This window comes from Streptomyces sp. NPDC104096, from assembly GCF_055584385.1.
On sequence record NZ_JBVJMD010000025.1, the window covers coordinates 1 to 57,671 of the forward strand.

Genomic DNA, 57,671 nt, shown 5'->3' on the forward strand with positions numbered 1-57,671 from the left:
GGTGCCCCCTCTGGGGGAGTGCGTGCCAGGCGTCGCCGGGCAGACGGGACTTTCGGAACACGCCCTAGGGCTCCCCGTGACCTCTTGTGGCCTCTTCAAACTCGCCGTTCACACCGCCGTTCCGGCGCACGGAAGCCAACAAGAGACTCCTTCCGCCCCATTCGGGATGTTTGACCATCTGCTGTACAAATCCGCCCCTCTTGCGCCGTACCCCTCCGCCGTCCCGGCTGTTTGGCTTGGTCCAGCGCACGGCCCAACAGGGCACCGACGACCCATCCGCTCACCCTTGTCCGACTCTTCCGGGAGAGAATGTGTCCACTCCGGACAGCGCCACCGGTCCCGCCACCGACGAGCCCGTACCCGAGCCCTCCGCCGACGCACCCCTCACCAGTCTCAGCACCCGGGCGGCCCGCCAGCTCGCCACCACCACCAAGTCGGCGCCGCAGATGCAGGCGATCAGCTCGCGCTGGCTGCTGCGCGCGCTGCCGTGGGTGGACGTCAAGGGCGGCACCTACCGGGTGAACCGACGGCTGACGCTGCGGGCCGGCCGGGGGCGGGTGCAGTTCGAGCAGAACGGCGCCGACGACATCAAGGTCGTCCCCCAGACGCTGACCGAGCTGCCGACCCTGCGCGGTTACGGCGACCTGGAGGTCCTCGAGGAGCTCGCCTCCCGCTTCCGGGTCCGCAGAGTGCGGGCCGGCCAGGTCCTGTTCGAGGCCGGGCAGCCCATGACGGAGGCCTATCTGGTCGTCCACGGCCGGTTCACCCGGTACGCGGCAGGCAAGTACGGCGAGGAGGAGATCCTCGGGGTCGTCAGCGGTGGCGACCAGCTCGGGGACGAGGGCATCGGCCGGCCCGACCCGCTGTGGCTGACCTCGGTACGGGCGGAGACGGCCGGGGTGCTGCTGACCCTGCCCTGGGACCTCGTCATGGACCTCACCGAGCGGGCGCCCTCCCTCGCCGCGCACCTGCGGGCCTACGCCGAGCGGCAGGAAAGGCCCATGAACCGCAAGGGCGAGGCCGACGTCCCGCTCCAGGCCGGTCATACCGGCGAGCCGACGCTCGACGGCGGCTTCGTGGACTACGACCTCGCGCCGCGCGAGTACGAGCTGTCGCTCACCCAGACCGTGCTGAAGGTCCACACCCGGGTCGCCGACCTCTACAACCAGCCGATGAACCAGACCGAGGAGCAGCTGCGGCTGACCGTCGAGGAGGTCCGCGAGCGCCAGGAGTGGGAGCTGGTCAACAACCGGGAGTTCGGGCTGCTGCACAACGCCGACTACGGGCAGCGCATCAGCACCTTCACCGGCCCGCCGACCCCGGACGACATGGACGAGCTGCTGTCCATGCGCCGCAGGACCAAGCTGTTCCTCGCCCATCCGAAGGCGATCGCCGCCTTCTTCCGGCAGTGCAACCGGCACGGTCTGGTGCCCGGCACCGCGAACGTCGAGGGGCACGAGATCCCGGCCTGGCGGGGTGTGCCGATCTATCCCTGCAACAAGCTCCCGATCAGCGACCAGCACACCAGCAGCATCGTGGCGCTGCGCACCGGGGAGTCCGACCAGGGGGTCGTCGGCCTGTACCAGACCGGCCTGCCGGACGAGTTCCAGCCGGGGCTGAACGTGCGGTTCATGGGGATCGACACCGCCGCGATCATCCGCTACCTGGTCACCGCCTACTACTCGATGGCCATCCTGGTGCCCGACGCGGTGGGCGTCCTGGAGAACGTGCAGCTCGGCCGGACCGCCGACTGACCGCGGGGAGCACGACATGAGCACACCCCCCGCCGGCGGCTTCGCGCTGCCCGGACCGCCGGATCTCGCCGGCTCCCTCACCGCCCGGCGCGGCGGGGCGGTCCCCGGCCTCAGACACCGGCCCGTCGCCCCCGCCGACCCCGAGAAGGCCGCGGAGATCGACCGCAGGCTGGAGGAGTGGGCCCGCGCCCTCGACCTGTTCCCCGAGGCCTGGAACGGCGACTTCGCGGGGTTCCAGTTCGGCCGGGCCGTGGTGCTCCAGCACCCGGCGGCGGTCGGCCTGGACCACCTCACCGTCGCGGGCAAGCTGCTGCTGGCCGAGAACATCGTCGACAACTGCTACTGCGAGGAGGACGAGGACAAGGGCGGATCGCGCAGCGGGCTGGGCGGCCGGCTGATCCTGGCCCAGTCGGCGCTCGACCCGTACCACGGCCCGCCCGCGGTCCAGGAGGACTGGCTGCGCGGCATGCAGGCCGACGGACCGCTGCGGTCGTACCACTGGGCCCTGAAGGAGTACGCCGCCCTCGCCACCCCCTCCCAGACCGACCGTTTCGTGCACGACATCGCGCGGCTCCACCTGGGCTACCTCGCCGAGGCCGCCTGGGGCGAGGCCCGTCACACGCCGCGGGTGTGGGAGTACCTGGTGATGCGGCAGTTCAACAACTTCCGGCCCTGTCTGTCGATCGTCGACGCGGTGGACGGCTACGAGCTGCCGGAGGCGGTCTACGCCCGCCCCGAGATCCAGCGCATCACCGTGCTCGCCGCGAACGCGACCACGATCGTCAACGACCTGTACTCCTTCACCAAGGAACTGACCGACCCCACCCACCTCAACCTGCCCCAGGTCATCGCCGCCGACGAGCGGTGCGGGCTGAAGACCGCCTATCTGAGGGCCGTCGGGATCCACAACGAGATCATGGACGCCTTCGAGGCGGAGTCCGCCCTGCTGTCGGCCGGCTCGCCGCTCGTCGAACGCTACGCCCGGAGCCTGTCGGACTGGGTGGCCGGCAACCACGAGTGGCACGCGACCAACACCCACCGCTACCACCTGCCCGACTACTGGTAACGACGACCCGATCACTGATCAAGCGTCAGACGCGTCACGAGGAGCCCTACTTGACCACCGTCCCCGCCACCACGACCGCATCGGTGCCCACCCAGTCCACGTACCAGAACCGCGTCGCGGACTACTGGAACGCCGAGGAGAACCCGGTCAATCTCGAACTCGGAAGGCTGGACGACCTCTACCACCACCACTACGGCGTCGGAGCCGTCGACTGGACCGTGGTCGAGGAGAGCGACCCGCTGCGGCGGCAGGACCGGATCACCGCCGAACTGCACCGACTAGAGCACGCCCAGGCCGAGATCCTGGCCGGCCGGCTCGGCCCCCTCACCCCCGCCGACCGTGTCTTCGACGCCGGCTGCGGCCGCGGCGGCGGCAGCGTGGTGGCACATCTGCGCTACGGCTGCCGCACGGACGGCGTGACGATCTCCGCCAAGCAGGCCGAGTTCGCCAACGAGCAGGCCCGCAAGCGCGGTATCGACGGTCTGGTGCGCTACCACCACCGCAACATGCTCGACACCGGTCTGGAGACCGGCGCCTACGCCGCGTCGTGGAACAACGAGTCCACCATGTACGTCGAGCTGGACCAGCTCTTCGCCGAGCACGCCCGCCTGTTGCGCCGCGGCGGCCGCTACGTGGTCATCACCGGCTGCTACAACGACACCTACGGGCAGGCCTCCCGCGAGGTGTCGCTCATCAACGCCCACTACATCTGCGACATCCATCCGCGGTCGGCGTACTTCCGGGCCATGGCACGCAACCGGCTCGTGCCCGTCCACGTGGAGGACCTCACCGAGGCGACGATCCCCTACTGGGATCTGCGCCGGCAGGCCCCCCACCTGGTCACGGGCATCGAGGAGACCTTCCTGTCCGCGTACCGCAACGGCAGTTTCCAGTACCTGATGATCGTGGCCGACCGCGTCTGAGTCCCGGCCCGTCGGACCCGGCCCCGGGGTGTCCCGCCCCCCGGGGCCGTCCGGCGTGCGACCGCGGCCGGTTCACTCGCCCGCGTGGGCCCGGTCCAGGGCGGCGATGTCGAGCTTGCCCATGGAGAGCATCAGCCGGGTCGTACGGGCCGCCTTCTGCGGGTCGGGGTCACCGATCATGTCGATGAGGCGGTCGGGTACGACCTGCCAGGACAGGCCGTACCGGTCCTTGAGCCAGCCGCAGGAGCCGGGTTCGCCGCCGTCCTCGGTGAGCCGGGTCCAGTAGTGGTCGACCTCCTCCTGGTCCGCGCAGTAGATCTGGAAGGAGACCGACTCGTTGAAGGTGAACTGCGGGCCGCCGTTGAGCGCGACGAACCGCTGCCCGTTGGCGGTGAACTCCACGGCCAGCACGGTACCGGCCGGGCCGGGTCCGGCCTCGTTGGTGTAGCCGGTCCGGACGATGCCGGAGTTCTTGAAGATCGACACGTAGTAGTGGGCGGCCTCCTCCGCCTGCCCGTCGAACCACAGGCATGTGGTGAATCCGTCGGTGGTCATGCGCGCCTCCCGGGGCGTGGAACTCGGTTCACCGGTGTCGACCGGAGGCGGCCGCGAAACTCATCGGCCGGACGGCCGCCTGCTCCGACCGGCCCGGCCGCCGTGCGGACCGGCGGCGACGGGCCGGCTCGGGCCGGGAGCTCTGCCGAGGGCGAATCTGCCGCGGGCCGAGAAATCCCCGGCGGCCCCGGTGCCCGGCCGAGAGTGGGGAGCGCGGCGCGACCGACCGGCCGCGTCCGACGGACGACCCTCAGGAGGGCCGATGTCTCCACTCACCCCGGCACCCCGGCAGACCTGGCCGCCGTACGCCCAGGAGGGCGACACCCCGGTGACCCGGTTCGACGACCATCTCGCCGCGCAGTTGCTCGCGCAGCGGATCGTCCTGCTGGGCACCCAGGTCGACGAGGTCTCCGCGAACCGGGTCTGCGCCCAGTTGCTGATCCTGTCGGCCGAGGACCCGCGCACCGACATCAGCCTGTACATCAACAGCCCCGGCGGGTCCGTGCACGCGGGCCTGGCCATCTACGACACCATGCGGCTGATCCCGAACGACGTCGGCACGCTCGCGATGGGATTCGCCGCCAGCATGGGCCAGTTCCTGCTGAGCGTCGGCGCGCCCGGCAAGCGCCACGCCCTGCCGCACGCGCGGATCATGATGCACCAGCCGTCGGCCGGGATCGGCGGCACCACCGCGGACATCGAGATCCAGGCGGACAACCTGGAGTTCACCAAGCGGACCATCGAGCGGATCACCGCCGAGCACACCGGCCAGAGTCCGGAGACCATCGCCCGGGACGGCGACCGGGACCGCTGGTTCACGGCCGAGGAGGCCAGGGAGTACGGCATGGTGGACGGCGTCGTGGAGTCCCTCGCGGACGTCCGCCCGGCCGCCGCACGGCGAAGGATCGGACTCTGACATGGGGACGTACACGATTCCGAACGTGGTCGAGCGCACCCCGCAGGGCGAGCGGTCGTACGACGTGTTCAGTCGGCTGCTGTCGGAGCGGATCGTCTTCCTCGGCACCGAGATCGACGACGGCGTCGCCAACGTCGTCATCGCCCAGCTCCTCCATCTGGAGTCGTCCGCGCCGGAGAGCGAGATCGCGATCTACATCAACTCCCCCGGCGGCTCGTTCACCTCGCTGATGGCGATCTACGACACGATGACGTTCGTACAGGCGCCGATCTCGACGTTCTGCGTCGGGCAGGCGGCCTCCACGGCGGCCGTCCTGCTGGCCGGCGGCGATCCGGGGCGACGGTTCGTGCTGGAGCACGCGCGCGTGCTGCTGGGGCAGCCCGCCAGCGGCGGGCGGCAGGGCATGGTCTCCGACCTCGCCCTCCAGGCCAAGGAGATGGTCCGGATCCGCGCCCAGGTGGAGGAGGTGCTGTCCCGGCACACCCACCACGACATCCCGACGCTGCGCGCGGACATGGACCGGGACAAGGTGTTCACCGCGCCGGAGGCGGTGGCCTACGGCCTGGCGGACGAGGTGCTGAGCCGACGCCGGACCGGCTGACGGCGGGCCGTCGTACCGGCCCGTCGCCGGACCGTCCGACGACGGGCCGACAGACGACGGATCGTCGGGCGAGCGGTCGTCAGGCCGCCAGGCAGAGCCCGCCGTGCGGCGCGCGGGGCGTGGGGCGGCCGGCGCGGGACTGCCGGCCGAGCTCCCGGTGGGCCAGCGAGAGCAGGTCGCCGAGTCCGAGGCCGAGAGCGTGGGCGGCGGCCGCGAGGACCTCCGAGGAGGCCTCCTTGCGGCCGCGTTCCACCTCCGACAGGTACGGCATGGAGATACGGGCCTGTTCGGCCACCTCCTTGAGCGTGCGCTCCTGGGCGAGACGTTCGCGGCGCAGCACGTCGCCGATCAGGTCCCGCCAGAGCGGTTCCCTGGCGGCGGGCGGCCGGGCCGACGAGGGGGCCGGGGGTGCCGGGGCCACGGGGGCCGTCGGGGGTGCCGACGACGGCCGGGCGGTGCGCGGGCGCAACGGGATGACGCGGGCTTCGTTCGGCGCTTGGCTGCTCACCCTCCCAGCCTAGGAGTACGGGCGGCGGCGGGAAGGGTACGGCGTTGCGCCCTCGGTGGAATCGGACCGAGCACCCCGGGCGCGCCGGGTTGCCGCTCCGCCCAGGGCGCGCCGCCGACACGGAATGTCCACCTCTTCCGCACACGGTGCGCATGGCATGGCGCACTTCGGGTACGCGGACTCCCGAGGGGCCGCCGGTGCCGCTGTCCGGTGGTCGACCGGTGGTCGAGGAGACCGACGGGAACCGTCGCTTTCGTGGGGAGGGGTGGGATGCCCACCGCCGTGATCGGGCCGCAGGCACGAAGCGGGGCGCGGAACACCGGGGCGGCGCGGGCGCGACCGTTCAGTCCGCGCTCAGTCCCACCACCGCGCGCACCCGCTTGCCGACCGGGACCCGCTCGGCGGTGACCTGGCGCGCCAGCGCGTGGACGATCTCCAGGCCGTGCCGGCCCACGCGCTGGGGATCCCGGGGGAAGCGCAGCGGCAGGGCCGCGCTGCTGTCGTAGACGCTCACGGCGATCGTGGCGTCCGTGCCCTCCAGCTCCAGGATGTACGGTCCGTTGCTGTGCCGGTCGGCGTTGGTGACCAGCTCGCTCACCACCAGCAGCAGCGCGCCGCTCGTGCGTTCGCCGATCGTGGCACACCACTCGGTCCGCAGCTGCTCCACGAAGAGCGTGGCGAAAGACCGCGCCTCCGCTATGCAACCGGGCTCGCCGGTGAAGTGGGTCGCCCGCCGTAGCGGTTCCACGGGTACGTCGAAGCCGGTCGGTATCACTGCCCCGCCCAGGTGCTCGGTCATGCGGTTCTCTCTCGGAAGCCGGACTGGCCGGACGCTGCTGCACCTGTGCTCGTACCCCGCGGGACGCCCCGCACTCCCCGGGACCGCCCAGCTCTTCGGGGTACCTCCGTGCGAGCGCGGCGGTCTCACGGACGGCGGCCACGGGAGGCGCGTCCGGGGGCGGGGCCCGGGGAGCGTCCGGGGGCGGGGCCGGCGGGCGCGGACGGCCCTCTCGGCGCGCGGCCGCCGGTGCGGCTGCATAGCGTGGCAGGGTGAGCCGGCGAACCCCCTCCGAGCAGGCGGTCGCCCGTCCCGGCTGGGTACGGGCCGCCGTGACGGTGCTGGCCGGGCTGGTCGCCATGGGGGTGGTGGCCGCGCTGGGGCTGTGGGCGGCGGGCGCGGCGGACCTGCCGGACGGGGCCTTCCCGCGGGTGGTGGTGGCGACGGTGGTGACCGCCGTCGGCGGCAGCGTCGAGCTGTCCGGGAACGTCGGGTCGCTCGCCGAGAGCCGGGCGGGACTGACGGCGACCCCGCTGTCCGTCACCCTCGTCGGAGCGCTCGTCGTCGGCGCCGGGTTCCTGTGGCCGCTGCGGCACCGCGTCGTCACCACGGTCGCCGAGCCGGCCCGGTGGGCCGCGCGGATCGCCGTGCTGTGGCTGCTCGGAGTGCTCGGGCTGGCGCTGGGCGCCCGGCAGACCTTCGCGATTCCCCTGGGCGAGGGAACGCTCGGCGACCTCGGTGACCTGTTCGGCGTGGAGCCCCGGATGGGTTTCGCCGCGAACGTGCCGTTGACGCTCGCCCTCGGCCTGCTGTGGCTGGCCGTCGTGCTCTTCCTGGCCCTGCTGGTGTCGCGCGCCGCCCCGCTGCCGGCCCGGCTGCTGCGGTTCCAGCAGCCGGTGCGGCCGGCCGCGTACGCCATGGTCGTGCTGCTGCTCTCCAGTGTCGCCTTGGGGGCCTGTGTAGCCCTGGTGGTGGCGGCGACCCAGGGGCACCCGGCCGAGACCTTCGCCGTGATCCTGCTCGGCCTGCCCAATGTCGTCTGGGTCGCGCTCACGATCGGCATGGGGGCCACCTGGGACGGCCGGGTGCAGGGCCCGTTCCGGCTGCCGCTGCCGCCCGGGGCGGACCGGGTGCTGCGCGCCCCGGACGGTGCCACGCTGGACCTGCGCACGCTGACCGATCTCGACGGCCGGTACTGGTGGCTCCTGGTCGCCGCCGCCGTACTGCTGCTGATGACGGCCTTCGTACTGGCGGCGTGTTCACCGACCCGGACGCGGGCCTGGCAGCTCGCCGTCCGGATGGCGGTCGCGCTCGCCCTCACCGTCCTGCTGATCTGTCTGCTGTGCCAGGTCTCCGCGCACTACGGTCTGTCCCTGCTCGGCATCGGCGACCTGGGCGGCAACCTGTCCGGGGACCTCCTCCTCCGGCCGCAGGTGTGGACGGCACTCGGCCTCGCCCTGCTCTGGGGGCTGGTCACCGGATTCCTCGGCGGTCTGTCCGCCCGCCGGCTGCGCCGGGCCGGCGAAGCGCCGCGCTCCGGCCTCGGCCCCTCCCCCTGACCACCCGGGTGCCGGGCCTCAGGCGACCGGCATGACGAGCGCCGGGGCGGCCCGCTGCATCCGCAGTGCGTCGACGGACTCGGCGAGCAGTTCGTACTCGGTGGTGTCGTCGCTGGTGGCGATCCGCACCAGCCGCCCGTCGGCCAGTTCCTCGGCGACCAGTTCCTGTCGTTCCACGTCTGCGCACCAGGCGCGCAGCAGTGCGGGCACGTCGGGCGCGGTCTCCGCGACCGGGACGAGTGAGCTCGGCGGGAAGTGGGGGCTCTCCGGCTGCGGGTCGAGCCGCTCGGCGATCCAGGAGGCCCGGTCCCGCAGCCACCACAGCGCCAGGGCGAGAGTGGGCGCCCGGTAGGTGCCGAGCGGTACCCCGATCCGCCTCCCGTCGCACATGCCGTAGGCGGTGACGTGGCACAGGAATTCGTCGTGCACGGTTCTCTCCCCCGTAGCGTCTCTCGCTTGCCGGTCGGGCCTCGCTTTCCGTGCGGCTCGTGTATGAAGAACTGTCCCTGACATTCGAGTATGTTGACTACTGAAACACTGTCACCATGACTTTCCGGCCACTCTCTTGGCATATTCACCGCACCGTTTGGCCGAAACGCGCCGGGCAGCCCGTTCTCCCCTTGTCCGCACCCTCCGGCCGTACCGAGAACGGCCACGGGAACGGCGTCGAGAACCATGGCGAGAACCGCTACGACAACGCCGCTCCGACCTGACGCCGAAGGCCGGATCACGGCCGTTCCCGGATTCCTCCACCGGCCGCCCACCGGGTAGGACATCCGGCGCGGCGACGAGTTCCACCGCGCTCGACGGACTATCGGCGATCTCCTCAAATGGAGACCGCCGGGATCTCCGTGAGCGCAGGACACCAGGGGTCCGTCCGGAAAAGCGGACGCGGAATTCCGTATGGCACTTCACCGTGAAAGCGCACCGACGCCATGGCGGGATCCGTGCCGCACCGGCCCGACTCCGCCGAATTCCGCAGCACCCGGAAACCGGCCAAGATCCGCGAATGACCTGCGGATTGATCCACGGATTGATCGGCGGAATGGTCGCCGGACATCGTTTCGGGATTTCGCGCTCGACCGCTCCACGGGAAACGGGGCAGGCGATGGCGTCGACAACCCGCCGGCCTGCCCCGCGCCCGTGCTCGGAGGTCTTCCGCCCGAGGCGTTACGGCTTGAGGGCCGCGTCGATCCGGACCAGTTCCTCCGCGTCGAAGTCGAGGTTGCGGATGGCGCCGACGCAGTCCTCCACCTGCTGCGGGCTGCTCGCGCCGACCAGGGCGGAGGTCACCCGTCCGCCGCGCAGCACCCAGGCCAGAGCGAGCTGGGCCAGGGTCTGACCACGGGACTTGGCGATCTCGTCGAGCGCGCGCAGCCGGGCCACCAGGTCCTCGGTGACCGCGTCCGAGTTCAGGAAGGGGCTGTCGCTCGCGGCCCGCGAACCCTCCGGAATGCCGTCCAGGTAGCGGCCGGTCAGCAGCCCCTGCTCCAGCGGGGAGAAGACGATGGACCCGACCTGGAGCTCGTCCAGCGCGTCGAGCACGCCCTCCGTCTCGGGGCGGCGGTCCAGCATCGAGTAGCGCGGCTGGTGGATCAGCAGCGGGGTGCCGAGCTCGCCGAGGATGCGGGCGGCCTCCCGGGTCTGCTCGGCGGAGTAGTTGGAGATGCCGACGTACAGCGCCTTGCCCTGCTGCACCGCCGAGTGCAGCGCGCCCATCGTCTCCTCCAGCGGAGTCTCCGGGTCGGGGCGGTGCGAGTAGAAGATGTCGACGTAGTCCAGGCCCATCCGGGTGAGGCTCTGGTCCAGCGAGGACAGCAGGTACTTGCGGGAGCCCCACTCGCCGTACGGGCCCGGCCACATGAGGTACCCGGCCTTGGTGGAGATCACCAGCTCGTCGCGGAGGCCGGCGAAGTCCGCCCGCAGCGCCTCGCCGAAGGCCGACTCGGCGGCGCCGGGCGGCGGGCCGTAGTTGTTGGCCAGGTCGAAGTGGGTGACGCCGAGGTCGAAGGCGCGGCGCAGGATGGCCCGCTGGGTCTGTACCGGGCGGTCCGGGCCGAAGTTGTGCCACAGGCCGAGCGACAGCGCGGGGAGCTTGAGGCCGCTGCGTCCGGTGCGCCGGTAGGGCATGTCCGCGTAGCGGTCGGGGTGTGCGGTGTACAACGCGACTCCATCAGGGGTTGGCACGGTCGATCGGTTCAGGGAACCGGTACCCACTCTCACCTGTGCCCCGGACAGTGGTCCAACAGAAGAATCCGATGGAATTCAGCGGATACGCTTCTCAATCATGGAACTGCGCCACCTCCAGCACTTCGTCGCCGTCGCCGAGGACCAGCACTTCACCCGGGCCGCCGAGCGCCTGCTGGTCTCCCAGTCGGGCCTGTCGGCCTCGATCCGGGCGCTGGAGCGGGAGCTGCGGGCCCCGCTGTTCGTGCGCACCACCCGCCGGGTGACCCTGACGGAGGCCGGGCGCGCGCTGCTCGCCGAGGCGGAACGGATCCTGGCACAGGTCAGGGCCGCGCACGAGGCGGTGGCGGCGGTGCAGGGCGTGCTGCGCGGCACGCTGGCGCTCGGCACGGAGCAGTGCATCGCGGGGGTGAACGTGGCGGCCCTGCTCGCCGCCTTCCGGCGCCGTCATCCGGACGTGGAGATCCGGCTGCGGCAGGCGGGGTCGGGGGCGCTGGCCGAGGAGGTGGCGGCCGGGCGGCTGGACCTGGCCTTCGCCTACCGCACCCAGGCCGACACCGACCAGTTGCGCTCGGTGTCCCTGGCCGGGGAGCCGATGACCCTGCTGTGCCATCCGGCGCACCCGCTGGCGGTCGCGGGCGCCGCGGTGACCCCGCAGGACGTCGGCGGCGAGGTCTTCGTCGACTTCCACCCGGACTGGGGCCCGCGCCGCACCACCGACGCCGCGTTCGCCGGGGCCGGACTGCGGCGGACCGTCGCGCTGGAGGTCAACGACGTGCACAGCCTGCTGGACCTGATCGACGAGAACCTCGGCGTCGCGGTCGTGCCGCGGCACTTCCGGCACAAACGGGCGTCGCTGACCGCGCTGCCCCTGAAGGGCACCGGCGAGACGGTGTACGAGAGTGCCGCCCTGCTGCCGCCCGCGCAGGGCACCAGTCCCGCGGCACGGGCCCTGATGGCGCTGCTGGAAACAGGGGGCGCCTGAGCGAGGACTGGGCGATGGTGGACGTATGCATGCAAAGGACGTCCTCATCGACGCGTACGGCCGCATCCGGGAAGAGGTCCATTCCGTGGTCGAGGGGCTGGGCCCCGACGACCTCCACGCCCGGCCCGGCCCCGAGGCCAATTCCGTCGCCTGGCTGGTCTGGCACCTCACCCGGGTGCAGGACGACCACCTCGCCGACGCCTTCGGGCTGGAGCAGGTGTGGCTGGCACAGGAGTGGGAGAAGCGTTTCGGCCTCGACCTGCCGCGCCACGACACCGGGTACGGCCACACCTCGGCGCAGGTCGCCGAGGTGCGGGTCGACTCCGCCCAACTGCTGACCGGTTACTACGACGCCGTGCACGAGCAGAGCCTGACGGCCCTGCGCGGGGTGGCCGCGAAGGACCTGGAGCAGGTCGTCGACACCCGGTGGGACCCGCCGGTCACCCTGGGCGTGCGGCTGATCAGCGTCCTGTCCGACGATCTCCAGCACGTCGGACAGGCCGCCTACGTCCGCGGGCTGCTTCAGAGCTCGGCCGCGTAACCCGGCAGGACGACGTCCTCGATCAGGGCCCTGCGCTCGTCGAACGGGATGAACGCGCTCTTGAGGGCGTTCACCGTGACCGTGCGCAGGTCCTCGACGCCCCAGCCCGCCTGCTCGACCAGCAGCGTCATCTCGCGGGTCATCGTCGTACCGGAGACCAGCCGGTTGTCGGTGTTGAGGGTGACCCGGAAGCCCAGGTCCTTCAGCGCGGTGATCGGGTGCTCGGCGATCGAGGTGGCGGCGCCGGTCTGGAGGTTGGACGTCGGGCACATCTCCAGGGCGATACGGCGGTCGCGCACCCAGCCGGCCAGGCGGCCGAGCTTGCCGTCGACGATGTCCTCGGTCAGGCGCACGCCGTGGCCGATGCGCTGGGCGCCGCACACCTGGAGCGCCTGGTGGATGCTGGGCAGACCGTGGGCCTCGCCGGCGTGGATGGTGAACGGCACGCTCTCGCGGCGCAGGTGCTCGAAGGCGGCCAGGTGGTCGGCGGGCGGGAAGCCGTCCTCGGCGCCCGCGATGTCGAAGCCGACGACCCCGGCGTCACGGTAGGCGACGGCCAGGTCGGCGGCCTCGCGGACCCGGTCGAACATGCGCATGCCGCACAGCAGGGTGCCGACCCGGACGGGGGTGCCCGCGGCGGCGGCCTTGGCCATGCCGGCGGCGAGGCCCTCCTGGACGGTCTCCACGACCTCGCTCATCGTCAGCCCGCCCCGGGTGTTGAGCTCGGGGGCGTAGCGCACCTCGGCGTAGACGACGCCGTCGGCGGCGAGGTCCAGGACGTACTCCTCGGCGACGCGCAGCAGGCCCTCGCGGTTCTGCATCACGGCGAGGGTGTGCTCGAAGGTGGCGATGTAACGGACCAGGTCGCCGGAGTTGGCCGCGTCGTAGTACCAGGCGGCGAGCGCGTCGGGGTCGGTGGTCGGCAGGGTGTGGCCGATCTCGGCCGCGAGCTCCACCACGGTGGCGGGGCGCAGACCGCCGTCGAGGTGGTCGTGCAGGACGGCCTTGGGCAGGCGGCGGATCACTTCGGCATCTACGCGCGTAGCAGTCATGGCGGGGTCTTCCCTCGGAGCGAGTCTTGAGCGGGTGGTTCGAAGCGGCGGACGGGTCCGCGGCGGAAGCGGGTGCGGCGAGTGGAGCCGTGGCGGAAGGGGCCACGGCGGGAGAAAGTACGGCGGGAGGGGCCGCGGCGGAAGCGGGTGCGGCGAGCGGAGGCTCAGCCGGCGGGCTGGAGCAGGTCCCAGCGGTTGCCGTACAGATCCTCGAAGACCGCCACCGAGCCGTACGGCTCGTGGCGCGGCTCCTCCAGGAAGGTCACGCCCGCGGCGAGCATCCGGGCGTGGTCGCGGGCGAAGTCGTCGGTGTGCAGGAAGAACCCGACACGCCCGCCCGTCTGGTCGCCGACCCGGCCGCGCTGCGCGTCGTTCTTGGCCCGCGCCAGCAGCAGCGCGGTACCCGGCCCTTCGGCGCCGGACGTCCCGGGCTCCACGACGACCCAGCGCGAGCCGTCGGGGCGGGGGGCGTCCTCGACGAGGCGGAATCCGAGCGCCTGCGTGTAGAAGCGGACCGCCTCGTCGTAGTCGTCGACGACGAGGGTGACCAGGGCGATGCGTCTCATCGGGGCCTTTCGGTACGTGCGATTGACGGGTGAGGTTATACGTAAAACTTCGTGCACGCCAGTCACCCGTCCGGGCTCGTCCGGCCCCCGCTCCCCCGGCGTAGGTCCCCGGACCGGGTCACGCTCCGCCTCCGGCCCGAGGCGCGGCGGCGACGCCGCCCGCTAGCGTCCCCACCATGACGATCACCGGCGCACCCCGCACCCTCGAACAGCGCAGACACGACGTACGGGACCGGCTGGAGCGGGAGCGGGACGTCTGGGTCGCCACCGCGGACGCCGAGGGGCTGCCGTGTCTGGTGGCGCTGTGGTTCGTCTGGGACGGCGAGGCGCTGTGGCTGTCCACCAGGCCGGCCAACCCCACCGGCCGCAATCTGCGCCACGGCCGACGGGTCCGGCTGGCGTTCGGGGACACCGTGGACGTCGTCCTCGTGGACGGTGACGTGGAGACGTTCGCCGCGGCGGACGTGCCGCGGACGGCGGCGGACGCGTTCCGTACGAAGACCGGCTGGGACCCGCGCGCGGACTCCGCGGCGTACGCCTACTTCCGGGTGCGTCCGCGCGCGGTGCAGGCCTGGCGCGGGGTGCACGAGCTGCCCGGCCGGCATCTCATGCGGGACGGCGTCTGGGCCTCCTGATCACCCGACCCCACCGACCGGCCCGGTCGGCCGACCCCCTCGCCCCACCCGACCCCGCCGGCCCCCTCGACCGGCGCTCAGGAGTTCCGTGCGCCTGTCAGCTCGCCGCGCCTGCGTTCGAGGTGGGCGCGCTCCGCCGCGCTGTCGGTGAGCGCGATCGCCGCCTCGTACGCCTGGACCGCCTCGACGGTCCGGCCCAGGCGGCGCAGCAGGTCGGCGCGGACCGCGTGGAGGACGTGGTACCCGTCGAGGCCGAGGCCGTCCACCAGGTCCAGGGCGGCTCCGGGGCCGTGGACCTCGGCGACGGCGACGGCCCGGTTCAGGGCGACGACCGGGCCGGGCGCGAGGGCCGCGAGCAGGTCGTAGAGCCGCAGGATCTGTCCCCAGTCGGTGGCCCCGGCCGTCGGCGCGTCACTGTGCACGGCCTGGACGGCGGCCTGGGCCTGGTAGGGGCCGGGCCGGTTGCGGCGCAGGCAGCGGCGGACCAGGTCCTGTCCCTCGGCGATCAGCCCGGCGTCCCACCGGGTCCGGTCCTGCTCGGGCAGCGGGACGAGCGCGCCGCCCGCGTCGAGCCGGGCCGGACGGCGGGACTCGATCAGCAGCATCAGCGCCAGCAGGCCGGTGACCTCGGGCTCGTCCGGCATCAGCTCCGCCAGGAGACGGCCGAGGCGGACGGCCTCGGCGCACAGTCCGGGATCCCCGTTGTATCCCTCGTTGAAGATCAGGTAGACAACGGCCAGCACGCCCTTCAACCGGTCCGGGAGGTCCGCGTCACGGGGCACGCGGTACGGGATCCGGGCGTCGCGGATCTTGGCCTTGGCGCGGACCAGGCGCTGGGCCATCGTCGGCTCGGCGACGAGGAAGGCGCGGGCGATCTGCGCGGTGGTGAGTCCGCCGAGCAGGCGCAGGGTCAGGGCGACCTGGGCCCGGGTGGCGAGCGCGGGATGGCAGCAGGTGAAGATCAGCCGGAGCCGGTCGTCGCGCACGGGTCCCTCCTCGCCGGGCGGACCGGCTGCGTACAGCCGGGCGGCCTCGGCCTGCCGGGCGTCCCGGGTGGACTCGCGGCGCAGCCGGTCGACGGCCCGGTTGCGCGCGGTGGTGATGATCCAGCCCGCGGGGCTCGGCGGCACCCCGGTCTCCGGCCAGCCGCGCACGGCCGTGGTGAAGGCGTCCTGGACGGCTTCCTCGGCGAGATCGATGTCACCGAGGAAGCGGACGAGGACGGCGACCGCGCGGCCGTACTCCGCGCGGAAGACCGCCTCGACGTCGGGTGGCATCAGGCCTCGCCCATGAACGGGCGCACCTCGATGGGGAGTTTGGTGGCCCAGGTCGCCCGGCGGCCCCAGTGCAGGGCCGCGTCCAGGTCGGGGGCCTTGATCAGGCAGATGCCGCCCAGATACTCCTTGCCCTCGGCGTACGGCCCGTCGGTGACGAGGACGTCGTCTCCCTGCGGGCGCAGGACGGTGGCGGTCTCCGTGCCGTGCAGTCCGCCCGCGAAGACCCAGGCGTCCGCCTCGCGCAGCTCCTGGTGGAAGGTCTCCAGGTTGCGCCGGATCCGCGCCATCCCCTCGGGCGAGGGCGGCTCCCCGTCGGTCGGCGTGATCACGCTGAGCAGGTAGTACTTCATGACGGCCTCCATGGCGTCGTGGGTCGGTCCGGGCGTTTCCCCACCTCCTACACGAACGGCGCCCCGCCGGATCGACACCCCGCGCCGGGCCACCGGAAGATTCTGCTCATGACCGTCGCACCGCACCCGCTCGTCGCCCGCGCCCGCCTCCTCGCGGACGACGTCCTCGCCCCGCACGCCGAGCGCGTCGACCAGGAGGGCGTGCCCGCGAGCCACATCGAGGCCATCAAGCGGTCGGGGCTGCTCGGGGTGAGCGCTCCGACGGAGTACGGCGGCTCGTCGGCACCCGGCGCGGTGGCGCGGGAGACGGCGGAGATCCTGGCCGGGGCGTGCTGTTCGACGTGGTTCGTGCAGACCCAGCACCACACACCGGTGCTGACCCTGGCCAAGAGCGAACTGCCGGTACGCGAGCGCCTGTTGGGTCCGCTGGCGCGCGGTGAGCTGCTGTCCGGGGTGGCGTACGCGCACCTGCGCGCGTATCCGCGCACGCCCGTGCGGGTCACCCGGGAACGGGGTGGGTGGCGGTTCGACGGAACGGTGCCCTGGTACACCGGGTGGGGGCTGAACGACGTACTGCTGCTGGCCGGGGTGACCGAGGCCGGCGAGGCGCTGTTCGCCTTCGCCGAGGCACGGGAGCAGCCGGGGCTGCGGGCGTCGCGGCCGATGCGCCTCGCGGCCCTGACCGCCGCGCGCACGGTGTCGCTGGAGCTGGACGGACTGCGGCTGGCCGAGGACGCGGTGGCGTCGCGCACGCCGTACGACCGGTGGGCCGTGGCGGACCGGGTGAAGTCGGCGAACGCCTCACCAGCCGTGTTCGGGGTCGCGCGGGCCGCGCTGGATCTGCTGGACGACGACACCGCCGGGCCGCTGCGCGACCGGCTCGACGAGGTGCGGCGCCAGGCCTACGACCTCGCCGACCTGTCGGTGACGGACGAGCGACTGGAGGAGCGGCTGGCGCTCAGGACGCGCGCGCTGGAGGTACTGCGGGCGGCCACCACGGCCGCGGTGGTGGCGGGCGGCGGACGGGCGATGGCCTTGACGAGCCGTGCCCAACGCCTCGCGAGGGAAGGGTTGTTCCTGCTGGTCCAGGGTCAGACGGCGCGGTCCCGGCAGGCACATCTGCGCACACTGGTGGACGGGTCCGGCTGAGCGGCGGCCGGGCACCGCGTGCCACAGCCGACACGCCCGTCCGCCGTCCTGATCAGTCCTCGTCGCGGCCGGGGACCACGACGAGGAAGGCGTCCGACTTCAGATCCATGACCACGGTCGCGGGCTCGCCCTGTGCGCGGCGGGCCGCCGCGAACTCCTCCGCGGGCCAGGAGCCTCGCGGGGCTCCCGCGGGAAAGCGCTGCAACACCTTCGCACCCATGGCGGCGGACACCTCCGAATTCGACCGTGAGAACCGTAAGGACCGCCTGCCCCCGATCGGCGCGGTCATGTGCGCCGACCGGGGGACGGGTCTCGTACGGGGCCGTCAGCGCGGCGCGTGCTCCTGCGACTCCGGCGCGGAGTCCGCCGGGTCGAGCGGCCCGCCGTCCGCGGTCCGCGCGGTGTCCGCGGCGGAAGTCCGGCTCAGCCGTCCCGGCCACCACGACCTGGCCCCGATGTCCAGCACCAGGGACGGGACCAGGAGCGAGCGCACCACGAGGGTGTCGAGCAGGACGCCGAAGGCGACGATGAAGGCGATCTGCACCAGGAAGGCGAGCGGGATGACCCCGAGGGCGGCGAAGGTCGCCGCGAGCACCACGCCCGCGGAGGTGATGACCCCGCCGGTGCTGACCAGACCGCGCAGCACGCCCTGGCGCACTCCGTGCCGCATCGACTCCTCCCGGACCCGGGACATGAGGAAGATGTTGTAGTCGACCCCCAGGGCGACCAGGAACACGAAGCCGTACAGCGGGACCGACGCCTCCGTGGCGGAGAAGCCGAACACATGGCGGAAGACGAGGGCCGAGACACCCAGTGTGGCCAGGAAGTTGAGCGCCACGGTGGCCACGAGCAGCGCCGGCATCAGCAGCGAGCGCAGCAGCACCGTCAGGATGACGAAGATGATGACGAGGACCACGGGGACGATGAGGCCTCGGTCGCGCTCGGCGGTGCGCAGGGTGTCGTACTGCTGGGCGGTGTAACCGCCGACGACGGCGTGCGCGCCGGGGATCGCGTGCAAGGTGGTGCGCAGCCGGGCGACGGTCCGCTTGGCCTCGTCGCTGTCCGCGGCGGAGGTGAGGGTGACGTCGACGAGCACCCGTCCGTCGACGACCAGGGCCTTGCCGCCGGGGCGGCCGGAGCCGGCCACACCGGCGGCGGAGTCGACACCCTCGGTGTCCTTGGCCGCCGCGACCACCCGGTCCAGTGCCGCGGCGTCGGCGACGACCACCGTCGGGTTGCCGGAACCGCCGGGGAAGTGTTCGCCGAGGGACTTCTGGGCGGCGACGGAGGGCACGTCGTTGACGAAGATCTCGTCGAGGGGGACGCCTCGGGAGCTGAGGGCCGGGGCGAACGCGACGCACGCCAGCAGGCCGGCGAGCGAGATCGCCCAGACCTTGCGGGGCGACCGGTCGACGAGCTGCGCGACCCGGTGCCACACCCCCGCCCCGGCGCCGGGACCCCGGGCGGGCTTGGGCTTCGCGGGCCAGTAGGCGGCGCGGCCCAGCAGGACGAGGGCCGCGGGCAGGAACGTCAGGGCGCTGAGCGCGGCGCAGCAGATGCCGATGGCGCCGACCGGGCCGAGTGCCCGGTTGTTGGTGAGGTCGCTGAACAGCAGGGCGAGCAGCGCGAGGGCCACGGTGGCCGCGCTGGCCACTACGGCGCCCCAGGACTGCCGCAGCGCGGCCCGTACGGCCGTGAACCGGTCCTCGCCCAGGGCGAGTTCCTCGCGGAAGCGGGCGGTCACGAGCAGGGCGTAGTCGGTGGCGGCCCCGATGACGAGGATGGAGAGGATGCCCTGGATCTGTCCGTCGACGCGGACCACGTCGTGGTCGGCGAGCACGTAGACCACCGCGCAGGCGAGCCCCAGCGCGAAGACCGCGCCGAGGATGACGATCAGCGGCAGCAGCAGGCTGCGGTAGACCAGCAGCAGGATCACCAGGACGGTGACCAGTGCCACGACGAGGAGCAGTCCGTCGATCCCGGAGAACGCGTCGGCCAGGTCGGCCTGGCCGGCGGCCGGTCCGGCCAGCTGGACCGTGGTGCCGGGGACGCGCGCCGCTGCGGACCGGATCCGGTCGAGGGTGTCGGGGAGTGCGGCTCCGAGGTCGGGCCGCAGTTGCACGACGGCTTCCAGGGCCGCGCCGTCCGCGGAGGGGATCGCGGGCGACACCCGGCCGACGACGCCCGGCATACCGGGGAGCGAGGCCAGCGCACGGTCGGCCGCCGCGCGGCTGTCGGCGATCCGGGCGCCCGCAGCGGCGTCGGCGGGGGCGGTCCACAGGACGATCGCCGGCAGTGTCTCGTCCTGCCGGAAGGCCCGCTGTTCGGCGACGACCTCGGTCGACTCGGCGCTGCGCGGCAGGAACGCGGCACGGTCGTTCGTCGCGACCTCGCCCAGGCGCCCGGCGTAGGGGCCGAGCAGACCGCCGACGCCGAGCCACACGGCGAGCAGGACCAGTGGGACGAGCCGGACCAGTCGGCGGGCCCGTCGTGGAGTGGTGGACATGGTTCTCCGTGCTCCGAGGGAGGAAGGGTGTCTCGACGGTAGATAATCTTAATGAAAAACAATCTTGATGATTGAGATATATCGACCGGCGACGATCGTAGACGACACCCACCCTTCGGCCGCCCACCGGCCCGCGGATGCGCGGACACGCAGACGTTCGAACACGCGGGCACATGAGCCCATGAGCCCATGGCCACACAGGCACACGGGCACACGGGCACACAGGCACACAGGCACACAGGCACACAGGCACACAGGCCACGATGGCGCCGGATGTGCTGACGTGCGGGCCGCCGCCCCGTCAGTGTCCGGAATGGGGATCCGTGATCCCGGCGAGTTCCTCGTTCATGGCCGTCAGGAAGCGCAGGACCAGCGCCAGCTCGTCCTCGGTGAAGCGGGACCGGGCGGCCGCCGTGGCGTCCGCCAGCGGACGGAAGTAGGTCCGGGCCGCCGGCAGGGCGCCGGCCGCGTAGTGCAGGTGCACCACCCGGCGGTCGGCGCTCTCCCGGACACGGCGGATGTGTCCCGCGCGCTCCAGCCGGTCCACGCACGCGGTCACCGCGCCCGAGGTGAGCCCGAGGTGCTCGCGCAGCCGCTTCGGGGTCATCGGTCCGTCGGAGTCGAGGATGGCCGCGAGCGCCTGGACGTCCGTCGGGTGCAGTCCCTGCTCCCCCGCGAACCCCTGCATCAGACGGTTGATCTCACCGTTCATCCGGCGCAGCTGGACGCCGAAGGCGGGCAGGTCGGTCGGCACCGCGTCGTCGGGGGACCGCTGTCCCCGCGCGAGCTGCTCCCGGTCGTTCGCTGTGGCCACACGGTCAGCGTATAGAAACCCGAACGCCGCATCCGGAGGGGTCCGGCGCGGGGAAGTGATGCGGGAGGGATCGATCCCGATCGAGGGGGCCGCGACGCGAAGGACCGCATGCACATGAACGCAGACGACCCCGGAGCCGGGCTGCGCTGCCTGGTGACCGGTGCCACCGGCTACATCGGCGGCCGGCTCGTCCCGGAACTGCTCGACGCGGGCCACCGGGTGCGGTGTATGGCCCGCTCCCCCGAGCGGCTGCGCGACCATCCGTGGGTGGACGAGGCGGAGGTGGTGCGCGGCGACGTCACCGACGCCGAGTCCGTCGCCGCCGCCCTGCGGGACATCGACGTCGCCTACTACCTGGTGCACGCCCTGGGCAGCGGCAAGGACTTCGAACGGACGGACCGGGAGGCCGCCCGGGTCTTCGGCGAGCAGGCCCGGGCCGCGGGCGTACGCCGGATCGTCTACCTCGGCGGCCTGGCCCCCGAGAAGGTCCCCGAGCACGAGTTGTCGCCGCATCTGCGGTCGCGGGGGGAGGTCGGCCGCATCCTCCTCGCCTCGGGGGTGCCGACGACCGTGCTGCGGGCGGCCGTCATCCTCGGCTCCGGGTCGGCCTCCTTCGAGATGCTGCGCTACCTCACCGAACGCCTCCCGGTGATGGTCACCCCCAGCTGGGTGCACACCCGGATCCAGCCGGTGGCGGTGCGGGACGTGCTGCGCGTCCTGGTCGGCAGCGCCCGGATGCCCGCGGACGTGAGCCGCGCCTTCGACATCGGGGGGCCGGACGTCCTGACGTACCGGGAGATGATGGTGCGCTACGCCGCGGTCGCACACCTGCCGCGCCGTCTCATCGTCTCCGTGCCGATGCTCTCCCCGGGCCTGTCCAGTCACTGGGTCGGCCTGGTCACGCCGGTGCCCGCGGCGATCGCGCGGCCGCTGACCGAGTCGCTGCGGCACGAGGTCGTCTGCCACGAGCACGACATCGTCCGGTACGTCCCCGACCCGCCGGGGCATCCGATCGGCTTCGACGAGGCGGTCCGGCTCGCGCTGCGCCGGGTGCGCGAGGCGAAGGTGACGACCCGGTGGTCGTCCGCGTCCGTGCCCGGCGCCCCGAGCGACCCGCTGCCCACCGACCCGGACTGGGCGGGCGGCAGCCTCTACACCGACGAGCGCGAGCAGCCGGTCGAGGCGTCCTGCGCGGCGCTGTGGCGGGTGATCGAGGGCATCGGGGGCGAGAACGGCTGGTACTCCTTCCCGCTGGCCTGGGCCGTGCGCGGCTGGATGGACCGGCTGGTCGGCGGGGTCGGACTGCGCCGCGGCCGCCGGGACGCGACGCGGCTGCGGGTCGGCGACTCGCTGGACTTCTGGCGGGTCGAGGAGATCCAGCCGGGACGGCTGCTGCGGCTGCGCGCCGAGATGCGGCTGCCGGGTCTGGCCTGGCTGGAGATGTACGTGGACGCGGACGGCGACGGCCGCACCCGGTACCGCCAGCGCGCCCTGTTCCATCCGCGCGGACTGCTCGGCCAGGCCTACTGGTGGAGCGTCTCCCCCTTCCACGCCGTCGTGTTCGGCGGGATGGCCCGCAACATCGCCCGCGCCGCGGCGGCGAGCCCGGTCCGCCCCGACACGGATCGCACGCCCCCGGGCTGACGGCCGCGTCCACCACGCCACCCGTACCCGGGAGCGTCCACGACCGCGCGCCACCGGTACTCCGGGGCACCCGCGACCGCCGTGCCACCGCCGTCCCCACCCGGGAGCACCCGCATCCGCAGCGCCACCCCTGCCCGAGAACACCCGCATCCACCGGACGTCCCGGGCCGGAAGCACCTCAGCGGCCCCCACTCTTCTCCGGAGCATGCCTCATGAACGTCTCGGTCGTCCTGTTCACCTGCGACCTCCGTCTGCACGACCATCCGCCGCTGCGCGCCGCCCTCGACGGCGCCCGGCAGGTCGTACCGCTCTTCGTACGCGATCCGGCCGTGGACGGCGCCGGGTTCGCCGCCGCCAACCGGCTGGCGTTCCTCGCGGACTGCCTTCGGGACCTGGACGCGGGACTGCGCGAGCGCGGCGGGCGGCTCGTCCTGCGCCACGGCGACGTCGTCGAGCAGGTCTGCAAGGCGGCGGCCGAGTCGGACGCGGACGAGGTGCACATGGCGGCCGACGTCAGCGCCTTCGCCCAGCGACGCGAGGAACGGCTGCGGGCCGCGCTGGAGGCCCAGGGCGTACGGCTGCACGTCCACGACACGGTGAGCACGGCCGTCCCGCCGGGTGCCGTGACGCCGGCCTCCTCGGACCACTTCGCCGTCTTCACCCCCTACTTCCGGCAGTGGTCGCAGCAGGCGCTGCGCGACACTCTCCGCGCGCCGCGCGCCGTGCGGGTCCCGGACGGCGTCGGTTCCGATGAACTGCCCTGCCGGAAGGAACTCACCGCGGTGTCGGAGGGCCTGGCCGCGGGCGGCGAGACGGCGGGCCGGGAGCGGCTCACGGCCTGGCTCCGCCGCGGCGTCGACGCCTACGAGACCGGCCAGGACGACCTCGGCGGCGACGCGACCTCCCGGCTCTCCCCGCACCTGCACTTCGGCACCCTCTCCCCCGTGGAGGTCGTCAACCGGGCGCGCCGCGCGGGCGGTCCCGGCGCCGACGCGTTCGTACGACAGCTCGCGTGGCGGGACTTCCACCGCCAGGTGCTCGCCGCGCGCCCGGCGGCGGCCACCGCCGACTACCGCACCAAGCGGGACCGCTGGCGGTCCGAGCGCACGGCGCGGGAGGACGTGGCGGCGTGGCGGGAGGGCCGCACGGGCTATCCGGTGATCGACGCGGGAATGCGCCAACTCCGTTACGAGGGCTGGATGCACAACCGCTGCCGACTGCTGACGGCGAGCTTCCTCACCAAGACGCTCTACGTCGACTGGCGGGTCGGCGCCCGGCACTTCCTGGACCTGCTGGTCGACGGGGATGTCGCCAACAACCAGCTCAACTGGCAGTGGATGGCCGGGACCGGCACCGACAGCCGCCCCAACCGGGTGCTCAACCCCGTCACCCAGGCCAAGCGGCACGATCCCGACGGGGACTACGTACGCCGGTGGGTGCCCGAACTGGCGCGCGTCGAGGGGCCGTCGGTGCACGAGCCGTGGAAACTCCGGGGGCCGGAGCGCGCGGCGGTGGACTACCCGGAGCCGATCGTCGACCTCGCCGAGGGACTCGCCCGCTTCCGGGAGGCCCGCGGACGCGACTGAGTGCGCCCCGTCCTAAGAGCTCCGGACAAAAGTGGGGCCGATCGGCGGACGGTGTCCGGTGCGTGCGATCGCAAGACGCCGGAAGGTCCTTGCAGCGGAGCCACCAGGGCCTTTCGGCAACGCCGCGAGCGTGCGTGCCGGGCGCCGTCCGCCGGGCCCCGCTTTTGTCCGGAGCTCTAAGTGTCCGCCGGGCCGCCCGGGCTCCCTGGCCGCCGGACCCGCCGAACGCCGAGCCCGTCGAACTCCGCGTACAGACCGGCCAGTACGTCCAGCGCCTCCCTCAGGCTGTTCGGTCGCGCCATCTTGTGGGTGGCCCGGCCGAGCCAGCCGGGACCGGCGAGCATCATCAGGGGCTGTCTGCGGGCGCCCTTCACGCCCCACTGCGCGGCGGCGACGTGCTGGGCCAGCGGCAGGCTGGCCGAGGAGCGCGCCTGGGCCCACAGGACCACGGCCGCGGGTCCGAGCCGCCCGACCGCGGCGATCAGCGCCTCGGCGGGTACGGCCGCCCCGAACATCCGGGTGGGCACGCCGAGTTCGCCCAGTCCCGCGTCGAGCGCCTCCAGCGGCAGGGTGTGCTGTTCGCCGGGGACGCAGGCGAGCACCACCGGTCCCGGCGCTCCGGGATCGACGTCCGCGTACCGTCCGATGGGGCGGGTGTGCCGGTGCAGGGTGCCGGAGACATGCCAGGACAGCAGGTGCTCGACCTCGACGTAGCGGTCTCCGGACGAGGCCCACTTGCGTCCCACCGCGTGCAGCGTCGGCACCATCACCTCCTGCCAGGCGACCGTCAGCCCGTGCTCCTCGACGGCGCGGGCCAGCTGCTCCTGAACCGCGGGGGCGTCGAGCCGGACGGCGGCGCGGGCGAGGCCCCGGCACTCCTGGCGCACGTCGCCCAGAGGCAGCGACCCGGTCGCGGCGGGCACGGCCGGGGCGGCGGCCCGGGGTGCCGTGCCGGCCGCCTCGCCCTGCGCGGCGCGGGCCGCCTCCGCGGGCGGCACCCCGGCGGACGTCAGCCGGCACATCGTCTCCAGCGTCGCCACGTCCTGCCGGGTCCAGCGCCGGTGGCGTCCGTCGGGGCGGACCGCCGGACCGATGCCGTATCTGCGGTCCCAGGAGCGCAGCGTGGTGGGCGACACCCCCAGCCGGCGGGCCACCGCACCGGTGGTCAGACCCGCGACGGCCGCACCGTCGTTCGACTCCTCGTCCGGGACCTCGTTCGGGGACTGACTCGGGGACCCGCTCGGGCTCTCGGCCGGGGTCTCACTCGCGGACTCGCTCATGAGCCGACTCTACGACGGCCAACCGATGCACAACCGATGCGCATTGAGCGGACGGCTCCGCCGCTCGCAGGATGGCGCTACCGGTGCCCGTCGACGGTGTCGTGGACCGGTCCGTACGATGCGAGGAGTCGCCGCCATGAGTCCGGATCCGAGCGCCGCGTCGCCTCCCGCCGCCCCGCTGTGGACCCGGCCGGAGGAGTCGTACTCCGACGAGGAGCTGGCCCGCGGTCTGGTGGCGGGCGACGAGGCCTGTCTGGCCGTCGTCTGCCATCGCTGGTCGGCACTGGTGCACACGCTCGCCCGGCGTTCCCTGGGGGACGCCAGGGAGGCGGAGGACGTCGCGCAGCAGGTGTTCCTGGGGGTCTGGCGCGGCCGCCTGGGCTACCGCCCGGAGCGCGGCACGCTGGCGGGATGGATCGTCGGCATCACCAGGCGCAAGGTCGCCGACGCGCTCGGCGCCCGGACCCGCCGCGCCGACCTCGTCGCCGCGGCCGGCTCCATGCTCGCGCCCGCCGCGCGGCCGCAGCCCGAGGCCGTCCTCGACCGGATGCTCGTCCACCACGAGCTGGCCCGGCTCCCGGCCCCCCAGCAGCGGGTGCTGCGGCTGACCTTCTACGAGGACCTGACCCAGGCCCAGATCGCGGAGCGCACCGGCCTCCCCCTGGGCACGGTGAAGAGCCACGCGCGCCGCGGGCTGCTCCGGCTGCGCAGCTGCCTCCACCAGGAGACGTGCGCCTGAGGCGACACGGGCCGGGCGGGCGACCACGTGCCGCAATCGCTTTCGATGCACGAACAATGCATCGATCAGACCGATGGATCGATCGACACCCGATCCGTACCCGACCGACACTCGATCCGCGTCCGATCGGCGCCCGAGCCGCGCCCGATCCGCGCTCTTCCGGTGGCCTGGAAAGGGTGGCGATCGACCTGATCTCGTCACCCTCTACACATAAGGGGGAAATAAGAGCAGAATGGGGTACAAGCGGCGTTCACCGCATACCGCGCCAGCGGTTCGGCCTGTCAGCCAAAGGAGACGCGTCATGGCCAACGTCTCACCGACCAGGGGTGACATATCCACTCACCCCGATGCCGCCGAAATGCGGGAACGGTACGCCCGCATGCTCGGTGGTCGTGATGTGGTGCTCATGGACGGGCCGGTGTTCCTGCTCGGCCTGTACTGCGCCGCGTCCCCGTGGATACTCCACTACACGCTGAGCCAGCCGGCGCTCGTGCCCCACAACCTGATCATGGGCGTGGCCATCGGCCTGCTGGCCCTCGGATTCACCGCCGCGCCCGCCCGGATGTACGGGCTGAGCTGGGCCATGTGCGCCCTCGGCGTGTGGATGATCATCGCGCCCTGGATCGTCGGCACGAGCCCCGACACCGGAGTCGTGCTGAACAACATCATCATCGGCGCGCTGGCCATCATCCTCGGCATGATGTGCGCGGTGACGGCGGCACGCAGTCTCCCCAAGCCATAAAGTCTCGCAACTATCACAGGAGGCGAGTCGACGGGCCGGCCGGTCCGCATCCAGCGGGCCGGCCCGCCTGTGTCCGCCCACGGACGCCCACGGACGCCCGTCGACGGCTCGGACGCCCGTCGACGGCCGGTCAGGTTCCGGCGGGCTCCGCCTCCGGCGCGGACGGGGCGTCGTACCGCTCGCTGATCTCCTTCCCGCCGAACGGCCACACCTTCTCCCGCCACGCCCAGACCAGGAACGCCACGCAGCCGAGGGCCAGCCAGGCCAGCGACCATTCGATGGGATGCCGGCCCGGGGAGTTGTGGTCGGCGTAGCCGTAGATGACGCACCAGCCGGCGAGCGCGAGGACGCTCGGCAGCGGGTAGAGCCACATCCGGTACGGGCGGCCGAGCGTCGGCCGGCGCCTGCGCAGGACCGTCAGCGCGACGATCTGGGCGAGCGCCTGGACGATCACCATCACGGTGGTCAGCAGCTGGATCAGTGTCGCCAGGTCGGTGTGCCGGCCGATCAGGAAGCCGATCGCGGTGATCACGCCCATCGCGGCCAGGCCCGGCACGGGGAACCGGTGCCGGGGGTGGAGCTTCGCGAACGGGCGGAAGAACACCCCGTCGCGGGCGGCGTCGTACGGCACCCGCGAGCCGCCGAGCAGCCCGGTGAACACCGAGGCGAAGGCCGTGATCAGGATCAGGACGGTGACCGTGTCGGCGGCGCCCCTGCCCCAGGTCTCCTCCAGCACCGCCGACGCCACCGAGGTGGAGGCGATGTCGGCCGGGTCGGTCATCCGGCGCCAGTCGACGACGCCGAGCGTGCCGATCTGGAGCAGCAGGTAGATCCCCATGATGCCGAGGACGGAGAAGACGATGGAGCGCGGCAGGGTGCGGCCGGGGTCCTTGATCTCGGCGCCCATGTAGGCGGTGGTGTTGTACCCGAGGTAGTCGTAGATGCCGATGGTCAGACCGGCGGCGAAGCCGGGCCAGAAGCGGCCGCTCGTCAGGTCGAAGGCGCCGGCCGGGTAGGTGAAGGCCAGGTGCGGGCTGAAGTGGGTGGCCGCGGCGGCGATCACCAGGACCACCGAGGCGATCATCACCACCCACATCACGGCGGTGATGCGCGCGATGTGCTCGATGCCGCGCCAGAGCAGGAGCACCACCAGGGCGATGACACCGAGGCCGATCAGATCGCCGGACGTCCGGCCCAGATCGGGCGCCAGATAGCCCAAGTACTGGACGAAGCCGACCACGCCGGTGGACATGATCAGCGGGATGAAGAGCATCGCCGTCCACACGAACAGGAACGGCACCAGCCGCCCGGTGCGGTACTGGAAGGCCTGGCGGAGGTAGACGTAACTGCCGCCCGAGCCGGGCATGGCAGCGCCCAGTTCGGCCCAGACGAGCCCGTCGCACAGCGCCAGCACGGCGCCCGCGACGAACCCGACGACCGCCTGCGGGCCGCCGAACGCGGCGACCATCAGCGGGATCGTCACGAACGGACCGATGCCGCACATCTGGCTCATGTTGATGGCGGTGGCCTGGAACGGACCGACGCGGCGGACGAACCCCCCTGGGGCAGGAGGGGCAGGGGGCGGGGTACCGGACATGAGGACTCCTGACACGCGGCAGGGAGACGGGCTCGCCCGGCGGACCGACCGAGTGGCCGATATAGTTAAGGAGTTTTACTAGAGGCGTCAAGTATGCGTCGGCAGTGCACGAGAATGGTCCGATGCCCGCAAGTGACGCCGTAGAGCCGCCGGATCGGCCCTGGAACCGGCAGCGCCTGCGCAGCACCAACGAGCGGCTGCTGCTCGACCGGCTGCGCGGCCTCGGCGCGGCGTCCCGCGCCCAGCTGGCCCGTGAGACCGGGCTGTCCAAGCCGACCGTGTCCAGCGCGCTGGCCGCGCTGGAGGCCGTCGGGCTGGTCCACGAGGTCGGCACCCACGCCCCCGAGCGCGGGCGCACTGCGGTCCTGTACGCCCCCGACCCGGCCGCGGGGTACGCGCTGGGCGTCGACGTCGGACGCGGCTGGCTGCGGGTGGCGGTCGCCGATCTCGACGGCACGCTGGTCGCCCGCGCCGACGTACGCAACCGGGCCCGCGGCTCCGGCGCGCTGGCGGACCTGGTCGTCTCCACCGCCCGGCAGGTGGTCGCGAACTCCGGCGTGGACCCGGCCGAGGTGGTGCACGGGGTGGTCGGCACGCCCGGCGTGTACGACGAGAAGCAGCGCCGGGTGCGCTACGCGATGCATCTGCCGGGGTGGGGCAGGGCCGGCCTGCTGGAGGAGCTGCGGGAGGCCCTGGGCGTCCCGCTGGAGATGCACAACGACGCCAATCTGGCCGCGCTGGGCGAGTACACGTACGGGGTCGGCGCGGGCAGCCGGCTGTTCGCGTACATCCTGATCGGCACCGGTCTCGGCATGGGGGTGGTCAGCGAGGGACGGCTGTTCACCGGGGCGCACGGGCTGGCCGGGGAGATCGGCTTCCTGCCCTGGCCGGGACAGCCGAAGCCGGAGCGGCTGGAGGACGCGGTGTCGGGGGTGGCCGTGGTGGAGGCGGCGCGCCGGTTCGGGATGAGCGGGCAGCTCACCGCGAAGGCGGTCTTCGAGGCGGCCCGCCGCGGCGACCCGGCGGCGCTGCGCGCGGTGCGGCTGGAGGGCGAGCGGATCGCCCACACGGTGGCGGCGGCCGCCGCCGTGCTCGACCCCGACCTGGTGGTGCTCGGCGGGGGCGTCGGCCACAGCGTCGACCTGCTGCTGGGGCCGGTCCGGGAGCGGCTGCGCGCGCTCACGCCGCTGCGGCCGCGGATATCCCCGAGCCGACTGGGTGAGGACGCGGTGCTGCTCGGCGCGGTGGCGACGGCGCTGGGCACGGCCCGGGACACGGTGTTCGAGCGCAGGTCCTCGGGGGCGTGAACCCCCGGCCGTCAGGGCCGCGACGACCCGGCCGACCGCGGCCCCGACGGCCCGGCCGGCCGCGTCCTGGACACCCGGGCCGCGGTCGTTGACCCGCCCTGCCTCGCGTCCTAGCTTGAGTCAAGTCAGTAAAGTTTCCTAACTTTATGACGCTCCTTTACGAGGCTGGAGACCGCCGTGTTCCCTCGCCCCGCCGCCCGTCGCTGTCTCGCCGCCTCCGCCCTGGCCATGGGGCTGGCCTGGTCGCTCGACCCGGGTTCGTGGGCCGAGACCCGGCACCCCGCGCCACCGGCCGGACGGGTCCGGACCGCCCGCGTTCCCGCCACCCACGTTCCCGCCACCCACGTTCCCGCCGCCGCGGACACCGCCACCCCGCTCACCGGCTATGCGATCCAGTCCACGGCGAAGGTGACCGACGCCCCCTCGGCCGTCTCCTCCCCCGGCTATCGAACGGCTGGCTGGTACCGGGCCGGTCCTCGCTCCACCGTCCTCGCGGCCCTGCTCGCGGCCGGCCTCCACGCCGATCCGTTCCGCTCCACCAACCAGCAGCGGATCCCGAAGGCCGACTTCCAGGTGCCCTGGTGGTACCGCTCCGACTTCACCGTCACCGACCTCACGGCACGCACCTATCTCGACTTCAGCGGCGTGATCTCGGCGGCGGACGTGTACGTGAACGGCAGGCGCGTGGCCGGGACGGCGGACGTCACCGGCGCCTACACCCGGCACGAGCTGGATGTCACCTCCCTCGTCCGGGCGGGCACGAACACGGTCGCCTTCCGGGTCCGGCCCAACGATCCGGACAAGACGCTCACCATGGGCTGGCTCGACTGGATCCAGCCGCCGCCCGACCAGAACATGGGCATCGTGCGCGACGTCGTGGTCCGCCGGGGCGGGCCGGTCGCGCTGCGCGACGCCCACGTGGTGACGGAGCTGGACGTGCCGTCTCTGGCATCTGCGCACCTGACGGTCAAGGCGCGGGCCCGCAACGACTCCGGCGCGGCCGTCACCGCCGAGGTCGGCGGCCGCGTCGGTGGCACGTCGTTCACCAGGACCGTCACGCTCGCCGCCCACGAGACGAAGACCGTGACCTTCACCCCCGCCGACGTCCCCGGCCTGCGGCTGGCCTCTCCGAAGGTCTGGTGGCCCGCGGGCATGGGCGGCCAGCCCCTGTACGGCCTGGATCTGACCGCGTCGGTCGCGGGCCGGGTGTCGGACACCGCGCACGAGGACTTCGGCATCCGCGACGTCCGGGCGCCGCTGAACGCCGACGGCGCCCGGCAGTACCGGATCAACGGCCGCCGACTGCTGATCAAGGGCGGCGGCTGGTCGCCGGACGAGTTCCTGCGCTGGGACGGCACCTACGCCGAGGACCGGCTGAAGTACGCCCTCGACCTCGGCCTCAACACCATCCGGCTGGAGGGGCACATCGAGCCGGACGAGTTCTTCGACCTCGCCGACCGGTACGGCGTCCTCACCCTGCCGGGCTGGGAGTGCTGCGACAAGTGGGAGGGCCAGGTCAACGAGGACGGCTCCGGCGAGAAGTGGACACCCGCCGACTACGCCGTGGCCAAGGCCTCGATGGCCGCCGAGGCCGCCCGGCTGCGCGGCCACCCGAGCGTGATCTCCTTCCTGATCGGCAGCGACGCCGCCCCCGACGCCACCATCGAGAAGAACTACCTCGCGGCCCTCGAGGCCGCCGACTGGCCCAACCCCGTGATCCCCGCCGCGTCCGACGCCTCCGCGCCCGTGTCGGGCCGGTCCGGGATGAAGATGTCCGGCCCCTACGACTGGGTGCCGCCGCACTACTGGTACGCCAAGCGGGAGGGCGGCGCCACCGGCTTCAACTCCGAGACCAGCGCGGGCCCCGACATCCCCACCCTGGACACCCTGCGCCGGATGATGACGCCGGCCGAGCTGGACACCCTCTGGAAGAACCCGGACGCCAAGCAGTACCACCGCTCCCCGTCGGCCGCCTTCGGCACGCTCAGGCTCTACGACAAGGCCCTCGCCGGCCGCTACGGCGCCCCCACCGGTCTCACCGACTACGTGCGCAAGGCACAGCTCGCCCAGTACGAGGCCGTGCGCGCCCAGTTCGAGGCGTACGGGCGCAACGCGACCGACGCCTCGAAGCCGTCCACCGGGGTGATCTACTGGATGTTCAACAGCGGCTGGACGTCGCTGCACTGGCAGTTGACGGACCGTTACCTCGACCAGGGCGGGGCCTACTTCGGTGCCAAGAAGGCCGACGAGCCGCTGCACGTGCAGTACTCGTACGACGACCGCTCGGTGGTCGTGGTCGCCAACCGGCCCGCCGCCGCCTCCGGACTCACCGTACGGGCCACGCTGTTCGACCCCGACGGCACCCGGCGCTACGACCGGACCGTCACCGGGGTGGCGGTCGGCGGCCACGGTGCGCGCACCACCGCGCTCACGCTGCCCGCGTCGGTGAACGGCCTGTCGACGACGTACCTGGCACGGCTGGTGCTGACCGACCGGGCCGGCCGGGAGGTCGGCCGGAACGTGTACTGGCTGTCCAGGAAGGCCGACACGCTCGACTGGGCGCACAGCGACTGGTACTACACGCCGACGACGGCCTACGCCGATCTGCGGGGGCTGGCGTCGATGGCGCGGGTGCCGGTCTCGGCGACGGGCTCGACGGTGTCGGCGGGCGGCACCTCGACGACCAGGGTCACCGTGCGCCGCACCGGCGGCGGCCGGACGCCGTCGCTGCTCACGGACGTCCACCTCGTGGACGCGAACGGCCGCCCGGTGCTGCCCGTGCGCTGGTCGGACAACCAGGTCAGCCTCTGGCCCGGCGAGTCGACGACGCTGACCGCCACCTACCGGACGGCCGATCTGCGCGGCGGTGCGCCCCGGCTGCGGATCTCCGGCTGGAACGCGAAGGAGCTGACGGTACCGGCGGGTTGATCCCGCGGGCCCGGCCGAGTCCGGGCCCGCAGGGGGCGTCAGCTGACGCTGAGCGCGGTGTCGTCGAGGACGAACGACGTCTGCAGGGTGGAGCCCTCGACACCGGTGAACTTCAGGGTGACGGTCTGGCCGGCGTAGCTCGCCAGACCGAAGCTGCGCTGGGTGTAGCCACTCGCGGCGTTCAGGTTGGAGTAGGTCGCCAGGGTGCTCAGGACGGTCCCTGAGCTGTTGAGGACCTGGACCTTGAGGGTGTCGTAGGCCGTGCTGGTGGTGGTCTCCGCCGTGTCGATGTGCAGATAGAAGCTGAGGGCGGCGGTGGTGCAGGCGGCGGGGATGGTCACCGACTGGGACAGGGTGTCGGTGGTGGCGCTGCCGTAGCCGTCCAGCCAGGCGTAGTACGAGCCCGTACGCGGCGACTGGCTGCTGGAGTCGGTGATGACGCCGCTGCTGGCGCTCCAGGTGGTGCTGCCCGCCTCGAAGCCGTTGTTGCCGAGCAGTTGGGCGGCGGTGCAGGTGCCGGAGCCGCCTCCGCCACCGCTGCCGCCCGAACCCGCCAGCCAGGCGGTGGCGTTGAGGGCGAGGGCCGCGTTGGTGGCGCCGGTGTCGTTCCAGCCGTCGTACAGGGTGTTGCCGGACTGGCCCGTGCCGTCGTCGATGGGCGAACTGTCGCCCCAGAAGGCCACGCGGCCGCTGCCGAAGGTGCTGGTCAGGAAGAACGCGCCGGTGTTGCCGGAGTAACCGCTGCGGTAGAGAAGGCCCTTGACCGAGGAGTTGTCGGCGGGCTTGAGGGTGGCCGTGGTGCCGTCGGCGATCAGGCTCTTGGTGACGGTGCCGAAGGAGCCGTGCAGCACCGCGTCGCCGCTGTCGCTGATCGCGGCCGGGTAGCCGGAGCTGATGTCCAGGGAGTCGATGGAGAAGCCGAAGGGGTCGGTGGAGTCGACGCTGTTGTTGCTCATCAGGTCGTTGAGGACCTCGACCGCGTCCTCGCCGTCGCTGTTGCGGTCGGCGCCGGTGTGGTCGGAGATCATGAACAGCCCGCCGCCGTTCTTGACGAAGTTCATGATCGCGGTCTTCTCGGCGGTGGAGAAGAGCGTGTTCGGTTCCGGCAGGACCAGCGTGTCGAAGTTCGCCAGGTCGGTGGCCGTGGAGCCGCCGTAGCCGAGGCTGGAGCCGGACGGGAGTGTCTTCAGGCTGTAGCCGCCGGTCTTCTGGAGGGCCACGCCCCAGGAGGACAGGGCGCCGGTCCAGTCCGTCTCCGCGGACGGGGTGGAGTCCTGGGAGAGCGGGTCGGGCTGACTGGTGGAGATGATCCAGTCGGCGTTCCCGGCCGTCTCGGCGTGGGCGTTGTCGAACAGGACGCGGTGCGTGGTGGCCGCGTGGGCCGGCGCCACGTCGGTGGTGACCTGAAGGGCGGCCGCGGTGACGAGCAGCCCGAGACCGGCGAGGCCGGTGGTGAGTCTGCGGCGGGACCTTCTTGATCCGAGCATCCGTCGAACCTCCGTGTGGGGTCAGGACATTGCGGGTGCGAGCGCCAACTCTGCGCGCGTAGACCGAAGGTGGGGGTGTCTACACGCGTGGAACGCTTGAAAGGTACACGGCATCAAGGCCTCGGAACCATCAAGCGCGGGCAATAACCGGAAGGGACTGCACCTCGCTCCGGCGGGCAGATGCAGGGCAGCGAGGTCCGACCGTAAGGGGAGGAAATGGAGATCTCGAGCATCTTCAGCGCGATCATCATCGGCATCGTCATCGGCGTGCTCGGACGGCTCGTCGTCCCGGGACGCCAGCACATCGGCATCCTGTGGACGATCGCCGTGGGCATCCTGGCCGCGTTCGTCGGATCGGCGATCGCCGCCGCGTTCGGCGTGGCCGACACCAAGGGCGTCGACTGGATCGAGTGGCTCATCCAGATCGGCCTCGCCGCCGTCGGCGTGGCCGCGCTGGACCGGTCCCGGGCACGGCGGTAGGGCCTGTCCGGCGATTCCCGTCGTCCGCCCGGAGGGCGGGGCGGGCGGCCGCCCGCAAATCCGTTGCGGGCGGCGCTCCGTCACGGTTGGCTGCCGTCGTCCGCCACCACCGCCCGACCCTGACGGAGCCGCCTTGTCCCCGCGCATCACCCCGCTCACCGACGCCGAACCCGGAGCGTCGAGCCATCGGCAGGCCTGGCTGGCGTCCGGCCCCGCCGGAGAGCCGCTGGGCTCCGCGTTCCTGCGGCTGTTCGACCGCGAGGAGCAGCGGCACCTGGCCGAGCTGGAGCTCTCGGTGCACCCCGCCGAGCGGCGGAGCGGCGTCGGTACCCGGCTCCTGGACGCCGCGCTGGCCGCGGCACGGACGCGGGGGCGGCGCTCGGTGCTGGCCCAGGCCGGACTCGGCTCCCCCGCGGACCTGTTCCTGGCGGCGCGTGGCTTTCGGCCCGTGCTGTCCCTGACGTACACGCGGCTGCCGCTGGCGGATGCCGACCCCGCCGTGCTCGACTCTCTCGTCGACCGCCCGTGTCCGGGTTACCGGCTGACGGAGTGGGACGGCACCGTGCCGGACGCGCTGGCGCGGACGTACGCCGACGCCCGGCGGGCCATGGACGACATGCCGATGGGCGACACGGACTACGGCAGGGTCGTATGGGACGTGGAACGCCTGGTCGCGGCCGCCGAGGCGGTCGCCCGCCGCGGCGACCTGCTGCACACCGTCGCCGCGGTGGACACCGCGGACGGCTCCGTCGTCGGCTTCAGCGAACTGGTCGTCCCCGGCGACGGCCGGGGCGACGGACAGCACTACGGGACCGCGGTCCTCCCCGAGCACCGCGGTCGCGGCCTCGCCCGCCGGATGAAGGCGCTGTCGATCCGCCGGGCCCGCGAGCGGCACCCGGAGCTGGGCGGGCTGCTCACCGACACCGCGGACGGCAACGCGCCGATGCGCGCGGTCAACGACGCGCTCGGATACCTCCCCACGCACCGGTCGGTGCAGTACCGGCGCGACCTGTGAGGCGCGGGGCGCCGTCGTCACCCTGACCGGGGGGCCGCCGTCACCCGGCCGGGGCGCCCTACGGCACGTACACGTACGGCGTCGTCGTGGTCAGGGGCGTGAAGCCGAGGCGTTCGAGGATGGGGCGGCTGTCGTCGGTGGCGTCGACCTGGAGGTAGCGGTAGCCGCGGTCGGCGGCGACGCGGGCGCGGTGCGCGATCAGCGCCCGGTAGATGCCCCGGCCGCGCCAGCTCTCCACGGTGCCGCCGCCCCACAGTCCGGCGAACGGCGTGCCGGGGACCAGTTCCATCCGGGCCGAGCTCACGGGCACGTCTCCGGCGAGGGCCACCACACCGACGAGGGTGTCCGGGTCGGCGGCCAGCCTGGCCAGCACCCGGTGCCGCAGCCAGTCGCTGTCCACGCCGAAGGCCCGCTCGTGCGCGTCGGCCATCAGGCCGACACCGACGGCGTCGGTGACCGGCAGCAGGCGGATCCCGGCGGGCGGCTCGGCGTCGAGGGACAGCTTCGCCACCTCGGCGACCAGCAGCGTCTCGGTCGGCTCGGGCGTGAAGCCGGCCGCCCGGAGCCGTGCGCCGAGGTCGGTCGGCAGATCGTGCCCGTAGAGCTTCCATTCGAAGGTGTGGCCGAGGCCGGTGAAGTGGGCGATCTGCTCGGCGATCGCCGCGTCGGCGCCCGCGTCGTCGAGCGCGGACCAGAGGATCCCGTTCCACTCCTGTGCGGGGGCGACCTGGCGGATCACCTGCCCGACGCGTTCGACGCGGGTGCCGGGGCCGTCCGGCCGGGCCCCTTCGCGCATGACCCGGTCGTAGAGGGCGAGCAGCGTCTCGCGTTCCGCGTCGTCCGTACGGCTGGTCCGGTCCGTCCCGTTCATGTGATCCACCCGCCGACCTAAGCATTCCGGAACAGCCGGTTCAACATATTTACGGACGGCACGCCCTGCCCGTCGCACCCGGGACGGGCCCTCGGCATAGCCTGCGGCTCCGGATCAGGTGTCGAAGAAGGTGGAACGTCATGGTGAAGGATGCGGAGCTGGCGCATCTGCGCCGGTGCGTGGAGCTCGCGGCCGAGGCGCTGGCGCAGGGCGACGAACCGTTCGGGTCGGTCCTGGTGGGCGCGGACGGCGCCGTGCTGGCGGAGGACCACAACCGGGTGGCCTCCGGTGACCGTACCCGGCATCCGGAGTTCGAGCTGGCGCGCTGGGCGGCCGCGCACCTGACCGTCGAGGAGCGGGCGGCGGCGACCGTGTACACGTCCGGCGAGCACTGCCCCATGTGCGCGGCCGCGCACGCCTGGGTGGGGCTCGGACGCATCGTGTACGCGGTGTCGTCGCGGCAACTGGCCGGCTGGCTGGGCGAGTGGGGCGTGCCCGCTCCGCCGGTGCGGACGCTGCCGGTCGGCGAGGTCGCCCCCGGGGTGACCGTGGAGGGGCCGGTGGACGCCCTGACCGAGGAGGTACGCGCGCTGCACCGCCGCTTTCACGTCGGCACCGTCTGACGGAGGACCCACCGGGGATCCTCCGTCGGGACCGGAGCCGTCCCGGCGTTGCGGTCAGCGCTGCCGCTGTGGCCGGAAGCGCCGGTGCAGGGCGACACCGCCCAGCAGCAGGGCCGCACTGCCCGCGAGGGCCGGGAGGGTCTGGTCCGAACCCGTGCGGGCGAGGGAGCGGACCGTTTCTTCTCCGGTGTGCGGCGCGGGTCCGGGCACCTGCTGCTCCTTGGGCGGCACGACCGTCCGTGTCGGCGGCGGGCTCACGGGCCGATCGGGCTCCACCGGCTCCACCGGCTCCACCGGCTCCACCGGCTCGTCCGGCTGGTCCGGCTGGTCCGGCTGGTCCACGGAGGTGTTCGTGGACGTGTTGCCGAAGGCCGGGTTGCCGATGCCGACCGCGGTCACCGCGTTGCCGCTGACGTTCACCGGGAGGTCCACGGGCAGCTGGAGGCCGTTGCCGGAGACGACCCCCGGCGAGTCCACCGCCGCGCCGTGCGCGTGGGCCCCGCCGGAGGTGTGCGCCCCGGTGGCACCGGAGGTCGCGGACGTGCCCGAGGTCGCGGACGTGCCCGAGGTCCCGGACGTGCTCGACGTCCCGTACCCACCGGACGTGCCGGACGTGCCGGTCCTCGCCGAGTCCCCGTCGGCACAGGCGTTGCCCGCCGCCGGGTTGAGCAGCCCCACGACGTTCACGGTGTTCCCGCACACGTTCACCGGGATGTGCACCGGGAGCTGAAGCGTGTTGCCGGAGATCAGACCGGGCGAGCCGACCGCGGAACCGTCCGCCGCGGAACCGGCGTACGCGGGAATCGTGACTGCCATCGCACCGGAGGCGGCGGCCACGGCGATCACACCGTTTCGCGCTACCCGTCTCATAGGTCTCCCTGCCTTCCACATCGTCGCGGGCGCTCGCCCGCACCGGAGAGAACGCGGGTCGAACCGGAGTAGTTATGGCTGATCGGGCTTTCACCCCATCGAGTGGCACATATGTCGAACCAGCAGCAATATCGTCATACCGGTCGTCCGTGCGACACCGGCGGGCGCGGCGGCCGCCACGAGCGGTCCGACGACGGCGCCCGGTTCGGCGGCAGCGCCCGTCACGACGCCCGGACCAGCGGGATCACGTCCGGAGGCGAGGATTCCGGGCGCCGCCTATCGTGAGCGGGAAGAGCCCGGACCACAGTGGGGCGCGCTGGAGGCACTCATGCCGGCACAGCAGTCAACACGGCCCGCCCTGCGGCGCCGCGCACTTGTCACAGCCGTCGGGCTCACCCTGCTCGGCGGCGGGCTCCCGACGGCTGCCGCGACCGACGGCGGGACCGATCTGTCCCGGTTCTACCACCAGAAGATCACCTGGTCGCGGTGCCGGGGCAGTGACGCGCCCCGGGACCTGCAGTGCGGCAGGGTCACGGTCCCCCTCGACTACGCGAAGCCCGCCTCCGGCACGATCTCCCTGGCGCTGGCCCGCTACCGGGCGACGGGGAGGTCGCGCGGCTCGGTGCTGCTCAACTTCGGCGGTCCCGGTGGCTCCGGGGTCAGCGAACTGGCCATCGGCGGCAAGGACTTCATGGGCCTGACCAACGGCTACGACGTGGTCTCCTTCGACCCCCGAGGGGTCGGCCGGTCCGCGCCCGTGACCTGCGGCGACGGACTGTACGGCGGCGCGGCGGGCGCGCCGGGCAGCACGGGGAACACCCTCGACGACCCGCAGGCCGTGCTCGGTCTGCTGCGCAAGGCGGCCCAGGCGTGCGCACAGCACTCCGGACCCGTGCTGCGCCACATGGGCACGGTCGACTCCGCCCGGGACATGGACGTCGTACGCCAGGCGCTCGGCGACAAGAAGCTCAACTATCTCGGGTTCTCCTACGGCACCCGGCTCGGCGCGGTGTACGCGGCCCGGTTCCCGCACCGGGTGGGCCGGATGGCGCTCGACGGGGTGGACACGCTGACCGAGCCGCTGGCCGAGCAGGGGGTGGCCGGTGCCGCGGGGCAGCAGGTGGCGCTGGACGACTTCGTCGACTGGTGCGTCCAGGACATCGCCTGCCCGTTCGGCCAGGACGCCCGCCGGGCCGGGGAGCAGATCGTGCAGCTCGTCCGCTCCCTCGACGAGGAGCCGATGCTGACGGACTTCGGTGAGCCGTTCTCCGGTCAGGACCTCGTCGCCGCCCTCAGCCAGGGCCTCTACAGCGAGAAGCTCTGGCCGCTGCTGGAACGGGCGCTGGCCGAGCTCGTCGACGACGGCTCGACGGGCGGGATCATGCAGTTCGTCTCCGGCGGCACCGCGCTCCCGGTCCCGGTCCCGCTGAAGGGCGTACCACCGCCGTCCGGGCCCCGGACCGGCAGCGGCCTCGGCGACGAGGCCGACATCCCGGCCGACAACTTCCCGGCGGCGCTCGTGGCCACCAACTGCGCGGACGACCCCGACCGCCCCACCGCAGCACAGGTCACCAAGGACCTCGGCCGGCTGCGCGGCGAGTACGACCAGGCGTCCCCGGTGTTCGGCGAGTACCGCCTGACCCAGGTGCTGATGTGCTACGGCCGCCCCAAGGGCACCGCCTACATCCGCGACGACGTCAAGAACCTCACCGGCCCGAAGATGCTCCTGGTCGGCACCCGCGGCGACCCGGCGACGCCGTACCGCTGGACCGTGGAGACGGCCGAGCGGCTCGGGTCGTCGGCCGTGGTGCTCGACAACAGGGGCGAGGGCCATACGGGCTACACGTCGTCGAAGTGCGTGCACGGCAAGGTCGACGACTTCCTGCTGTACGGCTCCCTGCCGGCCGACGGCAGCTCCTGCGGCCCCGACAGGAACGACTGAACGCGTCCGTCAGGCCGCCCGGACCGTCACGAACCGGTCGATCGCCGCGGTCAGTTCGGCGGGCTTCTCCACCGGGAGCTCATGGCCGGCGTCGATGATCCTGACCTCCGCGTCCGGGTAGCCCTTCGCCATCCGCAGCATCTGCTTCACCGGCAGCTGGATGTCGTGGAAGCCGTGGACCAGCAGGGTGGGCGTGCGGATCTCGCCGACCCGGTCCAGGACGTCGAAGGCGCGCATGGCGCCGTACAGCGTCATCACGACCTCGCGCGGGGTGCCCGCGGAGGAGCGCACGTACCGCTTGATCTCCTCGCGCGGGTAGCCGGGGGCGAACGCCCGCTGGATGTTGGTGGCGACGAACAGCTTGAAGGGGACCAGGGTCGAGGTCGCCATCAGCAGCCCGCGCCCCCGGCTGTACGTCATCCGGCTGATCGAGCTGACCAGCACCATCCGTTCGACCCGCTCGGGGTGGGCGAGGGTGATCGTCTGGGAGATCATCCCGCCCATGGAGTGGCCGATCAGCACACAGCGTTCGATCTTGAGGTGGTCGAGCAGGGTGAGCACGTCCCGCGCCAGCTCCTCGATCGTGCGCACCCCCGCCCCGCCGCTCTCGCCGTGCCCGCGCAGGTCGAGCCGGACCACCCGGCGCCGCTCGGCGAAGTGCGCCACCTGGTGGTCCCAGCGGTGGCGGTCGGCGGTCCAGCCGTGGATGAACACCAGGGGCACGCCGTCACCGTCTCGGGGGCCCTCGTCGTCGTACGTCAGGGCTGCGCCGTCGACTTCGAGCTGCGCCATGGGTGCCTCCTGGAGTGCGGTCCGGCCGGACCGGCCACCGACCGGTTACTGACCGGTACGGTAACCGGCCGCCCCCCGTTCCGTCACCGGCGTTCCCCGAGGAATTCGAGGATGTGGCCGAACACGTCGAGCGCCGCGCCCCGGCCCAGGAACGGGTCCAGATGTCCGTAGCCGGGGATCTCGGTGTACGTCACGTCCAACTGCGGCTGGCGGCGGGCGAGTACGTCGTGGCAGAGCTGCTGCGAGTCGAGCCACAGCCCGTTCTCGCTGCCCGCCAGCAGCAGCACCGGGGTGTCGATGCGGCCGGCCGCATCCAGCGCGTTGCGCGGCAGCGCCCGGTACCGGTGGTCGGTGTCGTGCCAGCGGACCACGCTGCGGGCCAGCTCGATCCGCCGCAGATGGGGCAGGATCCACAGCGGCGCGGGACCGAACAGCTCGGCCAGCCGGTCGTGGGTGGTCTGCGAGAGGTTCCCGTGCACGAAGAGGGACGCGCCCGTGCCCCACGCCGAGTTGTGCAGCATCTGGCAGGTCGGGTCGGGGCAGCTCGCCCGGCGCGAGGCCAGCGCGAACAGCGGGGTGTACTTCGAGCGCAGGCCGACCTTGCGGAAGTCGACGGGGATGTGGTCGATCCGGCCCTTCAGGAGCTCCCCGGCCACCGTCATCCGCAGCGAGGTGCGGCCCGCCAGTTTCGGTGTCAGGAAGACACCCTGGGAGACCACCCCGGCCAGGCCCGGCACCAGCCCCGCGCTCATGCTCATCGACAGGGTGAGGGAGCCGATGCAGTGCGCGACCACGAACAGCGGGCGGTCGCCGATCCGGCCGCGGACGTACGAGACGGCCTCGGGGATGTCGTACAGGGCGACGTCGTCGTAGGTGTAGCGCTGCCCGGTCTCGTTGTACGGCAGCCGGCAACTGCCCCGCCAGTCCAGCAGCCACGGCTCGTAGCCCTCGTCGAGCAGCACGTCGACCAGGTTGCGGGTCTCGGGCTGGAGGAACATGTCGGAGGACGCGGTGTGCCCGTGCAGGAGCAGCACGGCGGGCCGGCCGGTGTCGCCGGTCTCGACGCGGGTCAGGCCCAGCCGGACGCCGTCGGACGCCCGGAAGGGGATCTCCTCGACGGCCGCCGGACCCAGACGGTGGCGCAGGGGGCGCGGCGCGGCGGTGGTACGGACCCGGCGCAGCGCGGGCCCGGTACCGGTGGTGGCGGTCCTGAAGATCATCGGTACTGCTCCCTGGAGGTCGGGGTACGGCGCAGGTCGAGCAGCTCGGCGGCGGCCCTGGCGAACGGGCCGAGCAGCCCGCGGCCCATCTCCCGGCCGAACCAGGCGAGCCAGGTCAGCTTGGCGGCCCGCCCCTCCTGCTCGGTGAGGTGCGGGGCGACCCGGATGCCGTCGATCTGGTCGCGGACGTAGGAGTCGGCGGGCACGACGACCTCGCCCGCCAGCTCGGCCGGTCCGCCCTCGCGGCCGAGCTCGACGCTCAGCGCACGGGTCTGCCGCCACAGGTCGCGGCGGGCACGCGCGTACTTGTGGCCCTCCAGCCACCACGCTCCGCCGTCGGCGTCGATCAGCCGCAGCCGGTAGCGCAGGAGCCGGTGGCGCAGCCCGTGGTGGTGCGGGATGCCCTCCTCGGGCCGGACCCAGACGTCGCCGCGCTCCACGGTCAGTGGCTCCGCGTGCACGGCCGGGCACCGGACCTCGCCGGTGACGTCCACGCGGCGCTCACTGACCAGTTGGTGCATACCGGCGATGGAGAGGGTGAGTGCCATGGAGCAGGGGGTCGGGGCGGCGGCGTCGCCCCGGCCCTCCTCACCGCCGAGGCCGCGGCGGTCGTCGCCCGCGCCGTCGACCGGGCGCACCTCGCCCCGGGTGGTCTCGGTGAACCACAGGTAGGGCGGGTCGTCCTTCTGCGGGAGGCGGGCCAGACCGTCCGCGGCGAGGCTCTCGAACGTCCTCGCCTGCGCCCGGGCGTCGTAGCGGACGGCGGGCGGCAGGTCCAGCGCCTCCACGAGCGCGGCGGTGCGGTCGCCGATCGCGGCCGGGCCCTGGAGGGTCGCCTCGCACAGCCTGAGCGCGGTGGGGCTGCGCAACACGCGGTTCAGAAAGCCGAGTTCGGGGACCGGGTCGGCCTCCAGACGAGCCAACGCATCGGTGCGCCAGTCGTCCCAGTCCCGTACGCGCACGTGCATCCCGCCGAGCGCCATGTCGCGTACGACGTCGTCGAGGGTGTTGGGCACGCCGGTGAGGTTGTAGTCGAAGCCCCAGGCGTCCGGCTCGCAGACGACGGCCACCGCGACCCGGCTGACCCAGTCCACCGGCGCCGCGTTGAGGCAGCGGAAGGCGGGGACCGTGCGGAGGCGGCCGAAGGCCGAGATCAGGCCGCTGCTGAGGTCCTGCGGGTTGTGTGCGCCGGTGCGGGTGTGGCCGCCGATGCCGCCGGGGCGCAGGGCCGAGACCACCAGACCGTGGTCGCGGGCGCGGCGCAGCGCGACCTCGGCGGCCCACTTGGACTGGTCGTAGCCCGCGACGAGGCGGTCCACGTGGGCGAGCGGGTCGTCCTCGCCCATCGAGGTGATGCCGACCTCGTTGAACACCGCGATGGAGGAGATGTGGTGCAGCGGCTTGGGCCTGCCGGTCGCGGCCAGTTCGGCCAGGGTCAGCGCGCCGAGCACGTTGCTGCCGCGCAGCGAGGGGTAGCCGCGCAGGAAGTCCACGGCCGCCGCCACGCCGACGACGGCGTCCAGTTCGTGGGCGAGGGTGTGCCACAGCTCTTCGGACAGGCCCAGGCGCGGCCGTCGTACGTCGCCGGGCAGCACGGTGATCCGTCGCCGTACCTCGGCCGACCAGGGCAGCCGATAATTCCGCAACTGCGCCGCGAGGCGCCCGACGGCCGCCTCCTCGTCGGGCGCGCGGACCAGGCAGTGGACGTGGGCGTCGCTGTGCCGCAGCAGGTCCAGCAGCATGTGGCTGCCGAGGAAGCCGGTGGCCCCGGTCAGCAGGATCCGGCGCGGCGGCAGCGGCTCGGGCACGTCGACGAACGGCAAGCGGTCGGCGAGCGCGAGATCGGCCAGGATCTGGTCGAGATCCTCGCGCCGGGCCCTGGTGCGGGGGACGGCGGGTGAGGAGGCGACGGTGGGCGACGGGACGGAGACCGCGGCGCGGGCCGTAGGGGCCGGGACGGGCACTGCGGGGGCGGGGTCGTGCGCTGCGGGGGCGGGGTCGTGCGCTGCGGGGGCCGGCCGAGCCGGAGTCGAGGGAAACGCCTGGTCCGCGGGCGCGGCAGGAGTCGGCTGAGCCGCGGCGGCCTCGGGGACTTCCGGGGCCGCAGGGCCTTCCGGGGCCGCGGAGCCCTCCAGGGCCGCAGGGGCTCCGGGTACGCCCGAGGCCTCGTGCGGGCGGGCCGCGAGGTTCGCGAGCGCGGCCGTCGTGCCGCCCGCCGCGATCCAGTGCCGGGCCAGGCTGACCGGCCGGGCGTCGGCGAACACCTCGTCGAGGTCGAGCTCCACGCCGAGGTCGCGTTCCAGCTCCGCGACGAATTCCACGGCGTGCACGGAGGTGCCCCCCGCGTCGAAGAAGTCGGCGTCGGGCGCGAGACGCCCCTGGGGCAGATGACGGCCCGCCGCGTCGGCGATGACGGCCGCCACGGTGTCCACGTCGGGAACCGGGACCGCTTCCTGAGCCGGGACCACCGCGTCCGGAGCCGGGACCGAGGCCGCCCCCGGGCCCGAGCCGTCGGGTGGCTGTGCCGCGGCCTCGCCGGCCGCCACCTTCGCCAGCAGTTCGGTCACGCCGAGCCCGCCGCCACCCCGTTCGATCGACTCGGCGACCGACCACGGCCGCCCGGTGTCCTCGCTGTTCACGTCACGCATGAGAGCCCTTCACGTTGCGCACGGTCCTTTCCGTCATGCCCGCTCCCCCGCGCTCACCGGCGGTTCCAGGAGCGGAAGGCGCGCAGGTGGTCCGGCGTGGTCACGGCCTCCAGCCGCTCGTCGTCCTGGCGACCGCCGCCCAGTGCGGCGACCACCCGGCGGGCCGGTGCGTTGCGCTCGGTGCGCTCGGCCGTCAGCCTGACCTTCGTGCAGCCCAGGGCGTCGGCGCGGTCGGCCAGCCAGCGCAGCAGGTGCTCCTCGACCCCGCGGCCGAGCGCCCGGCAGCTCAGCATCCAGGCGAGCACGTCGAGCCGGTCCCCCTCGGCCCGTACGGCGATCAGCCCGATCTGGCCGTAGTCGCCGAACCGGTCCCGGGCCGCGGCCGTCCACACCTCGCCGCGCTGCCGCCAGCGGGCCAGGTCGCCACCGTCCGCGGACCGGGCACGAAGCGTGAACTGGTTGGTGCGACGCACCAGTTGCTCCGCCCGCCGTATGTCCTCCTCGGCCAGCTCCCGGATGTCGACCCGGAGCTCCAGCCGGGCCAGGAACTCCTCGAACCCGCCTTCCTCACGGGCTGCGTCCCGTTCCCGCTCCTGCGCGTAGAAGCGGGCCCGCAGCGTGTCCTCGGCGGTCGCGGCGGCCGGGACCAGCGGCCACAACCTGCCCAGGAAGGCGTCCAGTTCACCGGCGGCCGGACAGGTCACGGAGAGCACCTGCGGCAACTGCGCCCGCATCTTGGCGATTTCCGCGGGGTTGTCGTCGAGGAACAGGAAGCTGTCCACGCCCAGGCCGAGGGTGCGGGCCGCCGCCGCCAGCCGGTCCGGTTTGGGGTCCCAGGCGGCGGAGAGCACGCTGAAGTGCTCCGCTCCGAGCGGGCTTTCGGGGCGGCCGAGGACCGCGCGGACGGTGGCCTCGTCGTTGTTGCTGACCAGGACGAGCAGCGCGCCGGCCGCGCGCCACTGGAGCAGCCTGCGGGCCAGCAGGGCACGCGGTCCGGTCAGGTCCACGGCGTCGGGGCCGATCTCGCCGGCGACTCCGCCCCACAGGGTCTCGTCGCCGTCGACGGCGATCACCTTCGGCGCGGGGCGCCGCACCGCTCGTACCACCTCGGCCAGGCGCAGTGCCACGGCCGCCTGGAAGGGCGGGGTGAAGGGCAGATGGGCCAGCCGTTCGGTCCGCTCGTCGAACGGTTCGTCGACGGGGTGGTGCCTGGTCCACTCGTCGGGGCCGAGCACCGCGATGCCGGGCAGCCCGGCGAGCGCGGCGGCCGTCTCGTGCTCCCAGCGGACGAGGCGCTCCGGCGCGTCGGCCGTCGGCAGGAAGCCGACGATCAGCGGCTTCCGGGTCCGCTCGGCCAGGGCGCGCAGCGCGGCCGGGTAGGCGGTGCGCAGTTCGGCGAGCACGGCGTCGTCCACCGGGCCGAAGCGTTCCAGGTCGGCCGCCCGCAGCAGCACCACGCCCACCACGGCGCCGGGGTCGGCGAAGACGCCGGAGGGGTCCTGGAGGCTCGCGAGAACCTGGTGGTACGGGGCTTCCGCGACCGTCGGGCCACCGTGGTCGCCGTCGTCGAGAGCGGCCGCGCACAGCGGCGGCAGATGGCCCAGGGCGAAGGTGGCGGCGAGCGCGAGAGACCCGCGCGCCACGGGCTCCTCGGGGACCGGCACCGCGTCGGCGCCACCGGGCACGGTGCCGGGGACGGCCGCGGGGACGGTGGCCGGCACCACGGCGGGGACGGCGGGCGGCGGGACGGCATCCGTACGGACCCTCGTCCCCGGATGTTCCGCCGCCTCCGCCAGCAGCCCTAGGAACTCCTCCCCCAGTGCGGTGGCGGCGTCCGCGTCGAGGAGGTCGAGGTTGTGGTCGAGCCGGACGCGGCCCGCGTCCGGGATCATGGTGATCATCAGGTCGAGGTCCGAGTGGCCCGTCCCGGCGGGCAGCACCTCCAGGGCGCCGAGGCGGCCCGTGGAGCGTACGTAGTTGAAGTACACCTCGACGAGCGGGGCGTCGGGCCGGTACAGGCCCTGCCGGGCGAGGGTGGGCAGCACGTCGGAGAACACCGCGCCCTTGGCCAGGATCCGCCGGAGCCGCCCGTCGGTGCGGCGCAGCACCTCCTCGACCGTGTCGGCCGCCCGGGCCTCGGCCGGGAACGGCACGGGGATGCCGTAGAAGCCCACCGCGTCGTACGCGTCTGCGTGGATGCGGGTGTCCACGGGCACGGCGAGCACGAACCGTTCGCGTCGGCGTTTCCTGGCCAGCAGCACGGTCAGGGCGCCCAGGCAGAAGGCGGCGGGGGTGACGGCGAGGCCGCTCGCGGCGGCCGTGACGCGTGCCGGCAGGCCGTCCGGGACGGCGAGGGTGACGCTGCCGGCCCGGTAGGACCGGGTCCGCGGGCGCGGGGCGGCGTCGGCGAGGTCGAGGCGCTCACTGCCGTGGAAGGCCCGCAGCCAGTCCGCGCCGATCCCCTCGCCGCCCGGCTGCTGGGCCTCGACGAGCAGGTCGATGTCCCGGTTGGTCACGGTGGCGTCGAGCACGGTGCCGCACAGTTCGGCGTCGATCTCGGCGGCGACGAGCAGCAGGGACTGGAGGTCGCTCACCGCGTGGTGGGCGCCGAACAGCAGGGTCTGGCCCGCCGCGCCGCCGTCGAGCAGCTCGAACCGCCACAGCGGGGTGCCGGTCAGGTCGAACGGCGGCTCCAGCAGGGCGCGCAGCCGGTCGGCGGTGTCGTGGGCGCCGTCGCCGGTGGTCCAGCGCAGCAGCGGCCGGCCGGGCTCGCGGTCCACGCGCAGCAGGCGCCCGCCCTCGGCGGCGGTGACGATCGCCGTGCGCAGGGCCGCGTGCCGGGCGACGAGGCGGGTGAGGATGCCGGTGAGGGTCTGTTCGGTGGTCGGTGCGGTGAGCCGGACGGCGAGTCCGACGGCGTGGGCCGCGTCGGGCATCCCGGGCCGGGCGCTGCGCAGCAGGCGTACGACGTCCCGGGTCGCGGGCCGCAGCTCGGTCTCGGGCACCTCGGCGGGCCGGGCGGGCGCGGACGGCCCGGGGAGGTCGGCGCGGTCGGGCAGGCCGGCGGCGAGGGCGCGGGCGACGCCGCGGATGTCGGGCGCGGCGAACAGGTCGGCCGCGGGCAGTTCGACGCCCAGTTCGCGGGCGAAGGCGTTGCGCAGCCGGACGAGCATGAGGGAGTCCAGGCCGAGTTCCTTCAGCGCGCTCCCGGCGGCCGCGTCCACCAGGCCGCCGGACACCTCGACCACCCGGGCGCGTACGTAGGTCTCCAGCCAGGCGGCGCGGTCGTCGTCGTCCGTCGCCGCGAACACCTTCTTCACCAGGTCGTCCGTGGCCGCGGTGCCGGTCGGGACGGTGATCAGGTCGGCCAGGATCGGGCGGGTGCGCACCGCGTCCGGGTCGAGGGCCAGCAGCTCCCGGTCGAGGGCGACGGGGGCGAGCTGGCGCCGGGGCGTGCCCAGGACCCGTTCGAACAGTTCACCGCCGTCCTGCGGGGAGAACGCGACGAGACCGGACCGGCCGGTCTCGGCGGCCCGGGTGCGGGAGCCGGCGACCATGCCGACCCCGGACCAGGCTCCCCAGTCGAGGCTCAGCGCCCGCCGGCCGGTGCGGGACAGGTGGTGGGCCCAGGCGTCGAGGAAGGCGTTCGCCGCCGCGTACGGGCTCTGACCGGCGGAGCCGAGCAGACCGGCCACCGAGGCGAACAGGACCACGTCGACTGCTTCCGGCGCCAGTTCGGTGAGCAGGGCGGTGCCCAGCACCTTGGGGGCGAGGACGGCGCGGACGCGCGCGTCGGTCAGTCCCGTCAGGGTGGCGTCGTCGAGGACACCGGCCGCGTGCACGATCCCGGCGACGGGTCCGGTGTCGCGTCGTACGGCGTCCAGGGCGGCGGTCAGGCCCGCGCGGTCGGTGACGTCGGCGCGGGCGAGGTGCACGGTGACGCCTCGCCGCTCGACGCCCTCGATCCAGCGGGCGGTGTCCGCGTCGGGGGTGCCCCGGCTCAGCAGGGCCAGTCGGCGCGCGCCCATGCCGACGAGTCGTTCGGCGACGACCCGGCCGAGACCGCCGAGACCGCCGGTGACGAGGTACACGCCGTCCGGGGTGATCCCGTCGGCGCCGTGGCCGTCGGGTCGGGTGCGGGCCAGGCGCGGTACGAACCGGCCCGCGTCGCGCAGGGCGACGAGGCGTTCGTCGTCCGCGTGCCACAGCTGGGTCCACAGGGCGTCGGCGCCGCCGTCGGGGGGCAGGTCGACGAGGGTGGTCGCCAACTCCGGATGCTCCTGCGCCACACTGAGGCCGAATCCCCAGGCCAGTGCCTGCTGAGGTCGCGTCACCTCGGCACTGTCACCGGCCGGTTGGCTGCCACGGACGACGATGAACAGGCGCGGTGCGCGGCCGCCGCCCGGGCGGCCCGCGAGGGCGCGCACCAGGTGCAGGGTGGTCAGACAGCACGCGCGCGCGGCCTCCTCGGCCGTCCGCACGTCGTCGATCGCGGGTGCGTCGAGGGGGGTCAGCTGGACCACCCGCTCGGGCGGAGCGTCGGCGAACTCCTCGCCGAGGAGCCGGGCCAGGTGCCGGGGGTCGGTCGGGTCGAGCACGTATCGGCCGGGCGCTTCCGCCCGGTACGCCGGTCCGCCGCGGGCGATCACGTGCGGCACCTCCGTGCCGAGCCGCCGGGCCAGGTCGTCGGCGACGCCCGTGTCGTCGGCGAGGATCAGCCATCGGCCGGTGACGGGCGGCTCCTGGGCGGCCGGGCGCGGCTGCCAGCGGGTCTCGAAGAGCGCGCCGTCCAGCGGGGAGAGCGCGGCCAGCCTGAAGTCCCGTATCTCCAGCACGAGTCGGTCCTCGTCGTCCCACAGGTTCAGGTCGAGGACGGCCGTGTCACCGGTGTGGGCGCGCAGTTCGCAGGTCACCCAGGCGGGTGCGGTGCGCAGCCCGGTGTGGCGCAGTCGTCCGAGGCCGGCGGGCACGAACGCCCGGCCCTGCGGGGCGTCACCGGGCAGGGCGGCCGTGTGGAAGGCGGCGTCGAGGACGGCCGGGTGCAGCAGATGTCCGGCGGCCGGTCGGGCGGTGAGCCGGCCGAGCCCGGCGGTGGCGGTGCGGTGCCCGGCCGCCAGGCCGCGGAAGGCCGGGCCGTAGTCGATGCCGAGGGTGGCGAGGCGGGCGTAGAGGGCCGTCATGTCGACCTGCTCCGTGCAGCGTTCACGCAGCTCGGCGAGGAATGTGCCCGCGGTGGCCGGTGATGCCTCGACGGCGATCCGGCCGTCGACGTGCCGCTGCCACCGCGCCCGCCGCTCACCCGCGGGAGCGGAGCGGACGGTGAATTCCCGAAGACCGTTCTCGGCGGCCAGCACCCGCAGTTGCAGCCGTACCGGCCGGTCCGGGTCGAGGCGCAGCGGCTGTACGAAGGTGACGTCGGCCAGCGTGACTTCGCCGCCGTCCCCGTCCTGGAGGTCGGCCGCGGCCTCCAGGGCCATGCCGAGCAGGGCGGCGCCGGGCAGCCAGACCTCGCCGCCGACCCGATGATCACTCAGGTAGGCGAAGCGGCTGTCGTTCAGGTCGAGTTCGGTCTGGAAGAGGTGCCGGTCGGGTTCGTCACCGACCTCGACATGGGTGCCGAGCAGGGGCGTGCCGCCGCCGGTCGAGGCGGGCGCGGGGGCGAGCCAGTGGCGTTCACGGGCGAAGGCGTACGTGGGCAGGTCGGTCCGGCGGCCGGCGCCGTCCGGGAACAGCGCGGACCAGTCGGGCGTGTGTCCGGCGGTGTACAACTCCCCCGCCCTGCGCAGCAGTACGGCGTGTCCGTCCTGCTGTCGGCGGAGCGAGGCGACGCCCACCGCGTCGATCCCGGCCTCGGCCGCGACCGCCTCGACGGCGGGCAGCAGGGAGGGGTGCGGGCTCAGTTCGACGAAGTAGCGGTAGCCGTCGTCCAGCAGGCGCCGGACGGTGTCCGCGAAGCGCACGGGACGGGCGAGGTTGACGTACCAGTACGCGGGGTCGAGACGGTCGCCCGGCACGGGCTCGGCCAGCACCGTCGAGTAGAAGGGGGTGCCGGTGCACGTGGCGCGGATGTCGTGGAGGCGGTCGAGGAGCTCGTCGCGCAGGGGGTCCATCAGGGGGGTGTGCGAGGCGAACGGCGTCGACAGAGGCCGTGCGGCGATCCCCCGTTCGTCCAGCCGACGGCGCAGGTCGGCCAGCGCGTCGGCCTCCCCGGAGACGGCGGTGGCGCGGGCGCTGTTGACCGCGGCGACGAACAACCGGTCCGGGTACGGCGCGAGCAGGGCCGCCGCCTCGGCGGGCGGCAGGTCCACGGCGAGCATGCCGCCGCGTCCGGCCAGCGGGACGACCGTCCGGGCGCGCCCGGTCACGACGGTCACCGCGTCGTCCAGGGTGAGGGCGCCCGCGCTGTAGGCGGCGGCGACCTCGCCGAGGCTGTGGCCGAGCACCGCGTCGGGGGCGACCCCGAGCGCCCGCCAGGCGGTGGCGAGCGCGGCGTTGACCGCGAAGAGCACCGGTTGCAGGTACTCGGTGCGGTCGAGCGGGGAGAACTCCTCCGGTGCCCGCAGCACGTTGAGCACCGACCAGCCGTCCCGGCGGTGCACCGCCCGGTCGATCCGGGCCAGTTCGGCGCGGAACGCCTCCGACTCGGCCAACAGGTCCACGGCCATCCCGGGCCACTGGCCGCCGTGTCCGGCGAAGACGAAGGCGACCTTGCCGGTCGGGTCCTCCCTGGGCCCGGCGAGCGGCGCCCGGCCGGCGGCCAGCGCATCGAGGTGGGCGCGCAGTTCGTCCCGGTCGCCCGCCACGATCGCCGCGCGCCGCTCGAAGTGGCCGCGGTGCCGGGCGAGGGTGTGGGCGACGTCCGGGAGGCGGGCGTCGTCGGTGAGGTGCCGGGCCAGCCGCGCCGCCTGCCCGCGCAGCGCCCCCTCGCTCCGCCCGGACAGCACGAACAGCCGCTTGGCCGCGGCCCGTTCGGACCGGGCCGCAGGCTCGCTCCGGGGCGAGGGCTCGGACGGGGATGAGGGCTCCGGCCGGGACGAGGGCTCGGCGGGCGGGGCCTCTTCGACGACGACGTGCGCGTTGGTGCCGCTGATGCCGAAGGCGCTGACCCCGGCGCGCCGCGGCCGCCCGGTCGTGGCGGGCCAGTCCACGGGCCGCCGGAGCAGCTCGAGTCCGCTGTCCTCCCAGTCGACATGGCGGCTGGGCGTGTCCGCGTGCAGGGTGGCGGGCAGCCGGCCGTGACGCAGCGACTGGACCACCTTGATGAGACCGGCGACTCCGGAAGCCGCCTGCGCGTGGCCGATGTTGGACTTCAGCGAGCCCAGGTACAGCGGGCGGTCCGCGGGCCGGGTGCCGCCGAAGACCTCGGCGAGGGCGTTCGCCTCGATCGGGTCGCCCAGCGTGGTGCCGGTCCCGTGCGCCTCCACGTGGTCGATGTCGGCGGGTTCGAGGCCGGACAGCTCCAGGGCCCGCCGGATCACGCGTTCCTGGGCGGGGCCGTTCGGCGCGGACAGGCCCTGGCTGCGGCCGTCCTGGTTGACGGCCGTGCCGCGCAGCACCGCGAGCACCTCGTCGCCGTCCCGGCGGGCGTCGGTCAGCCGCTTCAGTACGAGCAGACCGGCGCCCTCGGCCCAGATCGCGCCGTCGGCGTCGTCGGAGAAGGAGCGGCAGCGGCCGGTGCCGGACAGGCCGCGCAGCCTGCTGAACTCGACGAAGGTCTGCGGTGTCACCATCAGCGTCACCCCGCCCGCGAGGGCGAGATCGCACTCGCCCGAGCGCAGCGCCTGGGCCGCCAGGTGGGTGGCGACCAGGGACGACGAGCAGGCGGTGTCCACGGTCAGCGCCGGGCCGTGCAGTCCGAGCGCGTAGGCGAGCCGGCCCGAGGCCACGCTCAGCGCCGACCCGGTGCCGACGTACCCGTCCAGCTGGTCGAGCCGGGAGCCGGAGAGGTAGTCGCTGCCGAACATGCCGACGTACACCCCGGTGGTGCTGCCCGCCAGTTCCGCGGGCACGATCCCGGCCCGTTCCAGGGCCTCCCACGCGGTCTCCAGCAGCAGGCGCTGCTGCGGGTCCATGGCGGCGGCCTCCCTCGGGGTGATGCCGAAGAACCCTGCGTCGAAGGAGCCGATGTCGTCGAGGAAGCCGCCCTCGCGGGCATAGGTCTTGCCCGCCGCGTCCGGATCGGGGTCGTACAGCGACTCCACGTCCCAGCGGCCGGCCGGGAACGGGCCGACGGCGTCGCGGCCGTCCGCGACCAGCCGCCACAGGTCCTCCGGTCCGCCGACGCCGCCGGGCAGCCGGCAGGCCATGGCCACCACCGCGATCGGCTCGTCCACGCCCGGGACGGTCGTGGTGCCGGCCGGTGCCGGCGTGGCCGCGCGGCCCGGCCCGGTGCGGGGCGACCCGGCGGTCCCCGTCGCGAGCGGGCCCGCGAGCAGGTACGCGGTGAGGCGGTCCGGGGTGGGGTGGTCGAAGAGCAGGGTGGCGGGGAGTCGGACGTCGAGGCGGCCGGCGACGCGGTTGCGCAGCTCCACGGCGGTCACCGAGTCCATGCCGAGCTCGCGCAGCGGCTGGTCGGGGCGGACGGACTGGGCCGAGCGCAGCCCGAGGGCGCGTGAGGCCTCCTCGCGGACCAGGGCGAGGACGCGGCCCGCTCGTTCGGTCTCGGGCAGCCGGGCCAGCCGCGCCGCCAGGCCCGCGGACCGCCCGGCGGCGTGGGGGGCGGGCAGCAGGGACCGCCACAGCGCCGCGTCGGCCGCCGGGCCCGTGCGCAGCCGGGGCAGGTCCAGCGCCCAGGCGACGAGGTGCGGGGTGCCGCGCCGCAGGGCGAGCGCGGTGAGTCCGCGGCCCTGTTCGGGGGTGAGGGGGCGGTGGCCGGACCGGGCCATCCGCGCCAGGTCCGCGTGTTCGGCGGCCAGTCCCTCGCCGGACCAGGCGCCGAACGAGACGGAGGTGCCGGGCAGGCCCAGCGCCCGCCGGTGGTGGGCGAGTTGGTCGAGGAAGACGTTGGCCGCCGCGTAGTTGCCCTGCCCGGCGTTGCCGACGACTCCGGCGGCCGAGGAGACCAGCAGGAACGTCGTGAGCGGCAGGCCGGCGGTCAGCCGGTGGAGGTGGGCGGCGCCGTCGACCTTGGGGCGCAGGACCCGGGCGAGGCGTTCGGGGGTCAGCTCGGCGACGACGCCGTCGTCCAGGAGGCCCGCGCAGTGCACGACTCCGCGCAGCGGCAGCTCATCGCCCACACCGGCGAGCACGTCGGCGAGGGCGTCCGCGTCGGCGACGTCGCAGGCCGCCACCTCGACCTGGGCGCCGAGCGCGCCGAGTTCGGCCGTGACCTCCGCGGCGCGCGGATCGTCCGGTCCCCGACGTGAGGTCAACAGCAGTCGGGGGACGCCCTGTTCGGCGAGCAGCCGGGCGAGGTGGCGGCCGACGGCTCCCAGCCCGCCGGTGACGAGCACGGTGCCGTCGGCGGGCAGGTCGCCGGTCGGCCCGGTCGCGCGGGCCCGCACCAGCCGTGGGGCGAGCAGCGCCCCTTCGCGCAGGGCGAGTTCGGGCTCGTCGGCGAGCGCGAGGGCAGTGGTCAGCCGCTCGGCGGAAGTGTCGGCAGAGGCGTCGTCGAGGTCGAGCAGGGTCAGCCCGAGGTCGGGGTGCTCGGCGCGGGCGCTGCGGGCCAGGCCCCACAGCACGGACTGGGCGAGCCCGGTCACGGCATCGCCCTCGGCGGCCGCGACCGCGCCGCGCGTGACCCAGACGGTCCGGGCGGGCGCCTCGTCGGGCGCGAGCGCCGTCAGGGCGCGCAGTTCGGCGAGCGCGGTGGCCGCCGACTCCTGTGCCGCGGCCGCCGGTTCCACCTCGCCCGTCGGGCGCGGCCAGATCCGTACGACGATGTCGGCGTCCGGCCCGGCCGTCCTGACGCCCGCCGCCGCGAGGCCGTGCGCCATGGCCTCGACCGCGGGGTCCGACGGCTCACCGAGGACGGTCCAGGTACCGGTGCCCGGACCCGCCGTGGGCGCTGCCGTCCCGGACTCGGTGGCCCCCGGGGCGGCCGTCCCCGCTCCGGGCTGCGCGTCCACCTGTGTCCACGTCACCTCGTACAGGTGACGGGCGTGCTCGGACGCCGGGTCCAGGTCGGCCGGCGCCACCGCCCGCAGTCGTACGTTCTCCAGGCGTCCCGCAGGGAAGCCGTCGGCGTCCCACAGGGTCACCTCCAGCGTGCGGTCGTCCGCCGCGCCGCCGGTCCGTCGTACCCGGGCGGTCAGCTCGGTCGCGCCGTCGCCGGGCGACAGCACGCAGCGGCCCACCGAGACCGGCAGCAGTACCCGGCCGTCGTCCGGGTCGAGCGCGGCGGCCACGTGCAGCGCCGCGTCGAGCAGCGCGGGATGGACGGGGTAGGGGTCGCTCACGTCCCGGGCCACGGCGGGCAGCGACAGCCGGGCCAGCAGCTCGCCGTCGCCGGTCGGGACGGCCTCCCGGACGCCCCGGAAGGCGGGGCCGTAGCCGAGCCCCAGGCCGGTCAGCCGATCGTAGGCGTCCGGACTCCAGGCGGGTGCGGCCGCTTCCGGCCATACGGGCGGCGGGCCGTCCCCCGTACCGGTCCCGTCCGCCGTACCGGTGCCCTCCTCGGCCGCGGTGGGGTCGTCCGGCGTGGTGGCGGTCGCGGTCGCGTGCAGGGTCCAGCCGGCGGCGTCCCCGTCGCGGGTACGGCTGTGGACGGTGACCTCCGGTGCCGGTCCCTCCGTGCCGACCTCGACGGACACCTCGACGGTGCCGGCGGACGGCAGGGTGAGCGGGCTGACGACGAGCAGGTCGGCGAGGTCGGCCGGGTGGTCGGGGCGGGCCGTGCCGAGTGCCGCGCGGCACAGCTCCAGCAGGGTCGTGCCGGACACCACGGTCCGGCCGAACACCGTGTGGTCGGGCAGCCAGTCCGCGGTGGCCGGGGACCACTCGTTGCGGAACGTCCAGCGGCTCTGGTCCGCCGACTGGAGCTGGATGCCGAGCAACGGGTGCGCGGCCCGGTCGAGGAGGCCGGACCCGCCGCCGGCGGACTCGGGCTCGATCCAGTACCGCTGCGGGTCCCAGGCGTAGGTGGGCAGCTCGGTGGGCGCGGCGCCGGGCACCAGCCGCCGCCAGTCGACCGGCCGTCCGTGGACGTGGAGTTCGGCCGTCGCGAGGTCCAGACAGGTCGGTCCGTCCTCGTCCCGGCGCAGCGAGCCGACGGTGACCAGGTCCTCGCCCACTTCGTCGCCGACCGTGCGCAGTGCGGTCGACAGGGCCGGGTGCGGGCCGAGTTCGACGAAGCAGCGGTATCCGTCGGCCGTCATGCGCGCCACGGTGGGTCCGAAGCGGACGGGCGCGCGCAGGTTGGTGTACCAGTAGTCGGCCTCGAGTTCCCCGGTGACCGGCTCGCCGGTGACCGTGGAGTACCAGGTGACGGAGGTCGGGGTGGTGACGACTCCGTCGAGTTCGTCCAGGACGCTCGCGCGGACCGGTTCGACCTGGGCACTGTGGGACGCGTAGTCGACGTCGAGGCGGCGGACGAAGACCTGCTCCCGGTCGAGGTCGGCCAGCAGCGCCTCCAGGGCCTCCACGGCGCCGGAGACCACCGTGGAGCGGCCGCTGTTGACGGCGGCGACCGACACGCGGCCGTCGAGTCCGGCGAGACGGGACTCCACCTCGCTGTGCGGGAGACCGACGACGGCCATGGTCCCGGAGCCGGACAGCCCGGTCAGGGCCCGGCTGCGCAGCGCGACCACGGCTGCCGCGTCGTTGAGGCTGAGCGCGCCGGCCACGCAGGCCGCGGCGACCTCGCCCTGACTGTGCCCGATCACGGCGTCCGGGCGGACGCCACGGGCCCGCCACACCGCGGCCAGCGACACCATCACGGCGAAGAGCGCCGGCTGTACGACGTCGACGCGGTCCAGGCCGGGAGCGCCCGCGTCACCGCGCAGGACGGCCGCGACGGACCATCCGGTGAACGGGCGCAGAGCGCCGTCGCAGCGGTCGAGTTCGTCCGCGAACACCGGATCGCGGGCCAGCAGGTCCCGGGCCATGCCGGTCCACTGGGCGCCCTGGCCGGGGAAGACGAAGGCCAGCTTGCCGGCGGGACGGCTCTGCCGGGGCCCGACGACCGGGCCGCCCTCGGTGCCGTGGTCTCCACGCTCGTCCTCGGCGGCCAGGGCGCGCAGCGCGGTCCGCAGCGCGTCGCGGTCACCGGCGCGGACGACGGCGCGTTGCTCGAAGTGGGTGCGGTGGTGGGCGAGCGTGGCGCTCACCGCCGGAAGCGGCGACTCGGGTCGGGCGTCCAGGGTTTCGAGGAGACGGGCGGCCTGGCCGCGCAGGGCGGGGAGGGTGCGGGCGGAGAGGGGGAAGAGGAGGTCCGCCGGCACCCCGTCGGGCACATCCGTCGACGTCTCCGTGGGCGTCGGCGCCTCCGTGGGCGCCGTCCGGGGTGCCTCCTCCAGGACCACGTGCGCGTTCGTCCCGCTGATCCCGAACGCGCTGACCCCGGCCCGCCGCACCCGGTCCGCGCGGCGCGGCCACTCCTCGCCGTCGTGGTGCAGGCGCAGGCCCCCGCCCGCCCAGTCGACGTGCTCGGTCGGGGTCCCGGTGTGCGGGGCGGCCGGTATCCGCTGGTGCCCGAGCGCCAGTACGGTCTTGATGACCCCGGCGATACCGGCCGCGGCCTGGGTGTGGCCGATGACGGACTTCAGGGAGCCGACGCCGAGCGGCCGGTCGGCCGGGCGGTCCGGTCCGAAGACCGCGGCCAGCGCGTTGCCCTCGACGGGGTCGCCGAGCCGCGTTCCGGTGCCGTGGGCCTCGACGTGGTCGATGTCCTCGGGGCGGAGCCCGGCGGTGTGCAGGGCGGCGCGCAGCACCCGTTCCTGGGCGAGGCCGCTCGGGGCGCTGAGCCCCTGGCTGCGCCCGTCCTGGTTGATCGCGGAGCCGCGGACGACGGCGAGCACCCGGTCGCCGTCCCGGCGCGCGTCCGCGAGCCGCTTGAGCAGCACCAGACCGCAGCCCTCGGCCCACACCACGCCGTCCGCGTCGGCCGAGAAGGGCCGGCACCGCCCGGACGGCGACAGCCCGCGCAGTCTGCTGAACTCGACGTGTCCGCGCGGGGTCACCAGCAGGCTCGCACCGCCCGCGAGGGCCAGGTCGCACTCGCCGCCCGCCAGCGCCCGGGA

General features: G+C 73.7%; 41 protein-coding genes (1 of these 41 running past the window's edge). 20 read left to right on the forward strand and 21 right to left on the reverse strand.

All coding sequences use genetic code 11. The features are described 5' to 3' along the window. Nucleotides 1–311: 311 nt before the first annotated feature. From ACZ60B_RS24220 to ACZ60B_RS24230, 3 genes are read left to right on the forward strand one after another with little or no spacing between them, the layout of a single operon-like run. Nucleotides 312–1,754, forward strand: coding sequence for a family 2B encapsulin nanocompartment shell protein (locus ACZ60B_RS24220; protein WP_469390223.1), 1,443 nt, complete (start codon nt 312–314; stop codon nt 1,752–1,754). Between the two features lie 16 nt (nt 1,755–1,770). Further along, on the forward strand, nt 1,771–2,820 hold the full coding sequence (locus ACZ60B_RS24225) for a family 2 encapsulin nanocompartment cargo protein terpene cyclase (RefSeq protein WP_469390225.1): 1,050 nt from the start codon (nt 1,771–1,773) through the stop codon (nt 2,818–2,820). Nucleotides 2,821–2,870: 50 nt separating this feature from the next. After that, the gene (locus ACZ60B_RS24230; protein ID WP_469390227.1) at nt 2,871–3,743 is read left to right on the forward strand and encodes a geranyl diphosphate 2-C-methyltransferase; all 873 of its coding nucleotides are present in this window, start codon (nt 2,871–2,873) and stop codon (nt 3,741–3,743) included. Between the two features lie 72 nt (nt 3,744–3,815). On the opposite strand, the gene ACZ60B_RS24235 is transcribed toward ACZ60B_RS24230, so the two are convergent. After that, nucleotides 3,816–4,298 (reverse strand): VOC family protein, encoded by a 483-nt coding sequence (locus ACZ60B_RS24235; RefSeq protein WP_469390229.1) that lies wholly within the window; start codon nt 4,296–4,298, stop codon nt 3,816–3,818. 262 nt (nt 4,299–4,560) lie between these two features. Between ACZ60B_RS24235 and ACZ60B_RS24240 the strand changes: the two genes are divergently transcribed. Continuing rightward, nucleotides 4,561–5,214 (forward strand): ATP-dependent Clp protease proteolytic subunit, encoded by a 654-nt coding sequence (locus ACZ60B_RS24240; RefSeq protein ID WP_469390231.1) that lies wholly within the window; start codon nt 4,561–4,563, stop codon nt 5,212–5,214. 1 nt (nt 5,215) lies between these two features. Further along, nucleotides 5,216–5,815, forward strand: coding sequence for a ClpP family protease (locus ACZ60B_RS24245; protein ID WP_469390233.1), 600 nt, complete (start codon nt 5,216–5,218; stop codon nt 5,813–5,815). A gap of 79 nt (nt 5,816–5,894) precedes the next feature. Here the strand turns inward: ACZ60B_RS24245 and ACZ60B_RS24250 are convergent, their stop codons facing one another. Together ACZ60B_RS24250 and ACZ60B_RS24255 are read right to left on the reverse strand one after the other, a co-directional pair. After that, entirely contained in the window at nt 5,895–6,323 is a 429-nt protein-coding gene (locus ACZ60B_RS24250) for a helix-turn-helix domain-containing protein (RefSeq protein WP_469390235.1), read from the reverse strand. Between the two features lie 343 nt (nt 6,324–6,666). After that, a complete protein-coding gene (locus ACZ60B_RS24255) occupies nt 6,667–7,122 on the reverse strand; it encodes an ATP-binding protein (RefSeq protein WP_469390237.1) in 456 nt (151 codons plus the stop codon). Nucleotides 7,123–7,373: 251 nt separating this feature from the next. Here ACZ60B_RS24255 and ACZ60B_RS24260 point away from each other — a divergent pair, with 251 nt between their 5' ends. Then, on the forward strand, nt 7,374–8,660 hold the full coding sequence (locus tag ACZ60B_RS24260; RefSeq protein WP_469390239.1) for a streptophobe family protein: 1,287 nt from the start codon (nt 7,374–7,376) through the stop codon (nt 8,658–8,660). Nucleotides 8,661–8,678: 18 nt separating this feature from the next. Here the strand turns inward: ACZ60B_RS24260 and ACZ60B_RS24265 are convergent, their stop codons facing one another. Beyond that, the gene (locus tag ACZ60B_RS24265; RefSeq protein ID WP_469390241.1) at nt 8,679–9,089 is read right to left on the reverse strand and encodes a hypothetical protein; all 411 of its coding nucleotides are present in this window, start codon (nt 9,087–9,089) and stop codon (nt 8,679–8,681) included. Nucleotides 9,090–9,830: 741 nt separating this feature from the next. Continuing rightward, on the reverse strand, nt 9,831–10,823 hold the full coding sequence (mgrA, locus tag ACZ60B_RS24270) for an L-glyceraldehyde 3-phosphate reductase (protein WP_469390243.1): 993 nt from the start codon (nt 10,821–10,823) through the stop codon (nt 9,831–9,833). A gap of 124 nt (nt 10,824–10,947) precedes the next feature. On the opposite strand from mgrA, the gene ACZ60B_RS24275 reads away from it, so the two are divergent. Together ACZ60B_RS24275 and ACZ60B_RS24280 are read left to right on the forward strand one after the other, a co-directional pair. Continuing rightward, complete coding sequence (locus ACZ60B_RS24275; protein ID WP_469390245.1) at nt 10,948–11,832, forward strand: LysR family transcriptional regulator; 885 nt, start codon at nt 10,948–10,950, stop codon at nt 11,830–11,832. Nucleotides 11,833–11,857: 25 nt separating this feature from the next. Continuing rightward, nucleotides 11,858–12,373 carry a mycothiol transferase gene (locus ACZ60B_RS24280; protein ID WP_469390247.1) on the forward strand — a complete coding sequence of 172 codons (516 nt, stop codon included), beginning with the start codon at nt 11,858–11,860 and terminating at the stop codon, nt 12,371–12,373. Here ACZ60B_RS24280 and ACZ60B_RS24285 read toward each other — a convergent pair. Then, on the reverse strand, nt 12,355–13,425 hold the full coding sequence (locus tag ACZ60B_RS24285; protein WP_469390249.1) for an adenosine deaminase: 1,071 nt from the start codon (nt 13,423–13,425) through the stop codon (nt 12,355–12,357). The two genes, ACZ60B_RS24280 and ACZ60B_RS24285, sit on opposite strands and share 19 nt — an antisense overlap. Before the next feature lie 164 nt (nt 13,426–13,589). Beyond that, the gene (locus ACZ60B_RS24290; RefSeq protein ID WP_469390250.1) at nt 13,590–13,991 is read right to left on the reverse strand and encodes a VOC family protein; all 402 of its coding nucleotides are present in this window, start codon (nt 13,989–13,991) and stop codon (nt 13,590–13,592) included. A 176-nt stretch (nt 13,992–14,167) separates the two neighbouring features. Between ACZ60B_RS24290 and ACZ60B_RS24295 the strand changes: the two genes are divergently transcribed. Next, nucleotides 14,168–14,626, forward strand: a complete 459-nt coding sequence (locus ACZ60B_RS24295) for a pyridoxamine 5'-phosphate oxidase family protein (RefSeq protein ID WP_469390252.1) — start codon at nt 14,168–14,170, stop codon at nt 14,624–14,626. Nucleotides 14,627–14,703: 77 nt separating this feature from the next. Here the strand turns inward: ACZ60B_RS24295 and ACZ60B_RS24300 are convergent, their stop codons facing one another. Next, the gene (locus ACZ60B_RS24300; protein WP_469390254.1) at nt 14,704–15,903 is read right to left on the reverse strand and encodes an RNA polymerase sigma factor; all 1,200 of its coding nucleotides are present in this window, start codon (nt 15,901–15,903) and stop codon (nt 14,704–14,706) included. Then, nucleotides 15,903–16,253, reverse strand: coding sequence for a YciI family protein (locus ACZ60B_RS24305; RefSeq protein WP_469390256.1), 351 nt, complete (start codon nt 16,251–16,253; stop codon nt 15,903–15,905). The genes ACZ60B_RS24300 and ACZ60B_RS24305 overlap by 1 nt, the downstream gene beginning before the upstream one ends. A gap of 108 nt (nt 16,254–16,361) precedes the next feature. Between ACZ60B_RS24305 and ACZ60B_RS24310 the strand changes: the two genes are divergently transcribed. Next, nucleotides 16,362–17,402 (forward strand): acyl-CoA dehydrogenase family protein, encoded by a 1,041-nt coding sequence (locus ACZ60B_RS24310; RefSeq protein ID WP_469390258.1) that lies wholly within the window; start codon nt 16,362–16,364, stop codon nt 17,400–17,402. A gap of 52 nt (nt 17,403–17,454) precedes the next feature. Here ACZ60B_RS24310 and ACZ60B_RS24315 read toward each other — a convergent pair whose 3' ends face one another. From ACZ60B_RS24315 to ACZ60B_RS24325, 3 genes are all read right to left on the reverse strand, one after another. Beyond that, on the reverse strand, nt 17,455–17,622 hold the full coding sequence (locus ACZ60B_RS24315; protein ID WP_469390260.1) for a hypothetical protein: 168 nt from the start codon (nt 17,620–17,622) through the stop codon (nt 17,455–17,457). Nucleotides 17,623–17,727: 105 nt separating this feature from the next. Continuing rightward, the gene (locus ACZ60B_RS24320; RefSeq protein WP_469390262.1) at nt 17,728–19,908 is read right to left on the reverse strand and encodes an MMPL family transporter; all 2,181 of its coding nucleotides are present in this window, start codon (nt 19,906–19,908) and stop codon (nt 17,728–17,730) included. A 301-nt stretch (nt 19,909–20,209) separates the two neighbouring features. Then, nucleotides 20,210–20,722, reverse strand: a complete 513-nt coding sequence (locus ACZ60B_RS24325; RefSeq protein ID WP_469390264.1) for a MarR family winged helix-turn-helix transcriptional regulator — start codon at nt 20,720–20,722, stop codon at nt 20,210–20,212. Nucleotides 20,723–20,836: 114 nt separating this feature from the next. Between ACZ60B_RS24325 and ACZ60B_RS24330 the strand changes: the two genes are divergently transcribed. Together ACZ60B_RS24330 and ACZ60B_RS24335 are read left to right on the forward strand one after the other, a co-directional pair. Continuing rightward, entirely contained in the window at nt 20,837–22,366 is a 1,530-nt protein-coding gene (locus ACZ60B_RS24330) for an SDR family oxidoreductase (protein WP_469390266.1), read from the forward strand. Nucleotides 22,367–22,578: 212 nt separating this feature from the next. Beyond that, a complete protein-coding gene (locus ACZ60B_RS24335; protein WP_469390268.1) occupies nt 22,579–23,952 on the forward strand; it encodes a cryptochrome/photolyase family protein in 1,374 nt (457 codons plus the stop codon). Nucleotides 23,953–24,128: 176 nt separating this feature from the next. Here the strand turns inward: ACZ60B_RS24335 and ACZ60B_RS24340 are convergent, their stop codons facing one another. Then, a complete protein-coding gene (locus tag ACZ60B_RS24340) occupies nt 24,129–25,232 on the reverse strand; it encodes a MerR family transcriptional regulator (RefSeq protein WP_469390270.1) in 1,104 nt (367 codons plus the stop codon). A 136-nt stretch (nt 25,233–25,368) separates the two neighbouring features. Here ACZ60B_RS24340 and ACZ60B_RS24345 point away from each other — a divergent pair, with 136 nt between their 5' ends. Continuing rightward, nucleotides 25,369–25,971: a sigma-70 family RNA polymerase sigma factor gene (locus tag ACZ60B_RS24345; protein WP_469390272.1), complete on the forward strand. Its 603-nt coding sequence runs from the start codon at nt 25,369–25,371 to the stop codon at nt 25,969–25,971. A gap of 301 nt (nt 25,972–26,272) precedes the next feature. After that, nucleotides 26,273–26,713 carry an SPW repeat protein gene (locus tag ACZ60B_RS24350; RefSeq protein WP_469390274.1) on the forward strand — a complete coding sequence of 147 codons (441 nt, stop codon included), beginning with the start codon at nt 26,273–26,275 and terminating at the stop codon, nt 26,711–26,713. Nucleotides 26,714–26,843: 130 nt separating this feature from the next. Here ACZ60B_RS24350 and ACZ60B_RS24355 read toward each other — a convergent pair whose 3' ends face one another. Next, nucleotides 26,844–28,310, reverse strand: a complete 1,467-nt coding sequence (locus tag ACZ60B_RS24355; RefSeq protein ID WP_469390275.1) for an APC family permease — start codon at nt 28,308–28,310, stop codon at nt 26,844–26,846. Nucleotides 28,311–28,432: 122 nt separating this feature from the next. On the opposite strand from ACZ60B_RS24355, the gene ACZ60B_RS24360 reads away from it, so the two are divergent. Together ACZ60B_RS24360 and ACZ60B_RS24365 are read left to right on the forward strand one after the other, a co-directional pair. Then, entirely contained in the window at nt 28,433–29,617 is a 1,185-nt protein-coding gene (locus tag ACZ60B_RS24360) for an ROK family transcriptional regulator (protein ID WP_469390277.1), read from the forward strand. 177 nt (nt 29,618–29,794) lie between these two features. Beyond that, entirely contained in the window at nt 29,795–32,545 is a 2,751-nt protein-coding gene (locus ACZ60B_RS24365) for a glycoside hydrolase family 2 protein (RefSeq protein WP_469390279.1), read from the forward strand. A gap of 38 nt (nt 32,546–32,583) precedes the next feature. On the opposite strand, the gene ACZ60B_RS24370 is transcribed toward ACZ60B_RS24365, so the two are convergent. Beyond that, a complete protein-coding gene (locus ACZ60B_RS24370) occupies nt 32,584–34,032 on the reverse strand; it encodes a hydrolase (protein ID WP_469390281.1) in 1,449 nt (482 codons plus the stop codon). A gap of 216 nt (nt 34,033–34,248) precedes the next feature. Here ACZ60B_RS24370 and ACZ60B_RS24375 point away from each other — a divergent pair, with 216 nt between their 5' ends. Both ACZ60B_RS24375 and ACZ60B_RS24380 read left to right on the forward strand, forming a co-directional pair. Next, entirely contained in the window at nt 34,249–34,512 is a 264-nt protein-coding gene (locus ACZ60B_RS24375; RefSeq protein ID WP_469390283.1) for a GlsB/YeaQ/YmgE family stress response membrane protein, read from the forward strand. A gap of 133 nt (nt 34,513–34,645) precedes the next feature. Continuing rightward, complete coding sequence (locus ACZ60B_RS24380) at nt 34,646–35,527, forward strand: GNAT family N-acetyltransferase (protein WP_469390285.1); 882 nt, start codon at nt 34,646–34,648, stop codon at nt 35,525–35,527. Nucleotides 35,528–35,585: 58 nt separating this feature from the next. Here the strand turns inward: ACZ60B_RS24380 and ACZ60B_RS24385 are convergent, their stop codons facing one another. Continuing rightward, nucleotides 35,586–36,398 carry a GNAT family N-acetyltransferase gene (locus ACZ60B_RS24385; protein WP_469390287.1) on the reverse strand — a complete coding sequence of 271 codons (813 nt, stop codon included), beginning with the start codon at nt 36,396–36,398 and terminating at the stop codon, nt 35,586–35,588. Nucleotides 36,399–36,538: 140 nt separating this feature from the next. Here ACZ60B_RS24385 and ACZ60B_RS24390 point away from each other — a divergent pair, with 140 nt between their 5' ends. Next, the gene (locus ACZ60B_RS24390) at nt 36,539–37,021 is read left to right on the forward strand and encodes a nucleoside deaminase (RefSeq protein ID WP_469390288.1); all 483 of its coding nucleotides are present in this window, start codon (nt 36,539–36,541) and stop codon (nt 37,019–37,021) included. Between the two features lie 54 nt (nt 37,022–37,075). On the opposite strand, the gene ACZ60B_RS24395 is transcribed toward ACZ60B_RS24390, so the two are convergent. Continuing rightward, entirely contained in the window at nt 37,076–37,891 is an 816-nt protein-coding gene (locus ACZ60B_RS24395; protein WP_469390290.1) for a chaplin, read from the reverse strand. A 328-nt stretch (nt 37,892–38,219) separates the two neighbouring features. Between ACZ60B_RS24395 and ACZ60B_RS24400 the strand changes: the two genes are divergently transcribed. Further along, complete coding sequence (locus tag ACZ60B_RS24400; protein ID WP_469390292.1) at nt 38,220–39,833, forward strand: alpha/beta hydrolase; 1,614 nt, start codon at nt 38,220–38,222, stop codon at nt 39,831–39,833. A 9-nt stretch (nt 39,834–39,842) separates the two neighbouring features. On the opposite strand, the gene ACZ60B_RS24405 is transcribed toward ACZ60B_RS24400, so the two are convergent. The 4 genes from ACZ60B_RS24405 to ACZ60B_RS24420 form a co-directional block, all read right to left on the reverse strand. After that, nucleotides 39,843–40,625 carry an alpha/beta fold hydrolase gene (locus ACZ60B_RS24405; protein ID WP_469390294.1) on the reverse strand — a complete coding sequence of 261 codons (783 nt, stop codon included), beginning with the start codon at nt 40,623–40,625 and terminating at the stop codon, nt 39,843–39,845. An 83-nt stretch (nt 40,626–40,708) separates the two neighbouring features. Continuing rightward, on the reverse strand, nt 40,709–41,845 hold the full coding sequence (locus ACZ60B_RS24410) for an alpha/beta hydrolase (RefSeq protein ID WP_469390296.1): 1,137 nt from the start codon (nt 41,843–41,845) through the stop codon (nt 40,709–40,711). Further along, on the reverse strand, nt 41,842–44,493 hold the full coding sequence (locus ACZ60B_RS24415) for a thioester reductase domain-containing protein (protein WP_469390298.1): 2,652 nt from the start codon (nt 44,491–44,493) through the stop codon (nt 41,842–41,844). Before ACZ60B_RS24415 ends, ACZ60B_RS24410 begins: the two co-directional genes overlap by 4 nt. Before the next feature lie 53 nt (nt 44,494–44,546). Beyond that, a protein-coding gene (locus tag ACZ60B_RS24420) for an SDR family NAD(P)-dependent oxidoreductase (protein ID WP_469390300.1) crosses the window boundary here: on the reverse strand, nt 44,547–57,671 show its 3' portion. It continues 879 nt past the right edge of the window; 13,125 of the gene's 14,004 nt are visible here — the last part of the coding sequence; its start codon lies off the right edge, out of view; the stop codon is at nt 44,547–44,549.

Bases quoted from the DNA above. Each gene is read 5' to 3' on its own strand.
- ACZ60B_RS24335 (WP_469390268.1), top strand. From the start codon at position 22,579: ATGAACGTCTCGGTCGTCCTGTTCACCTGCGACCTCCGTCTGCACGAC.
- ACZ60B_RS24235 (WP_469390229.1), bottom strand. From the start codon at position 4,298: ATGACCACCGACGGATTCACCACATGCCTGTGGTTCGACGGGCAGGCG.
- ACZ60B_RS24280 (WP_469390247.1), top strand. From the start codon at position 11,858: ATGCATGCAAAGGACGTCCTCATCGACGCGTACGGCCGCATCCGGGAA.
- ACZ60B_RS24385 (WP_469390287.1), bottom strand. From the start codon at position 36,398: ATGAACGGGACGGACCGGACCAGCCGTACGGACGACGCGGAACGCGAG.
- ACZ60B_RS24295 (WP_469390252.1), top strand. From the start codon at position 14,168: ATGACGATCACCGGCGCACCCCGCACCCTCGAACAGCGCAGACACGAC.
- ACZ60B_RS24225 (WP_469390225.1), top strand. From the start codon at position 1,771: ATGAGCACACCCCCCGCCGGCGGCTTCGCGCTGCCCGGACCGCCGGAT.
- ACZ60B_RS24300 (WP_469390254.1), bottom strand. From the start codon at position 15,903: ATGCCACCCGACGTCGAGGCGGTCTTCCGCGCGGAGTACGGCCGCGCG.
- ACZ60B_RS24305 (WP_469390256.1), bottom strand. From the start codon at position 16,253: ATGAAGTACTACCTGCTCAGCGTGATCACGCCGACCGACGGGGAGCCG.
- ACZ60B_RS24375 (WP_469390283.1), top strand. From the start codon at position 34,249: ATGGAGATCTCGAGCATCTTCAGCGCGATCATCATCGGCATCGTCATC.
- ACZ60B_RS24315 (WP_469390260.1), bottom strand. From the start codon at position 17,622: ATGGGTGCGAAGGTGTTGCAGCGCTTTCCCGCGGGAGCCCCGCGAGGC.
- ACZ60B_RS24360 (WP_469390277.1), top strand. From the start codon at position 28,433: ATGCCCGCAAGTGACGCCGTAGAGCCGCCGGATCGGCCCTGGAACCGG.
- ACZ60B_RS24310 (WP_469390258.1), top strand. From the start codon at position 16,362: ATGACCGTCGCACCGCACCCGCTCGTCGCCCGCGCCCGCCTCCTCGCG.
- ACZ60B_RS24415 (WP_469390298.1), bottom strand. From the start codon at position 44,493: ATGCGTGACGTGAACAGCGAGGACACCGGGCGGCCGTGGTCGGTCGCC.
- ACZ60B_RS24320 (WP_469390262.1), bottom strand. From the start codon at position 19,908: ATGTCCACCACTCCACGACGGGCCCGCCGACTGGTCCGGCTCGTCCCA.
- ACZ60B_RS24255 (WP_469390237.1), bottom strand. From the start codon at position 7,122: ATGACCGAGCACCTGGGCGGGGCAGTGATACCGACCGGCTTCGACGTA.
- ACZ60B_RS24400 (WP_469390292.1), top strand. From the start codon at position 38,220: ATGCCGGCACAGCAGTCAACACGGCCCGCCCTGCGGCGCCGCGCACTT.
- ACZ60B_RS24330 (WP_469390266.1), top strand. From the start codon at position 20,837: ATGAACGCAGACGACCCCGGAGCCGGGCTGCGCTGCCTGGTGACCGGT.
- ACZ60B_RS24370 (WP_469390281.1), bottom strand. From the start codon at position 34,032: ATGCTCGGATCAAGAAGGTCCCGCCGCAGACTCACCACCGGCCTCGCC.
- ACZ60B_RS24350 (WP_469390274.1), top strand. From the start codon at position 26,273: ATGGCCAACGTCTCACCGACCAGGGGTGACATATCCACTCACCCCGAT.
- ACZ60B_RS24340 (WP_469390270.1), bottom strand. From the start codon at position 25,232: ATGAGCGAGTCCGCGAGTGAGACCCCGGCCGAGAGCCCGAGCGGGTCC.
- ACZ60B_RS24240 (WP_469390231.1), top strand. From the start codon at position 4,561: ATGTCTCCACTCACCCCGGCACCCCGGCAGACCTGGCCGCCGTACGCC.
- ACZ60B_RS24345 (WP_469390272.1), top strand. From the start codon at position 25,369: ATGAGTCCGGATCCGAGCGCCGCGTCGCCTCCCGCCGCCCCGCTGTGG.
- ACZ60B_RS24290 (WP_469390250.1), bottom strand. From the start codon at position 13,991: ATGAGACGCATCGCCCTGGTCACCCTCGTCGTCGACGACTACGACGAG.
- ACZ60B_RS24245 (WP_469390233.1), top strand. From the start codon at position 5,216: ATGGGGACGTACACGATTCCGAACGTGGTCGAGCGCACCCCGCAGGGC.
- ACZ60B_RS24275 (WP_469390245.1), top strand. From the start codon at position 10,948: ATGGAACTGCGCCACCTCCAGCACTTCGTCGCCGTCGCCGAGGACCAG.
- ACZ60B_RS24355 (WP_469390275.1), bottom strand. From the start codon at position 28,310: ATGTCCGGTACCCCGCCCCCTGCCCCTCCTGCCCCAGGGGGGTTCGTC.
- ACZ60B_RS24285 (WP_469390249.1), bottom strand. From the start codon at position 13,425: ATGACTGCTACGCGCGTAGATGCCGAAGTGATCCGCCGCCTGCCCAAG.
- ACZ60B_RS24405 (WP_469390294.1), bottom strand. From the start codon at position 40,625: ATGGCGCAGCTCGAAGTCGACGGCGCAGCCCTGACGTACGACGACGAG.
- ACZ60B_RS24390 (WP_469390288.1), top strand. From the start codon at position 36,539: ATGGTGAAGGATGCGGAGCTGGCGCATCTGCGCCGGTGCGTGGAGCTC.
- ACZ60B_RS24395 (WP_469390290.1), bottom strand. From the start codon at position 37,891: ATGAGACGGGTAGCGCGAAACGGTGTGATCGCCGTGGCCGCCGCCTCC.
- ACZ60B_RS24410 (WP_469390296.1), bottom strand. From the start codon at position 41,845: ATGATCTTCAGGACCGCCACCACCGGTACCGGGCCCGCGCTGCGCCGG.